The sequence below is a fragment of the Candidatus Lernaella stagnicola genome (assembly GCA_030765525.1).
Taxonomy (GTDB): domain Bacteria; phylum Lernaellota; class Lernaellaia; order Lernaellales; family Lernaellaceae; genus Lernaella; species Lernaella stagnicola.
Genome location: JAVCCK010000039.1, coordinates 1 through 44,291, shown reverse-complemented (window position 1 = coordinate 44,291; position 44,291 = coordinate 1). Strand labels below are relative to the sequence as shown.

At 60.1% G+C, this 44,291-nt stretch carries 35 protein-coding genes and 3 tRNA genes; 26 read left to right on the top strand and 12 right to left on the bottom strand.

Features of this window, described 5'->3' with window-relative positions; genetic code table 11:
* Nucleotides 1-96: 96 nt before the first annotated feature.
* Together P9L99_18745 and P9L99_18740 are read right to left on the bottom strand one after the other, a co-directional pair.
* Nucleotides 97-876, bottom strand: coding sequence for a formylglycine-generating enzyme family protein (locus P9L99_18745; protein ID MDP8225405.1), 780 nt, complete (start codon nucleotides 874-876; stop codon nucleotides 97-99).
* A 33-nt stretch (nucleotides 877-909) separates the two neighbouring features.
* Nucleotides 910-1,776, bottom strand: a complete 867-nt coding sequence (locus tag P9L99_18740) for a hypothetical protein (protein ID MDP8225404.1) — start codon at nucleotides 1,774-1,776, stop codon at nucleotides 910-912.
* Between the two features lie 291 nt (nucleotides 1,777-2,067).
* Between P9L99_18740 and P9L99_18735 the strand changes: the two genes are divergently transcribed.
* Complete coding sequence (locus P9L99_18735) at nucleotides 2,068-2,868, top strand: prohibitin family protein (protein MDP8225403.1); 801 nt, start codon at nucleotides 2,068-2,070, stop codon at nucleotides 2,866-2,868.
* A 39-nt stretch (nucleotides 2,869-2,907) separates the two neighbouring features.
* Entirely contained in the window at nucleotides 2,908-4,650 is a 1,743-nt protein-coding gene (locus tag P9L99_18730; GenBank protein ID MDP8225402.1) for an SUMF1/EgtB/PvdO family nonheme iron enzyme, read from the top strand.
* Here P9L99_18730 and P9L99_18725 read toward each other — a convergent pair.
* The 6 genes from P9L99_18725 to P9L99_18700 form a co-directional block, all read right to left on the bottom strand.
* Nucleotides 4,638-6,134 (bottom strand): hypothetical protein, encoded by a 1,497-nt coding sequence (locus P9L99_18725; protein MDP8225401.1) that lies wholly within the window; start codon nucleotides 6,132-6,134, stop codon nucleotides 4,638-4,640. The two genes, P9L99_18730 and P9L99_18725, sit on opposite strands and share 13 nt — an antisense overlap.
* Before the next feature lie 212 nt (nucleotides 6,135-6,346).
* Nucleotides 6,347-7,492, bottom strand: a complete 1,146-nt coding sequence (locus tag P9L99_18720; GenBank protein MDP8225400.1) for an acyl-CoA dehydrogenase — start codon at nucleotides 7,490-7,492, stop codon at nucleotides 6,347-6,349.
* 12 nt (nucleotides 7,493-7,504) lie between these two features.
* On the bottom strand, nucleotides 7,505-8,287 hold the full coding sequence (locus P9L99_18715) for an enoyl-CoA hydratase-related protein (protein ID MDP8225399.1): 783 nt from the start codon (nucleotides 8,285-8,287) through the stop codon (nucleotides 7,505-7,507).
* Between the two features lie 11 nt (nucleotides 8,288-8,298).
* Nucleotides 8,299-9,483, bottom strand: a complete 1,185-nt coding sequence (locus P9L99_18710; protein MDP8225398.1) for an acetyl-CoA C-acetyltransferase — start codon at nucleotides 9,481-9,483, stop codon at nucleotides 8,299-8,301.
* Between the two features lie 192 nt (nucleotides 9,484-9,675).
* Complete coding sequence (locus tag P9L99_18705) at nucleotides 9,676-11,199, bottom strand: hypothetical protein (GenBank protein ID MDP8225397.1); 1,524 nt, start codon at nucleotides 11,197-11,199, stop codon at nucleotides 9,676-9,678.
* Between the two features lie 89 nt (nucleotides 11,200-11,288).
* Nucleotides 11,289-11,462, bottom strand: coding sequence for a hypothetical protein (locus P9L99_18700; protein ID MDP8225396.1), 174 nt, complete (start codon nucleotides 11,460-11,462; stop codon nucleotides 11,289-11,291).
* A gap of 305 nt (nucleotides 11,463-11,767) precedes the next feature.
* Between P9L99_18700 and P9L99_18695 the strand changes: the two genes are divergently transcribed.
* The 9 genes from P9L99_18695 (at nucleotide 11,768) to P9L99_18655 (ending at nucleotide 20,964) form a co-directional block, all read left to right on the top strand.
* Nucleotides 11,768-11,840, top strand: a tRNA-Ala gene (locus tag P9L99_18695).
* Between the two features lie 20 nt (nucleotides 11,841-11,860).
* Nucleotides 11,861-11,932: transfer RNA gene (locus tag P9L99_18690), tRNA-Arg, on the top strand.
* 260 nt (nucleotides 11,933-12,192) lie between these two features.
* On the top strand, nucleotides 12,193-12,594 hold the full coding sequence (locus P9L99_18685) for a hypothetical protein (protein ID MDP8225395.1): 402 nt from the start codon (nucleotides 12,193-12,195) through the stop codon (nucleotides 12,592-12,594).
* Nucleotides 12,595-13,326: 732 nt separating this feature from the next.
* Nucleotides 13,327-15,369 carry a S8 family peptidase gene (locus P9L99_18680; GenBank protein MDP8225394.1) on the top strand — a complete coding sequence of 681 codons (2,043 nt, stop codon included), beginning with the start codon at nucleotides 13,327-13,329 and terminating at the stop codon, nucleotides 15,367-15,369.
* Between the two features lie 486 nt (nucleotides 15,370-15,855).
* Entirely contained in the window at nucleotides 15,856-18,198 is a 2,343-nt protein-coding gene (locus P9L99_18675; GenBank protein MDP8225393.1) for a diguanylate cyclase, read from the top strand.
* A gap of 12 nt (nucleotides 18,199-18,210) precedes the next feature.
* Nucleotides 18,211-18,753, top strand: coding sequence for an FHA domain-containing protein (locus P9L99_18670; protein MDP8225392.1), 543 nt, complete (start codon nucleotides 18,211-18,213; stop codon nucleotides 18,751-18,753).
* 3 nt (nucleotides 18,754-18,756) lie between these two features.
* A complete protein-coding gene (locus P9L99_18665) occupies nucleotides 18,757-19,158 on the top strand; it encodes an FHA domain-containing protein (GenBank protein MDP8225391.1) in 402 nt (133 codons plus the stop codon).
* A 95-nt stretch (nucleotides 19,159-19,253) separates the two neighbouring features.
* Entirely contained in the window at nucleotides 19,254-20,651 is a 1,398-nt protein-coding gene (locus P9L99_18660) for a methyltransferase domain-containing protein (GenBank protein ID MDP8225390.1), read from the top strand.
* 94 nt (nucleotides 20,652-20,745) lie between these two features.
* The gene (locus tag P9L99_18655) at nucleotides 20,746-20,964 is read left to right on the top strand and encodes a DUF5989 family protein (protein MDP8225389.1); all 219 of its coding nucleotides are present in this window, start codon (nucleotides 20,746-20,748) and stop codon (nucleotides 20,962-20,964) included.
* Between the two features lie 175 nt (nucleotides 20,965-21,139).
* Here P9L99_18655 and P9L99_18650 read toward each other — a convergent pair whose 3' ends face one another.
* Both P9L99_18650 and P9L99_18645 read right to left on the bottom strand, forming a co-directional pair.
* Nucleotides 21,140-21,757 carry a hypothetical protein gene (locus P9L99_18650; GenBank protein ID MDP8225388.1) on the bottom strand — a complete coding sequence of 206 codons (618 nt, stop codon included), beginning with the start codon at nucleotides 21,755-21,757 and terminating at the stop codon, nucleotides 21,140-21,142.
* A gap of 9 nt (nucleotides 21,758-21,766) precedes the next feature.
* Entirely contained in the window at nucleotides 21,767-23,152 is a 1,386-nt protein-coding gene (locus tag P9L99_18645) for a YncE family protein (GenBank protein MDP8225387.1), read from the bottom strand.
* A 272-nt stretch (nucleotides 23,153-23,424) separates the two neighbouring features.
* Here P9L99_18645 and P9L99_18640 point away from each other — a divergent pair, with 272 nt between their 5' ends.
* The 11 genes from P9L99_18640 to P9L99_18590 all read left to right on the top strand — a co-directional run bounded on the left by P9L99_18640 (nucleotide 23,425) and on the right by P9L99_18590 (nucleotide 36,086).
* Nucleotides 23,425-24,297, top strand: a complete 873-nt coding sequence (locus P9L99_18640) for a polysaccharide deacetylase family protein (protein ID MDP8225386.1) — start codon at nucleotides 23,425-23,427, stop codon at nucleotides 24,295-24,297.
* Between the two features lie 9 nt (nucleotides 24,298-24,306).
* Entirely contained in the window at nucleotides 24,307-26,313 is a 2,007-nt protein-coding gene (locus P9L99_18635) for an FAD-dependent oxidoreductase (GenBank protein ID MDP8225385.1), read from the top strand.
* A 10-nt stretch (nucleotides 26,314-26,323) separates the two neighbouring features.
* Complete coding sequence (locus tag P9L99_18630) at nucleotides 26,324-27,076, top strand: hypothetical protein (protein ID MDP8225384.1); 753 nt, start codon at nucleotides 26,324-26,326, stop codon at nucleotides 27,074-27,076.
* A 72-nt stretch (nucleotides 27,077-27,148) separates the two neighbouring features.
* Complete coding sequence (tdh, locus tag P9L99_18625) at nucleotides 27,149-28,198, top strand: L-threonine 3-dehydrogenase (protein ID MDP8225383.1); 1,050 nt, start codon at nucleotides 27,149-27,151, stop codon at nucleotides 28,196-28,198.
* Nucleotides 28,199-28,224: 26 nt separating this feature from the next.
* Entirely contained in the window at nucleotides 28,225-29,697 is a 1,473-nt protein-coding gene (gene rmuC / locus P9L99_18620; protein MDP8225382.1) for a DNA recombination protein RmuC, read from the top strand.
* Between the two features lie 22 nt (nucleotides 29,698-29,719).
* Complete coding sequence (gene kbl, locus P9L99_18615) at nucleotides 29,720-30,907, top strand: glycine C-acetyltransferase (protein ID MDP8225381.1); 1,188 nt, start codon at nucleotides 29,720-29,722, stop codon at nucleotides 30,905-30,907.
* Between the two features lie 121 nt (nucleotides 30,908-31,028).
* On the top strand, nucleotides 31,029-31,673 hold the full coding sequence (tmk, locus tag P9L99_18610; GenBank protein ID MDP8225380.1) for a dTMP kinase: 645 nt from the start codon (nucleotides 31,029-31,031) through the stop codon (nucleotides 31,671-31,673).
* Nucleotides 31,670-32,692 (top strand): DNA polymerase III subunit delta', encoded by a 1,023-nt coding sequence (gene holB, locus P9L99_18605; protein ID MDP8225379.1) that lies wholly within the window; start codon nucleotides 31,670-31,672, stop codon nucleotides 32,690-32,692. Before tmk ends, holB begins: the two co-directional genes overlap by 4 nt.
* Nucleotides 32,689-33,543 (top strand): stage 0 sporulation family protein, encoded by an 855-nt coding sequence (locus P9L99_18600; protein ID MDP8225378.1) that lies wholly within the window; start codon nucleotides 32,689-32,691, stop codon nucleotides 33,541-33,543. The genes holB and P9L99_18600 overlap by 4 nt, the downstream gene beginning before the upstream one ends.
* Nucleotides 33,536-34,426: a decaprenyl-phosphate phosphoribosyltransferase gene (locus tag P9L99_18595; protein ID MDP8225377.1), complete on the top strand. Its 891-nt coding sequence runs from the start codon at nucleotides 33,536-33,538 to the stop codon at nucleotides 34,424-34,426. Before P9L99_18600 ends, P9L99_18595 begins: the two co-directional genes overlap by 8 nt.
* 37 nt (nucleotides 34,427-34,463) lie before the next feature.
* Nucleotides 34,464-36,086, top strand: a complete 1,623-nt coding sequence (locus P9L99_18590) for a glycosyltransferase family 39 protein (GenBank protein ID MDP8225376.1) — start codon at nucleotides 34,464-34,466, stop codon at nucleotides 36,084-36,086.
* Here the strand turns inward: P9L99_18590 and P9L99_18585 are convergent.
* A complete protein-coding gene (locus P9L99_18585; protein MDP8225375.1) occupies nucleotides 36,052-37,374 on the bottom strand; it encodes a peptidoglycan DD-metalloendopeptidase family protein in 1,323 nt (440 codons plus the stop codon). The genes P9L99_18590 and P9L99_18585 overlap by 35 nt on opposite strands.
* A gap of 126 nt (nucleotides 37,375-37,500) precedes the next feature.
* On the opposite strand from P9L99_18585, the gene P9L99_18580 reads away from it, so the two are divergent.
* Both P9L99_18580 and P9L99_18575 read left to right on the top strand, forming a co-directional pair.
* Nucleotides 37,501-37,587, top strand: a tRNA-Leu gene (locus P9L99_18580).
* A gap of 99 nt (nucleotides 37,588-37,686) precedes the next feature.
* The gene (locus P9L99_18575; protein MDP8225374.1) at nucleotides 37,687-39,465 is read left to right on the top strand and encodes a hypothetical protein; all 1,779 of its coding nucleotides are present in this window, start codon (nucleotides 37,687-37,689) and stop codon (nucleotides 39,463-39,465) included.
* Between the two features lie 204 nt (nucleotides 39,466-39,669).
* On the opposite strand, the gene P9L99_18570 is transcribed toward P9L99_18575, so the two are convergent.
* Nucleotides 39,670-40,290 carry a hypothetical protein gene (locus P9L99_18570; protein ID MDP8225373.1) on the bottom strand — a complete coding sequence of 207 codons (621 nt, stop codon included), beginning with the start codon at nucleotides 40,288-40,290 and terminating at the stop codon, nucleotides 39,670-39,672.
* 581 nt (nucleotides 40,291-40,871) lie between these two features.
* Between P9L99_18570 and lon the strand changes: the two genes are divergently transcribed.
* Nucleotides 40,872-43,208: an endopeptidase La gene (gene lon / locus P9L99_18565; GenBank protein MDP8225372.1), complete on the top strand. Its 2,337-nt coding sequence runs from the start codon at nucleotides 40,872-40,874 to the stop codon at nucleotides 43,206-43,208.
* Nucleotides 43,209-43,484: 276 nt separating this feature from the next.
* Nucleotides 43,485-44,291: tetratricopeptide repeat protein (locus P9L99_18560; GenBank protein ID MDP8225371.1), on the top strand; the 807-nt coding region annotated here is incomplete at its 3' end.

Below are 44,291 nucleotides of genomic sequence, written 5' to 3'. Positions count from 1 at the left end.
GCAAACGCGCGTCGGCGCGACCTTGCATGTCGACAGCAAAAAAAACCGCGCTCGCCGGCGGCGGGGCAAGGGTAAAAGGGCAAAAGAGCCCAAGGGTCATTTTTCAGTCCCGACACATCGAAACCCGCCGTTGAAGTAGAACGTAATCGAAGGTTGAATCCTGATCCGAAACGACGCGCGTACGCTTCGAGGATTACTGCCCCAGCTACCACCCCGCAGCACGCGGTACGGAGATTGGTTATCATTTCTCGGGTTGCGCTCAGGCATCTTCGAATACCAATCCTTGTCAAACCAATCCTCGCACCACTCCCAGACGTTGCCCAGCATGTCGTACAGCCCGTAGGCGTTCGGCTGCCTCTGGCCTACGGGGTGGGTTTTCTTGCCGGAATTGCCCCGATACCAAGCTATAGCGTCGATCTCGCCATACCGCGCGCCCGTCGTGCCGCCCCGCGCCGCGTATTCCCACTCGGCCTCGGTGGGCAAGCGTTTGCCCACTTTCCCGCAGTAGCTGCGGGCGTCGTTCCAATTCACCGTTTCCACCGGGCAAGTCGTGCAACCTGAAAAACGACTCGGGTTCGCGCCCATAACACGTTGGTATTCCGCCTGCGTCACCTCGTGGATGTCGATGAAAAAGGCATCCACGTACACCCGCTTGCTGGGTTTTTCGCGGTCGAAACACTCCCCATCTCCGGGCGAACAGCCCATCTTAAACCAACCGCCCGGAATGTGGACCATGCCGTCGGGGTTGTAGGCTTTCTTTTTAACCGGCGTCGGCGTCGAATCCGGTTCCACCCCGGCGAGAGAAAAGGTCGCGGTCACGAGAAAAAGAGCCGCCAGCAGTACGCACAGTAAAATTGAAAGCCGGTTGATGGTCATGGCTGTCCCTCCCCGGATTGATGGCAGTTTTCGCTACCTCGTCATTCTGATCGACGTGATCGTTATTTTTTTCGTCACAGAGACCATCTTGCCGCTTGTTGCGTTGTATTCTGAAACAATTTGTTCATTGCAGTTCAAGGATCCGGAAAACGTCAAGGCGTTCGGTGAAACGAGTCGCAATTGTACATTCGCATAGCAGCCGGATTTTTCATCAAAGAACCAGCGCAAAGGGGCGTCCAAAATCCATCCGGAACCCGCCTTTTCCAAAAAACCGTTACTTGAGCAACTATCGGAACTGACAGTTCTGTCATTTGCGTCTAATAGAAAGGTTCCGGCTAATTGTCCCGCCTGGTCGAGGTAACCCGGCGGCAATCCCAACTGACTCAATTGTCGCATTGATTCCGGATCGGGACGATTCGTTCGTTTGTAAACGACTTCAACTTGCCACGTCCCCGAAAGGTCCGGCGTTTGCGGTTTTGGCGGCTCCGGCGTCTTCGGCGGCTTTTTTTGCGCTTCTATTTCGTTTCTCAGCCGTTGGTTTTCTTTCTCCATTTCTTCTTGCCGCTTTTTAATTTCGAGCAGCGTTCTTTCCGTTTCTTCCTGCTTCTCCAGCTTACTGATAATATTCCGAGCCTTCGCGGTGTAAGGCGAATCGGGGTAGGCGACAATCAATCCTTTGAAAAGATCTTTCGCGGCGTCAGTTTGGCCGTCGTTCATCAGTTGGACGCCTTTATCGTAAAGCGTTTTGGCCGGGTCTGGGGGGCGGTAGGGATGCGGTTTGGGCTTCGCCGTCGAATCCGGTTCCACCCCCCCGGCGGCGAAGGCAAGGCCCACGCCGACGGTTACCAACAATGTTAACAGCAAGCACAAGGGAATTAATCGACCTCGTTTCGTCGGCATTTTTGCCTCCGATCCTTTCTCACCGGCGCTTATTTAGCTCAACGGAAGCCGGCGGCGGACAAACTCGCTTTGAACATCTGAAATTCAAGACTTCATACCACTTGCGAGTCTCTTGCATCAAGGTCGGCCGGTGAGTATCAAATTTTCCGTAAAAGAAGTTATCGGGCAAGGTTAGCGAGGAATCCGTTTGTCCCGGTGGCTTTATCCGAGCTTTCGCCTTAGATTATGATTCTGTTTTACGCTAAGAAGCTATTAATCAATCGGTCGTGGATCTACCGGAAGGGGGATTGCATGCGTCGCATCGCTACGAAACTACTCGTTTTGTTTTTATTAATCATGGTTTTAGGAGTCCTGTCAGGTTGTGGGAAAACCATACCGGCGGGGCACCGGGGCGTCTATTTCAACTGGCGCGCGGGCACTGACACCGGCACCGCGCTGACCGAAGGATGGAACTGGCTGGCCCCCTGGAACCGCATCTACCTTTACGACGTGCGCGTCAAAGATCAGCAGGAGGATCTTTCCATCCTCACACGCGACCAACTCAACATCAAATGCGACCTGTCGATACGCTTTCAGCCGGTAGCCGACAAGGTCGGCATACTCCACCAGAATATCGGTCCGGAATACTACACGACGATCGTGCGGCCGACCGTGCGCAACGTCACCCGCGAGGTCATCGCCGGCTACGACAGCATCGACGCGTATACCAAACGCTCCGAAATACAGGACACCATCTTCAAGGGCGTAGTAGCCAAATTGGATCAAAAGCCCATCGCCATCTCGGCCATCATGCTGCGCAACATGGACTTCCCCAGGTCGGTAACCGACGCCATCGAGCGCAAGCTCGCTATGAAGCAGGAAGCCGAGAAAATGAAGTTTGTTCTCGAAAAAGAGCGACTGGAAGCCGAGCGAAAACGCGTCGAAGCCAGAGGCATCGCCGACTTCCAGATTATCGTCACCAAGGGCATCAACGAGAACCTGCTGCGCTGGAAGGGCATCGAGGCCACGCTCAAACTCGCCGAATCGCAAAACTCGAAAGTCGTGGTCATCGGCGGCGCCGGCGACGGCCTACCGCTGATTCTCGGGAAGTAACGCCTTTTCCTTTTTTGCGCTGGGTGGAATACTCGGCTGGTGATTTCCATTCGAGCGATAGCCTGCGCGGCGGCCTGTTTCGCCGTGGCGGTCCTGGCGGCGGCGTGCGCCCCCCGGCCCTTCGAAGAGGGCGGGCGCGCGCTCGTGGTCGGTATCGAACTGTACCCCAGACTCAATCGTAGCGTGGGTGATGCGGTAGACCAGGCGCGACACGTACACGCGGCGCTGCAAAAAGCCGGCGTCAAAAGCAAACTGCTGCTCGGCGAGGCGGCAACGCGCGAGGCGATCCGCGACGGCCTCGAAGAATTGGCCGCCGATTTGACACCGGGGCCCCGTCTTTTCGTGTTTCGCGGTTTGCTGCAGACGCACGACCCGCCGCAGATGAGCGACTCGATGGCGGCGGTGCACGCCTATGCCGAAACGCAACGCGAATCCGGGTCCCTGATCTATCCCGCCACGCTTGCCCCGGCTCAGTTGATCGAACCCTTCCTCGCGCAGCAACGCGAAGGCAACCTCGTGCTCGTGCTCGATGGCGGGCCGCTTGATCAAGAAATAAACGTCCCGGCCGCGGCGGGTCGATGGCGCGTGCTGGCGACTACTTCCGGCTACGGCCAAGCGGCGCTGCCCGGCGGCACGCTAATCCGCCGTGTGGCCGTCGCGCCGCGCCAGGCAGATGCCGACGGGGACGGCCTGACCACCGGCCTGGAATTGGCGGCGTTTCTCACCGAGCCCGGAAACGACGCCGAGGCGCGCACCGGTCGCACCAACCTGGCGGAGCACGAAGCGAAAGATTGGGCCGGGCGCGGGCTCTGGCGGATGCGCGGTGTGAAGACCGGCAAACCCGAGGAACAGGACTTTTTGGCCACCCTGCGCCGCCACGAATACCAACGCGCGTGTCGGATGCGATTCACGAGCCAATGGCCACTGTTGGCTTCGGCCGCTCGGCAAAGCGTCCATCCCAACCTGGCCGTGGCGGCCCTGCGTGGTTTTCGCCGCGGGGTGCAGACCTGCTTGCCCGATGATGATCCCGTCGCAGCGCTGGAAAACGAACTCCGCGCACCAAACCCCGACCCGATTGCAGGGATGGTTCGCGTGCCCGCCGGAAAAGTCCGCGCCGGTTGCGACCCTCAACGTCACACCTGTTCCGGCGACGACGCGCCGCCGCGCACGGCCCAGCTCCCGGCCTTTTACATGGACCTTACAGAAGTGACCCTGGGCGATTATCTCTTGTGCGTCGAGGCCGGAGCGTGCGATACGCCCGATCGAGCGGGCCATTTCTGCGTCGCCGGCCGCACCGACAACCACCGCATGGCGGTCAACTGCGTGAACTGGCGCAACGCCGCGCGCTATTGCGTCTTCGCGGGCAAGCGTTTGCCGACCGAGTTGGAATGGGAACGCGCCGCCCGTGGCGGCGACGGCCGTGGGTATCCTTGGGGAGAAAACTTCCTTCCGGACGCAGCCAACTGCGCCGACTACGCCAAACAAGACGGACACCGTTTCGTCGCGCCCGCCGGGGCACTGCCCGCCGGGGCGGGTCCCTTTGGAACGCTGGATATGGCCGGTAATCTTAACGAATGGGTCGCCGACCCGGCATCCGAGAAATGGCACACCGATTACGGCGGCAACCCGCTGCCGGAACCGGTCACGGCGCGACTGGCCAAAGGAGGAGGGTGGGGCGCATCACCGGAGCAGTGCACGACGTACCGCCGCTGGATCGCTCCCGAAACCGCCGTGGAAGGAAATTGGGGCTTCCGCTGCGCCCGCGATGCTCAGAACCCGTAGCGAGCGCTCAAACCGACGCGGCTTTCGCCTTCGCGGAAACCGACGAGCGTGTCGTCATTGCCGCCGATGAGGTTGGCGCTCGCGGAGACCTTCAGCCGGTCGGTGGCCGACCAGGTCAGCATCGGGTTGACCGACCAGCCCGCCGCGAACCAATCGCCGCTGCGCCAGTTTTTGCCGTTGAGTTCGGTCAGGTCCCAAATCGCCAACGCTTCGAGCATGAGCTTTTCGTCCAAAAACGGCTTGCGCAGCGCCACGCCCAGGATGTGCGTCCAACCGCGCTCCCAGAAATCATCCTCGCGGTCGACGATGTACCGCTCCAGCAGCATGCCCTTGACGAGGATGTCGTACTCGAAGGTGTATTCGACGTTAGCCAGCCAACTCGCCTGATCGCGCGTGACGGACCACAAGTCGTTGCGGTAGGTGTGACGCCGCCATTCGTACAAGCCCTCGGCCTGGAAGCTGATGTCCCAAACGCGCGTCGACAAGCCCAGCCCCGCCGACGGTGTGCGGTGATGCACGAGCGCCGCCGGGTCCTTGAGCGCGCGCAGCGTGTCCTGGCTCAGATCGGGCGGCTCGCGCAAACCGTTTTCGTCGCGGACCAGCAGGTTTTCCAGGTCGCGCAAATGCGGATTCAGGTGCAGCGTGGGGATATCGTCCCACAAATAGAAATAGGTGGCCTGCAGGTCGATGGCCGGCGAGGTGTAGCGCAGCCGCGCGGCCACTTCCGGCGCGGTGATATCCTGATCCGGGATTTCGGTACGCGTCTCCCAGTACTCGGGGTCGGAAAGCATGTCGTGGATCTCATCGCTCCATTCGGGTAAATAGAACACCATCGACCTTTCAAAACGCCGCCAACCCTCATCCTGCCGCAGGGCGTTCAACACGATATCCACCGGGAACTCGTGACCCACCGCCGCGAAGTCGCCGCCGACCACAGAGTAACGCGGCGTGGTGAACAGCGGCATGAACGCCGCCTCCAACTGCACCGGCCCCAGGTACACCACCGGGCGGATCATCGGCGTGCCCAGGCGCGACAGCGAAACCTCTTGGTCGAGCACGCGGCGGTAATCGTACGGGTTGAGTTGGTCGTGCAGGCTCAGCATATCGGCCACGGCCCAGGACGTGATTTGCTGGCCGACGAACAGGTCGAAGGGGCCGATGCGGAATTTGCCGTAAAGCTCGCGCAGTTCGGGGATGAACTCGCCGTCGGTTTCTTCGCCGTGTTCCAGGCGGTATTCGAAGGCCGCGCTGACAAAGCCGGCGTAGTCGAAGCCCCAGGAGGCCGAGGCCGCGGCGTAGCCGTACAGTACGTTCGACCACACTTTCTCATGGGCCATGTCCCACGTCGTGTCGGCTGCGGTTTTGTAAGCCGCCAGTCCTTCAAAGCGCGCGCCGGCAGCGGCCGGGGAGGGCCAGGCCAACCCCAGGCACAGCAGTAGACCGACCGCCCACCGCATGCACGTCCGGCTTTGCCGACAAGTCATGAGCTTCGCGCTTCGCTCCTTATCCATCGTGGTTTGAAAAAAGACGCCCGGCGGCTTCACCGACCCGGAGTCGCGCGCATTATATCGACAAGCCCGGGTAAGTCCTAGTCCCCGGCAATGCGGCCGGTTTTCTTGTTCGACCCGCATCCCGGCAATCGAAATAAAAAAGCCGGGCCCCGTTCAAGAGCCCGGCTTGTCGTGGTGATGGTTGCTTAGTCGCGCAGCAACGTTGAGGCGATCACCAGCCGCTGAATTTCGCTGGTGCCTTCGTAAATCTCCGTGATTTTCGCGTCGCGGAAATGACGCTCGACCGGGTACTCCTTGGTGTAGCCGTACCCGCCGTGAATTTGAATCGCCTTGGTCGTGGCGCGCATGCACGCTTCGGCCGCGAACAGTTTGGCCATGGCCGAGAACTTGCTGAAACCCTTGACCTTGTTGGCTTTCATCCACGCCGCCCGGTAGGTGAGCAAGCGGGCGGCTTCGATCTCGGTGCCCATGTCGGCGATCATCCATTGAATCGCCTGCATTTTGGCCAACGGTTTGCCGAACTGCACCCGCTCCTTGGAGTACTTGATGCACTCGTCCAGCGCCGCCTGCGCAATGCCTACAGCCTGCGCGGCGATGCCGATGCGCCCGCCGTCCAGCGTGCCCAGAGCGATTTTGAAGCCCTGACCGACTTCGCCCAGTTGGTTTTCGACCGGTACGCGGCAGTTTTCGAAAACGAGTTCCGTGGTGGAAGTGGCGCGGATGCCCATCTTGTCTTCCACCTTGCCGACCGAATAGCCGGGGGCGTCGCTGGGCACGATCAGCGCGACCTGCCCCTTGTAGCCCATGCTGCGATCGGTGGTGGCGAACACGATGGCCACGCTCGCTTCCTTGCCGTTGGTGATAAACAGCTTGGCGCCGTTGATGACCCACTCGTCACCTTGTTTTTCGGCCACGGTCGTCAAGCTTCCGGCGTCGGACCCCGCGCCGGCCTCGGTAAGGCCGAAGCAACCGATCCACTCGGCGGTCGTCATGCGGGACAAGAACTTCTGCTTCTGTTCTTCGGTACCGAAGTTGTAGATCGGGTCGCACGCCAGGCTCGTGTGGGCCGAGCAAATCACGCCCGTGCCCCCGCAGCCCCGCGAGAGTTCTTCGACCACGATGGCGTAGGCGAGATAGTCCATGCCGGCGCCGTTGTATTCGACGTCGTAGGGCACACCCATCAGGCCCAGTTCGCCCATCTTTTTGACGACGTCGACGGGAAACTCGTGCTTTTCATCCCACTCAGCGGCGTTGGGTTTCAGTTCCTTTTCGGCGAAATCCCTCACCATGTCCTGCAAAGCGCGGCATTCATCGTTGAATTCAAAGTGCATGGACGGGCTCCTTTATTTGTCCTTGAAATCCGGTTTACGCTTTTCCAGAAACGCTTTCATGCCTTCTTTTTGATCCTTCGTCGAGCAGAGAATCGCGAAAGCCTGGCGTTCCAGGAATAGGGCGTTGGGCAAGTCCACGTCCACGCCCTTGTTGATGGCATCAATCGCCGCCTGCACGGCCGGACGACTGAATGCGGCGATGCGCCGCGCCGTTTTCTTCGCTTCGTCCAACAACATCTCCGCGGGGAAAATTTTGTTGATCAATCCGATGCGCCGAGCTTCCTCCGCGTCGATCCTGTCACCGGTGAGCACCAGCTCTTTGGCCCTGGCTTTGCCGACCAGGCGCGGCAAGCGCTGCGTGCCGCCGAAGCCCGGGATGATGCCCAACATGATTTCCGGCTGGCCGAATTTGGCGTTGGCCGAGGCGTAGATGAAATCGCAGGCCATTGCCAGTTCCGTGCCGCCGCCCAGGGCGAAGCCGTTTACCGCAGCGATGACCGGCTTCGGGCAATTTTCGATCGTCAGCGTGAGTTGTTGGCCCAACGCTGCGAAAAGATTGGCTTTCAATGGATTGTATTTGGCCATCTCGCTGATGTCGGCTCCGGCCACAAAGGCTTTTTCACCGGCGCCGGTCAGCACCACGGCGCGCACCGCCTTGTCCTTGATGATCTTATCGAAGGCACTTTGCAGTTCCTTGATCGTCGCGCTGTTGAGCGCGTTGAGTGCGTGCGGCCGATTGATGATCACCACGGCCACTCCGGCTTCGATTTCCAGCAGAATATTTTTGTAAGCCATACCTGCCTCCTTTATTCGACTTTTTCAAAGAGCATTGCGATGGCTTCGCCGCCGCCGATACACAGGCTGGCGGCGCCGCGTTTCATTTCGGGATTGCGTTGCATAATGTTGAGCAGCGTGAGCAGGATACGCGTTCCGGAGGCGCCGATGGGGTGCCCGATCGCGACTGCGCCACCGTGAAGGTCCACTTTGTCCGGATCGAGACCGAGGTCGTCGTTGGTTTTGAGCGAAACCACCGAGAAGGCCTCGTTGATCTCCCACACGTCCACGTCGTCGGCTTGCCAGTCGGCCTTGGCCAACACTTTTTTGATCGAGTCGATGGGGGCGAGGGTGAACCATTGCGGCTCCAGGCTTGCCGTGGCCTGCGCGACGAACTTCACCAGGGGCGTTAGGCCCAGCGCCTTGCCCTTTTCGGCCGAAACCAGCACCACCGCACCCGCGCCGTCGTTGATCGAACTGGCGTTGGCGGCCGTGATCACGCCGTCTTTGTTGAATGCCGGGCGGAGTTTCGGAATTTTGTCGAACTTGCCGCGGCCGGGTTCTTCGTCCTGATCGATCACCAGCGGGTCGCCCCTGCGCTGGGGCACTTTCACCGGCACGATTTCCCAATCGAAGATGCCGTCTTTTTGCGCCTGTATCGCTTTTTTGTAGGATGCAATCGTGAACTCGTCGAGTTGCTCGCGGGTGTATCCATATTTGGCCGCGGTTTGATCCGCGAAATTGCCCATATGGCAATTGTTGTGACTATCCCAGAGCCCATCTTTGATCATCGTGTCTTCAAGGGTGAAGTTGCCCATACGATAACCGGCGCGGGTTTTCGCCAGGGAGTGAGGCGCGAGGGTCATGCTCTCCATGCCCCCGGCGACCACGACGTCGGCGTCGCCGCACAGAATCGCCTGAACGCCCAGCCCGACCGATTTCAAGCCGCTGCCGCACACCTTGTTGATGGTCATCGCCGCCACTTTGGCGGGCAAACCGGCCTTGATCATCGCCATGCGGGCCGGCGCTTGACCTTGGTTGGCGGGCAAAACGCAGCCCATAATGACTTCGTCGATATCATCGTCGGAGACGCCGCTGCGCTCGATCGCGCCGCGAATCGCGGTCGCACCCAAATCCGTACACGTAACGGTGGCAAAAACACCATTGAATGAACCTACCGGCGTACGTGCCGCGCCTACAATCCACACCTCTTTCATACTGATATCCTCCTGCGAAAAGCGTGAAAACTTTTACTAAATTGCTGATTTACCCCGTGTTATGGGGGCGTTTCCTACAGTCCAAAAGGTGCGCTTTTGTATCACTGAATGAGGCTTCAGTCAATGGCCAAAGGGGCGGTATTTTGGCTATTTGGGCTCTTTTTTACCGAAAAAACGACTAAAGAGCCCCTATTACGCCGGTGGGGGCTTGGGAAGTGAAGCGCGAATCTCTTTTCTGAGCGAGTGAATATCTTCGCTGAGCAGTTCGGCCGACCCGGTGTCGAGTTTCGTTTCGCCCACGAGGCGAAAAACGGTGTCGCGAAGTTCAGCGAGTTGAGCAAGCAAGGTTTCGCTGGGGAGTCTGCCGTATTCGTGCGCCGCGGCGATCTTGCGCAGCATGGTGTCAACGTCCCGGAAGTTGCGTTTGGTCAATAACCAATAATAGATATTGACCCCGGTCATGAAGATGACCATCACTGCCGCCAAGTTGCCGAACAACGCGACGAAAAAATAGAGCATGCTGCGGGTTCGCTTGGCCACGAAACGCATCGACCGAATACCGCGGTGGCGAAAAACCGTTTCAAAGTCTGCAATTTTTTCGAGATTAAGCGGCTCTTTGACTGAAATCGCACGCTTGTTGAGCAGATAATCAAACTGCCGTATCAACGAACGCTTGAACTCGCTCAGTTCCTCCGGACGACAATAGTTTTTGCAGGCGCCCCAGAGCCCGATTTGCATGTCGGGTCCGTATTGCTCGCGCATGAAGCGGTTGCTTTTCATGAATAGGTAGGTCAACAGCCGCCGGTGAGCCGTTTTCACGCCCCGCGAACGGAAATATTCCAACGCCTGGGCCGGGCTTGATTCGATCTCGATATGGCCGGGAAATGTGGCCCACAAACCCGGCTCAAGCGCGCCGGACGCCTGTTCATCCTGGTCGATCACGACGACTAAATAGACGTTCTTCGGGATCGAGAAAGTCCGCCCGCTGGGCAGCGTCGTGGTGTTGATTTCCTGCCTGGTTACGTTCCCCCCCCCTTGTCCGGACTCTACTGGGGGCTTTCTCGCGTCGTTGAGTTCCTGCTTGAACTCGTTCTCCACTTTCGATCCGAACAGGCGGTTGGTGCTGGTTTTGTTCATGTTGTCGATGACGAATACGTAGCGATTCTCCGGATCGGCGGCGGCACGGAACATGAATTTCGGCAGGAATCCCCATTCCCACTCCCAGGTTTCCGGATTGCGGCGCTCGATCAATCGCTCGTACCCATCGCGCCCCTCGGTGACGTCGAATTTCTCAAAACGTGACCCATCGCCCGCCAAAAAAACGCTTGCCCGGGTCGCCACGGTTGTCAGCCCCCCGCCACTAACTCCGGTGACAATCGCCCGCTTATTCGTTTCGATCTTGGTCACGACGTCGAGAAAAGCGGCCGTCGTAAAGATGATTCGGTAATCTCCGTTGACCAAGGAGTGCAACCGTCGTGACGCTTCCTCCGGGCTCACCGTGGGATGCAACCGAAGGTACGTGCCAAGGAGGTCTTCATCGGCGGCGTGGATCCAGTGAATCTTTTTCTTGTCGAGTTCAACGACGGTTTGATAATCGGGGTCGATGTTGCAGCTATAGAATATGAACGGCAGGGCGAGGGCGCCGAGGCAAATCAACGCAAATAACATCGTATAACGGCGCGACGACCACATCCGAAACAAGCGAGGAGGAGACATAGATCAAGATCCCCATTGATCGTAGAGAATTCAGCAATATCGAAGACTAAGCATGATATCCGGGCGGACGTCAATGAGCAATTGGAAAGCTAGAAACTTTTCAGATCAATCGGGATTTCTTCAATCAAACGCTCGGCCAGGGTGTCGCGGGAGTCGACTTCGTCGACCGGATCGGGATCCGCTAGGGCAAGCTCCGACGCCGTCATTTGCGGCCCCCACAAGGGCACAATACCGCGCCGCGCCGCCGGCGGCGATGTTTTCAAAGCTACTCTGGCACCCCATACAATCGACATAGTGCGAACAAATAGCAGATAACGTATATCGAGTCAATAGATTATTTATAAGAAATAGAAGATAACGGAAAAGTGAAAGTAATTGATAATGTTTCCTAAAAGAGGTGTGGGAACGCCGTGAACCATTAACATCGCCTCGCCAGAACACTGATGCGCGCTTTCCGACACGGGGAAATGCGGCCTTTTCGTCTTTACAGGCGCACGAAGATCGGCTATATACAATGGCTCTTTGGGGTAGGGTCGGTGGTTGCATCCGGCCGGTTGCGTCACGATACGGGTCGCTAGCTCAGTTGGAAGAGCGCTGCCTTCGCAAGGCAGAGGTCGTCGGTTCGAGCCCGATGCGATCCACTCGTCCCACGGAGCGGTTTGCCCCCTTAGCTCAGTGGATAGAGCGCCGGTCTCCGGAACCGGAAGCGCAGGTTCGATTCCTGCAGGGGGCGTTTCCATCCCTTTATTGAAAGAAGCGACGCGGCCGTTCATGGACCGGCCCGGCGTGGTATCAGGTAGAACCGGCAGACAATGACGCCTTGATTACCGCGTACGCTATAGTATCATTCGCATTACACCTTTGGATCCATCACCTCGAAGAGCAATACGTGCCTGCCCTTTTTCTTCGAATCCGAGAAGAGGGCGATCCGTACTTTTAGACCGTCGGCCCCCAACATGTGTGGGGACCGCCAATCACTACCGGGAGTTGATGATGAGTTCTCTGCGTTCGCTGTTGTATATTCCGATTGTTCTTCTGTGTGCCTCCGCCATGCTGTTCGGGGCTTGCGGTGACGACGATGACGACGACGATGCCGGCGGCGTAAGCCCAAGCCTCTGTCAACCGTTCTGCCAAAAAGGCGTTGATTGTGCGCCGGACCAATTCCTCGACGAATTCGACTCGGTCGAAGAGTGCACATCGGGTTGCGAAAACGGCGTCGAGGCAGGCGATGTGCCGTCGAATATGACGTGCGCACTCAACTGCAACACGAACGCCGACTGCGAAACGTGGATGAAGTGCGGCGCCGAATGCTGGGGCGAAGAATACGGCGATGACGACGACGACGATAGTGATGGCGACGACGATACCGAAGGTGACGACGATACGCATTGCTGACCTGAAAGGTTGCCCCGGCGGCTCCTGATCCACTCCAGATGAACCGGCAAGAAGATGCGTGCCTCTACCGGCTCCTGCGCTACCACACCTGACAACTCGGGCAACTTGGTAAACTGCGCGTGCGCTTGATCGGGGCGGCCCTCCCGCACCTTCCGCATGCGAGGGCAATTCGACGGAATGCAAAGTTTTGAGTCTCGTTATCAATAAGTAAACGCCAATAAACCGTCGGCAAGGTTTGCCGCGGGGCAGATATTGCCTGTGGATAAGTTCTGCCTCGAATCGGTGGCAGCACGTTTAGCGCGAAGTCGTCAAGGTTTCGAGCCGGGTTGTCCGACTGCTGATCGTCAAAAACACGGCGACTTATTATTGTAGTAGTAAATCAATAAAATCAATTATATATGAGCATATCACGGGCAGGGATGAGCAGTGATTAAACTCCATCATGCCTCGTATCAAGCAGAATTTGCCGCATTCCACGCGATAACGTCACATTGTTGACGATTATCCGCACGTAACCACTGTCGAAAACGCCAAACTTTCGACACACGCCCGCAATCGATATAAAAAACGTCGTAATATCAGCTATATAAGAAGCTCACTGCGACCTCGTCCCCATTGGCATGCATTTTGTACCCAATAACGCGTCGATTCATTATCAACACAAAGGCAAGTAGTTATTTTTCTTAGCCTTTTAGAAAACTTGCAAGCCACGAAGGTAGCAAGGGGGGAACAATGAAGCGAAGTGTTATTTTGGTGTTGGTCGCTTTCGTATTCGCTTTGGTTGGTTGTGGTGATGGTGGGGGAACGGATGCGAACACGCCGGCGAGCCTCGACGAGCTCTCCGAGGAACAGTTGGCGAAACTGTCACCCGACTTGATGGATATCCTGGATGCCCAGGGCAGCGCGGACGTTATCGTCCAAGCTAATCCGCAGGTCATTTACGCCGCTACGGTCGGCTTCCAAGGAAAACAATTGGAAGCGGATCCGGCGGTAATCTGGAAAGCACGGCAGCAGGGCGCAGTAATTTGGAAACTTACGCCCGAACAAGCGGTGATTTGGAAAATGACCACCGACAAAGCCGTGATTTGGAAACTTCAAGAAAAAGTCTCCGAGCAGGACCTCTATGTGGATACGACTTTTGATCGCATTCACGGCCTGCTGACCCACGTCGACGCCTCGGACGTCGCCGGCTTGGCCAAGCTGGACGAAGTCGCTTACATCTCGCCTGATCGCGAAGTGGAAGTGTCGAACTTCGACTTGACCCGCGGCACCGTCGGCACAGACATGGTCACGACTCGCACCGGCTACGATACGTTTACCGGCCTGACCGGTGACGGGATCGGCGTGGCGGTGATCGACTCCGGTCTGTATTTGGCCCACACGGATTTTGCCGGTCGCATCTCCGCGATCCGCAACTTCAGCGGTGAAGGCGGCATCTACAACGCCGTCGATGGTTACGGGCACGGCACGCACGTGACCGGCTTGATCGCCGGTAGCGGTCGCGCCTCCTCACTTAAGGGTTACAACACGACCTTTGAAGGCGTGGCGCCCGAAGTGAACATCATCGTGGCGCGCGTGTTGAACTCGCAGGGAGTCGGCAGCACGAGTTCCGTGATTTCCGCGTTGAGCTGGATTCTTGCCATTAAGAGTCAGCACAACATTCGCGTAGCGAACATTTCGCTGGGCGTGCCGCCTTTCGAATCGTATTCGACGGATCCGATGTGCCAAGCGGTGGAAAACGCCGTGGCCAACGATTTGATCGTCGTGACCGCCGCCGGTAACTACGGTTTCTGGCAGGGTCAGAAAATCTACGGCGCGATCGCTTCTCCGGGCATTACCCCCGCGGCGATTACCGTAGGCGCTTCGAATCACCGCGGCACCTTGCTGCGTCAGCAGGACGCAAACAGCCATAACGATTCGATTGCGTTCTTCAGCTCTCGCGGCCCCACGGCGTGGGACGGTCTGGTTAAGCCCGACTTGATTGCCCCCGGTTGGCAAGCCATCTCGACTTTGGCGCCGAACAGCACGTTGGCGCTGGCCTACCCGGGAACCCGTGTCGACGCTTGTGATTTCGGCGGCAGCCCTTGTGGCGAAAGCAACGCCGACTACGTGACCATGAGCGGCACCAGCATGTCTGCGCCGCTGGTCACCGGTGCGATCGCGTTGATGCTCGAAGAAAACCCCTCGCTGACGCCCGGCGCTGTCAAAGCCCTGGTGATGGTCAGCGCGGAAACGCTCTTTACCGAAAACAGCAGCTCGAGTTGCTATACCGACGAGGATTGGTATGACGACCCGACTTGCGCCGCCGAGTTTGACATCGTGCAAGGCACAGGCCTGCTCAATGTCCCCGGCGCGACCTTCCTCGCCGGCGAAGTCAGCGCGGAAACCAACCTGTTGTTGCCGGGTGACGTCTGGTTGGAAGAGGAAGATATCACTCCCACGACCGAGTTCGACTCGACCGGCGAAACCGTCGTCTGGAGCCAGGGCCTGTCGTGGACCGGCAAAGGTATCGTTGGCGTGGACATCTGGGCCACTTTCCAGCAGGCCTACCAGCCTGGTGAAATCTGGTCCCAGGGCCTGTCGTGGACGGGCAAAGGCCTGACCTTTACTGCCGACCCGGTCTTCTCGCCCGAGGTTCTCGCAGAATGGTCAACCTCGTTCGTGAGCCCCTACAGCCTCGGCGGTGAAAACCGCGTGCTGGGTGGCTACACCTACAATTGGGAAGGGAGTCCCGACTTTTCGTCCGCAAGCGATGCTTGGTTCCCTGAGATCTAAGTCTCGCATCATAAACCATTGCACTTGCCGGCCTTCGGGCCGGCTTTTTTTTAACTTGTTGAAATCATAGCCCAAACGGCCCTTAACACGGTCGCTTTTGTCGTCGGATAATGAGTACGGATTCTCGTCGTAAACGGCGGCTGCATCCTCGTCGAAACCATCCATTCGCCGCCCGCAATTTCGGCTCCAAGTTATTTTGATAGATTCCGCAAGAATTATTCGCTAAGAATTCGCTTGTTATCTGCCGATACGCGTGATATTGGGTTGCTGCGGTACAGTTTGAGGGGTGTCTCCGATATGGGGCCGAGTTGGGGAAGAAATAGTAGTTAGGTAGGAGATACACGCATCATGAAGTGGGGGGATCTTCCGCGAGCCCTGCGACTGTATATCGCGTTCCTGATTATCGCCGGGTTCGCTGCAATTTTAGTCGCTCGCTTATACTCACCATCAATACCCCTGACTTGGGCCTTGCTGGCATATGTGGGGATGGCTGCGATCACCGCGCGCGGTGCCAATGTGAAGGTGCCGTATACGGACGTCCATTTCACGATGGACACACCCTTTATATTCACCGTGCTGATGATCTACGGTCCGCTGCCCGCCATGTTCGCCGATGCACTGGCGAAGGTCATCAACACCTCGCCGCACATCAACCGGGTAACTTGGTACAAGCTTCCTTTTAATGTCGCGTCAGGCGTGCTTTCGGTTTTCGCGGCCAACTTGATCTTCTTCGGTATGTTGCCGGAGAACCCGCAATACGTGCAATACATCGTACCGATGCTGGCGCTCGCGACGGCGTACTTCTTTGTCAATTCCTTTACCGTTGCGATCGCGATCGCCATTTCCACCCGCGGCCACTTGATCAAGCTGTGGCTCGATAACTTCCTGTGGACCGGCGTCGGCTTTTTCGTGGCGATGTCCATCGCGTTGGTGATGTACCTGCTGCATTTTTGGATCGGCTTCCTTTCCTTCTTGGTCAGTGTGCCGATCATCATGCTGGTGTACACGCTGCAAAAGTCACACGAAAAGCGCGAGGAGGACTCCCGCAGTTACATCGCCCAGCTCGAATCGATGCACATGTCGACGATCGAGACCCTCTCGCTGGCCATCGATGCCAAAGACCAGATCACCCACGGTCACGTGCATCGGGTGACGGCCTACGTGACGCGCTTGGCGGAGTTTCTTGGCGTGGAAGATCCGGATGAACTCAAGGGGCTGCGTTTTGCCGCGTTGGTGCACGATATCGGCAAAATCGGCATTCCCGACTTGATCCTGTCGAAACCGGGCCGTTTTAGTTCCGAAGAAATGGACCGCATGAAAATGCACCCGGTCATCGGTTCGCAAATCGTCAAGGCGGTGTCGACCGACTTCCCCATTTCCGATGTTGTGCTCAGTCACCACGAACGCTGGGACGGTACCGGGTACCCGCATCGTTTGCATGGGGAACAAATCAACCGCTTCGCGCGGATGCTGGCCATCTGCGATGTGTACGATGCCCTGCGTTCGGACCGACCGTACCGCCGCGCCATGGATCGCGACACGGCCATCGGCATTATCCGGGAAGGGCGTGGCACGTCTTTCGATCCGGAAATTACCGACATGTTTCTCGACAACCTTGGCGAACTGGAACGCTCCGTCGAGGAAGAAAACCGTCGCTTGCAGGAAATGACGTTCAGCACGCCTTCTTCCACCGACAGCGTCGGAGGCGACGCATACAATTCTCTGGAGCTGTACGGCCAGATCACCTATACCCAGCAAGAGGTTTTCCTGCTTTACGAAGCGGCGCAAATGATCGGCACCAGCATGCCCGCCGACATGCTCGCCCACAACCTCATCACCAAAGCGGCCAAGCTAATTCCCTACAACACCGCCATTCTTTTCGTGGCCGATCCGAAGGACGAAGTCTTGCGGCCCCTTTTCGTCGATTCCCGCGATGCCGGCGCGTTTGCCGATCTGCAAATCAAGTTCGGCGGTGGAGTCAGCGGTTGGGTGGCGATACACAATCACCCGATGCGCAACGTCGACCCTCAGGTCGAACTGTGTGACGTTCCCGCGCAGGAGCAAACGTATATGTCCGTGCTTTCGGTGCCGATGCGTTTCGACGACCGGCCCGTGGGCGTGATAACGCTTTACTCCGAAAAGAAGGACTTCTACCAGGAGCGCCATCAAGATCTTCTCGCCAAACTGGCCAGCATGGTCACACCGGCGATTGTCAGTTCCTTGCGCGCCGACGAGGATATGGATCAGGAAACGATCGATACACTCACCGGTTTAGGGAACGGGCGGGCCATGCGCCGCTACTTCGAAAGTAAACTGGCCGGGCACCAACAGTTGGATCCCTACACGCTGGTACTGATCGAGTTGAACAGCTTCCGTCAAATTACCAAGCTCTACGGTTACGAGGTCGGCGAACAAGTGATGAAGGAACTGGCCGGCAGCGTCAAAACCGTGTTGCGACCCGAGGATCGTTGCTTCCGCGTCGGTGCCGACGAACTCGTGCTGATCGCCCACGGTGCCGATGTCGTGGGCGCTGAAGTGGTCGCCCGCCGGTTGCGGCAGGCCGTCCGGCGTCTCGGTGTTCGCGTGGCCGGCGGCATCCTCTCACCGCAATTGTCTATTGGCTTCGCCAGTTACCCGCAGGACGGTATTCATCCCGAGCAGCTTTGGCGAACCGCCGACGGCGTGCTGTACCGCGATAGAATCCGGCAGGGTTCGGTGCTTACCGAAGAAACCGACACCGAGGACGATTCCGGCGAAACACGCCGGCTCGCCGGCCAGCGCGGCAAACCCACCTTTCGACGCCTAGTGCCGGCCGGTTCGGAAGAGTAAAACAAGGTTGCCATGTGGAAATTAATGGTCCGGTACGGTGAGGCGGGCGAAGCCGATTTTCCTCTAGTCGGGGAACTGGTCATCGGCCGCACGCCGGACTGTCAAATCTGGTTCGACGAACCCGAAGTGTCACGCCGCCATGCCCGCTTGTTTCTCGTGGATGACGCCGCTTACGTCGAAGACTTCGCAAGCGCCAACGGCGTGCTGCGCAACGGTCACCGCATCGTGAGCAGCGCGGAACTGCGTCCCGGCGACATGCTGGTTATCGGCGGTCACAAGCTGCTGGTCACGTGGTCCGGTGACGGCCCCGCGCCGCCGCCGCGCGAACAAATCGATACGACGCGAAGCCTGGTCGCCGAGGATTTCGAGCTTCTGGAGAAGCAACAGCCGCAAGAAGAAGAGCCGGTTGACCTCGCCGCCCCGGCACCGTTGGAACCGTCGGGGGAACCCGATTTCCCCGAACAGCCGGAGAAGGCAACGGCGAAAAAGGGATGCTTCGCGCTGGTGGCCGGCTTAGCGGTTTTTCTTTGTTTGCTTATCATCGCGGTGACGTAAACCATGAATGAAAAAAAGCCGAAACAATTCGACGACACGACCCTCCAGGTGGATACACACGCGCTGAAAAAACGAGCCCGCGACCGGCGCGACGAGCCGCCGTCCTGCCCGTATTTGTTGTTCATCACCGGGAAGAACCGGCACAAGAAAGTTCTGCTGTTGGCGACACGCACCCTCATCGGACGCGACCCGACCTGCCACATACATGTCGAGGATTCCTTCGTCTCCGCTCAGCACCTGGCGCTGGTTCGCACCGTGCAGGGAGTGATCGCCGAAGACCTCGCCAGCGCCAACGGCACCCACGTCAACAGCAGCAAGCTGCATGGGTCGCGGCTGCTTAAATCAGGCGATCGCCTTTACTTCGGCAACACCGAATTGGAATTTGTTGTCCCGGAAGACTGTTGAAACGGTCGCGACGAAAACACCCTTTTTTAGATGAAGAATCACCGACTTTTCGGTATGATAGAACAGTCGGACGATAAACCGGGACCGGGAGGGATATGCAACTCGCGGAAGCCAAACGCGCTGAAATCGCCTACCGCCGAGACCATTACTGGAACGCGGGCCAGGCCGCTGAACGCTTGCGCCTTCTGCTGCCCGAACGGCGCGCCTTTTTTACTCCGCTCGCATTAGCCGGACGCTTGAAACCGCCGGTGCTGGAGATCGGCGCGGAGTTCGGCCTCAACTCCATGATCCTGGAAAACGATTTCGGGCTGACGACCGTGAGTCTCGATTTGTCCCGTCGCTCATTGCAGGCTTCCACAATCGTCGCCCGCGTCTTGGGTATGGATGCGCCCACGCCTTTAGTGGCCGCCGACGCCGAGCGCCTGCCGTTTCAGCAGGCCTCGTTCGGCACCGTCATCCTTTGGGGCACGCTTGCCCATTTTGCCGACCCGACTACCTTGCTGGCTGAAGCCGGCCGTGTCTTGGCCGAGGACGGCACGCTCGTCGTGGCCGACACACCGATACGACGGCGATTGCAATGGCCGATTTGGCGAGCCCCCAAAGTGGAGCACGTGTACGGTTGGCGGCGGTGGCTGCTCAAACTGGGTATCCTACCGTTCGTGGCGCGCATCGGCGGCAAAGAGGAAGTCGAGCAGGGTGTCGTCCTTCACGAATGGTCGCCGGAGGATTTCGAAGCGCTGTTCACCGGCTATCAAAACCGCCGCGTCATGTACCGGCCGCTTTGGCCGAGCGGCGGACTCACCGCCGGACCGTTAGCGCGGGCGTTGTGGTCCGGACGCGATTTAGTCGATCAATTCGGCGGCATCGCGGCGGCGACAATGACCAAACCCATGCCCCTGCGCCGGGTAGGGCGGGACCACTGGGTCGCCAAGAAACATCCGCGTCACGATCGCATGGCTCTGCGCGGCTTTTCCGGCGCGTTCATGTGCGAAGGAGTGCCGCTGACCGCCACCGATGAATCCGTGTCGCTGCCCCCCTCGACGGTGGGGCGATCGACAATCGTGTTGCAGATCCCCCGCGATTTCATGCGCATCGATTTCTGGGACAGCAACGACGAAACAGAGTTGACGAGTCACTTCCCGGCCCAGCCGCCCCGCATCGATCCCTTGGCGTCGCTGGCTTGTCCGGAGTGTGTGCAATTCACCGACCGTTGTGTTTTCGGCTTCTGCAATACTGAATGCATCGCCGCTTGTCCTCACGACGCCCTGGAACCGACGCACGCCAGCTTACCGGTTAAAACATCCTGCGACGGTTGCGGTGCCTGCTTGCGGGCTTGCCCTTACGGCGGTCTCGATCGCCCGCCGATTCGCGAGGATCGTTGCGTGGAATGCCGTCATGAAATTGTGGCGAACGACTACATTGTCGAAGCGCGGCCGCGTCACCTGCGTGAGAGTCTGGATCTGGCGAACCTGGAACGCGTGGTACTTTTTTGAAAACGACCGCGAGTGATCTTGTATTGGCAAGCGACCGCCGCTTTGCTATAAATTCGCATACGGAACTCAATCGCCCGTGGGGCAGGGAGCCGATATGGCTGACGATCTAAACAAAAACAATGAACCGCTGGGCGAAGAAAAATACGGACTGCCGGAAAAACCGCCCGGCATCGTTAAAGAATTTTTCATCTTTTTGCGCGATTACAAGCTCTGGTGGATCACGCCCATCGTGCTGGTGATTTTGTTGATGAGCTTGTTCATCTTCTTCACCGAAGGCAGCGCGGTGCTGCCCTTTATCTACGCGGTGTTCTAAGCGCCGAACGCTCGCCATCGACCGATCCGACAACGCCCGTGCGAATGCGGGATGGATGTCGAATATCCACTGCGGATAAAAGTGGAAAGGACCCGTGTTGCGCACGGGCCCTTCCCGAATGCGAGTTGGAACGGTTCCTTTTATGTAAACCCGTCGAAACGGGATTCACCCGTCGTCATTGCGCCGATTCCGATGGATGGAAATCCCACCGATAGCCGAGCACGAATGCGCCGCCGATTCCCGACGCGTCCTGCAAATTGCCCATGCCCTCCAGCGGCCGATGCTGGTACAGGCCCTCGAATCCGAACGCGAAACCGCTCGCCCAATTCTTAAAGGGTGCAAACGGGTAGAACAACAGTCCCGCGCCCACTTCAAAGCCGATACCCTCGTGCTCCATGTTGATTTTCACGAAGTCGTCGCGAATCTCCTCCATGGCGCGGAACGCGAGAACGCCCGCCCGCACATTCGGCGCCAGCCACGGCGTGACGAACCAGCGACCGTTGAGCCCGAGCGAAATGTCCTGCGTATAGAACTCCACGTCGATGTCTTCGTACCAGGCGCTTTCCGCCCACACCGCGCCGCCCGCCAGATAGGGCCCCAAGCCGTGGAACAACTCCACGTCGATATACCCGCCGGCGAAGCCTTGCGTCTCGTCGTGATACAGCTCGTTCCACTCGTCTCCGGTGGGCGCCAGCCATCCCCCGCGGGCTCCGAATTGCAGCGCCCAATCGTAGGCGTTGGCGGTACCGGCCATGAGGCAAAGCAGGCAAATCGCAAACGTTAGTTTCTTCATCATCGCCTCCTACTCCACCCAATCCCGCATGGACAGGCTGTCAAACAAAACGCGCACGTCGCCGTCGTACGTGTCGATGATCGACAAGGGCATCAGTGGCGTTTCGTGCGCGACGATCACGTATTGCCCGGTGGGGTCGAACGACAACGCGTAGGGTCGTTCCTCGGTGGCGAACATGGACATCTGCAACGAATCCAGGTCGACCACGATGACCGTATCGCCGTTACGACAGGCGACAGCGATGCGGTCTTTTTCCGGGTGCATTGCCACGGCCGTCGGGTTGCGCTCCATGACCAAGCGCGACAACTCCCGCCAAGCCGATTCCAGCAGGGCCGATCGCGGCTTGCCGCGGATTCTCTCCAGTTGGTCGGGCGGCGGTTCGTAATCGGCCAGACTCGGACGGCCTACTTCAACCGGGAAGGTCGGCGCCTTGCCCGGCCCGCTGATGGGCGGCGGTTCGGTTTCGCCGGTGTCCCGGATCAATACACTGAGGGTATCCACGTCGTAGCCGGATTCGTCACCCTCGGTGAGGGACTTGTTGATGACAATGACCCGCCCGCCGTCGTGATCGAAGGAAAAGCCGCGCGGATTAGGCCCGGCCCGAATGCCTCGGGCGTGGCCAATTTCGAGTTCGTCGTCGGCCACCCACAACGGTATCGTGGCAATCGAGTCGGCATAAGCGTCGCTGGTGACGTAGGAATCGGTGCGCATGCCCACGAAAAGAGTACGCCCTGCCGGGGTTCCCGCCGGGCCGAAGGCTACGGCTTGCGGTTCGCTGAAGACGTCCAGCCCGGGGATTTCGTACATGTTCCACTGGGCTACGATCTGTTTCGACGCCACGCCGATTACCTTGATGCTCTCTTCGTAGAAACATGCCACGGCAACAATGCGCGAGGTTTCGTCGAAAGCCACGCTGGCCGGACCGCCGCCCACCCAGACCACGTAGTGCTCGCCGCTCTGCGACCCGATAAGGCTGACGCTCTCGTTTTTGTAGTTGGCCACGGCGATCCATTGCCCGTCGGGCGAATAGCGTACGTCGCGCGGCTCCCGCCCGGTGTGCACGCGGCGGGCGTGCAGCGAGAGCGTGTCGATGAGCGTGATGCTCTTGTCTTTCTCGCTGGCCACCGCGACTTGCCTGCCGTCGGGGCTGGCGGTGATGTTGCGCGGCTTGTTGCCGACCTTCACTTCCCGCACGTCGAAGTTGGATAAGTCGACGCGATACACCTGGTCGGTGTACCGGTTGGTGGCGAATAGGAAGGTTTTGCCACCGTCGCCGTAGGGCTGGACCGTCGCGATGGCGTGGGGCGCGGGAATAGCCTCGGGCATGTCGCCGCAGGCGATCGAAAAAGCTAAACTGAAAACCAATAGAAAGAAGAACACAAATCGGTGCAACATCATCGCTCACCTTTGTAGTAATTCCTGCGGCAAGGTTATGGCAAATTCCGTGCCGTTTGCCCAGGCCCCGGCCGAGGACAAGCCACAACATCGCAGAAAATAGGCAGAAAAGCTCCGGCAGCCGACGGCTCTCGCCGGGCCTCGCGCCATCTCTCATATCCCCGGATTTCCGGCTTTCGACGCCGAAAATCTGAGGCTCCCTCTTGCCCGCCGTCCACCAGGCTGATAGAACGGATGCCACCGTTTATGGTTTTTTCTGAAAGGTGATTTGGATGGCCGACCAGGCCGCGTACCCACCGCTCAATCAACTGCTGGGGCACGATGAAAACGCCCGCTTGTTGATTCTCAACGCGGACGACGCGGGGATGTGTCACGCGGTCAATACCGCTGTGCTCGATGTGCTGGAGGCGGGCTTGGTCAAAAGCACCACCGTCATGGTACCGGCCCCTTGGTTCATCGAGATGGTTCACTTGCTGCGCGAACGAACCGAGTTCCATTACGGCATTCACCTGACCGTCACCAGCGAGTGGGACAACCTGCGTTGGGGCCCGATTACCGATCGCGACAAGGTCACCTCGCTGCTGGATGAGGAAGGCTACTTCCACCATAGTGAACACGTCCTCTTCGACCACGCTGACCCCGATGAAATCGCCGCCGAATTCCGCGCTCAAATCGAACGCGCCCTGGCCCTGGGGCTGCGTCCCACGCATGTCGACTCCCATATGGGCGGCTACCATTGGGACGAACGCTTTTTTCAGAGCGCCAAGGCCCTGGCTCACGAATTCGGCCTGACCATGCGCATCGGGTACGCACCGCGTCGCGATCAACTGCGCGCCGCGGGCTGGATCGTGCCCGACCGCCTCGTCTGGGACAGCTACGACGTACCGATTAACGACCGCGAGATGTACTACAAAGAGACCTTCCGTCGACTTTCGCCCGGCGTCACCGAGGTACTCATCCACCCCGGGCGTCCCGGCGACGAACTAAGCGCGGCGTGCGGCGAGACGGCCGTGCACCGCGAGTTCGATTGGCGGTTTTTCACCGATCCGCAGACCGCATCGTTTCTTGAGAGCGAGGGCATTGTCTGCATCGGATATGACCAACTTCAAACGCTGCAACAAAAACAAGTAGGCAACGCGACATAGGGAGACCCGATGCTTCACCTGCTCATGGAACCGATCGACATGGGACCGATTCACGTACCCAATCGGATTTTAATGCCGGCCATGCACCTCAATTACACGATGGGCGGAGAAGTCTCGGACCAACTTGTCAACTTCTACCGGGCGCGTGCCGTCGGCGGTGCCGGGATGATCATTATCGGCGGCTGCTCGATCGACAATATCGGCGGCGGCCCCTTTCTGATCGGCCTTTACGATGACCGCTTCCTGCCGGGGCTCGAACGCTTCGTGAAAGAGGTGGGCAAAGACGTCGACACCAAACTGGGCGTGCAGCTCTACCACGCCGGGCGTTACTCGTTCTCGTGGTATACGCAAGAGCAGCCTATCGCGCCTTCGGCGCTGGCCTCGCGATACAACCGCGAAATACCCCGCGAGATGACCAAGGAAGATATCGAAACCGTTCAGCAAGCGTTCGCCGACGCCGCCGCGCGAGCCGCCAAGGCCGGGTTCCATGCGGTGGAAATCGTGGGCAGCGCCGGGTATCTCGTCTCGCAATTCTTGTCGCCGGCGTCCAACCAACGCACCGACGAATACGGCGGACCCCTGGAAAACCGCGCGCGTTTCGGCGTCGAAGTCATTCGTCGTGTACGCGAGGCCGTGGGTGACGATGTCGCCGTGCTGATTCGCGTTGCCGGTCATGATTTCGTGCCCGGTGGGCATACGAATCGCGAGTCCGCCCTGGCGACGCAGATCTTCGTCGAAGCGGGCGTGGACGCGGTCAACGTGACCGGCGGCTGGCACGAAAGCCGCGTGCCGCAAATCACCATGGGCGTGCCCGAAGGCGCCTACACCTACCTCGCCGCGGGCATCAAGCGAGCAGTGAATGTGCCGGTGATCGCCAGCAACCGCCTGGGCGACCCGATGCTGGCCGCGCAGGTGCTGGCCAACGGCGATGCCGACATGATCGCCATGGGGCGGCCGTTGATCGCCGATCCGGAACTGCCGATGAAAGTAAAAGCCGGGACGGTGGACGATGTGCGCCCGTGCATTGCCTGCAACCAGGGGTGCTTCGATCACGTCTTCGGCGGCGCGCCGGTGCAGTGCGTGCTCAACGCCCAAGCCGGTTACGAAGCCGAACGCCTGATCGGTAAGGCCGAGACGCCCAAGCGTGTCGTCGTGGTCGGCGCGGGACCGGCCGGCATCGAAGCGGCGCGGGTGGCGGCAATGCGCGGCCATCAGGTAACCGTGATGGAAAAGAGCGACGTCATCGGCGGCGCGTTGTGGTACGCCGCGGCGTCACCGGGCCGCCATGATTTCTTCCGCTATGTGCAGTACATGGAAAACGAACTCGACAACTACGACATCGAGCTCTGGCTGGGCGTCGAGGCGACGTTGGAGAAGGTCCAAGCCGAGGAGCCTGACATTGTCATCGTCGCCGCCGGTGCCGAGCCCATCATTCCGGGCATCGTCAAACGCGCGACCCATCCCAACGTCGTGCTCGCCGAGCAGGTGTTGGCCGGTAAAGCGATTCTCCAAGGCGACGTCGTTGTGGTCGGCGGCGGCGCGGTAGGTGCGGAGACAGCTCTGCAAATCGCCCACCGCGACACGATCGATCCGGAAGTCGCGGCTTTTCTAATCGCCAACGAGGCCGAATCACTTGAGACCGTGCGCGACCTGCTCACCAAACCGCGCCGCAAAATCTATGTTTGCGACCTGCTGCCGAAGATCGCGCAGGATATGGGCAAAACCACGCGCTGGACGGTGCTGCAGGAGTTGCGGAACATGAGCGTCGAACTGCACACCAACAGTGAAGTCACCGCGATCGACGAGCAAGGCGTGAGCATCAAAACGCCGGATGGCGTCGAGCAAACGCTGGCTTGCGGTACCGTCGTGGTCGCCGTCGGGTACTTGCAACGTGACGACCTAGCCAAGGAACTCGAAACCGCCGGTTTGGACGTTGTGCTGATCGGCGATGCCAAGAAACCACGCAAGGTGGCCGAAGCCGTGCACGAGGGCTTCTTAACCGCGTTGAAAATCTAGGGAGAGGGCCATGCGAAAAAAGCTGTTTTGTGTCTTGCTGACGGTGCTCATCGGTGGTTTGTGGCTGGTTGCCGCGGCCCAGGCGAGCGAAGTGACCGACGAATTGGACGCGCTGTGGGCGAAGCGCGGCGGCAGTGGGCAAACCGGTCGGCAAGGCTTGGCGTTGGCCGAAAAGGCCTTCGCCGAACAGCCCGGCTATGACATTGCCTGGCGGGCGTCGCGCGCTTGTTTCTGGATTTGCGACCGCACCGAAAACGGGAAAATCGACAGCGAGTTCGGCCTCAAGGGCAAGCAATGGGGCGAAAAAGCTGTCGAATTGAATCCGAACGGCGTTGAGGGTCACTACTTCCTGACCATTTGCCTGGGAGAATACGGCAAGGGAATCGGCATCGCGCGCGCCTTGTTCAGAGGCGTCGGCGGCCAGTTCGAAAAACACGGCGAAAAAGCCGTGGCGATCAACGCCGCCTACGACAACGCGGGCCCCTTGCGCGGCATGGGCCGCTACTGGCAGAAGTTGCCCGCGCTCAAGCGCGATCTGGACAAGGCCGCGCAATACTACAAGCGCGCCGTGACCACCGCGCCTTGCATGATTCGCACCTACTTCTATTTGCTCGAAGTCTACATCGATGAGGAAAAGTGGGATGACGCCCGCGCCACGGCCCAGCAGGGTCTGAATGTCCCAGGCTGCCCCGGACAGGCCTGGGAATCGAATCACTACCGGCAGAAAATCCAAGCGCTGACGCCACAGATCCCCGCTCCCTGAGGCGGAGTTGACGCCGGCAGGTCCCGGGTGGAAAACGGCGCCAAGAACAAACCTTCAGCCGAGGGAGAGGCCATGAACGAAACCATGAAAGCCATCATCAAGGTGCGGCCGGAGCCGGGTGGCCTGGAAATGCGCGACGTTCCGGTTCCCACCCCCGGCGACAACGAAGCACTGATCTGTATCAAGAAAGTCGCCATCTGCGGCACCGACCTGCACATCTACAACTGGGATGCATGGAGCCAACACCGGCTCAAGCTGCCCCGCATCATCGGCCACGAGTTCGCCGGCGAAATCGTCGCCGTGGGCAGCAACGTCAAGCGTTTCAAGGTGGGCGATTACGTTTCCGGCGAAGGCCACCTGTTTTGCGGCGTATGCCAGATGTGCCGCACCGGACAGGCCCACATCTGCGAGAATTGGCTTGGCCTCGGGTACGATTGCGACGGCGCGTTCGCCCAATACGTCGCGTTGCCCGAGACGAACCTCTGGCTCAACGACGCCTCCGTCGCCCCCGAAGTCGCGGCGATTCAAGACCCGCTGGGCAACGCCGTCCACGCCGTGTTCGCCGCCGATTGCGTCACCAAGAAAGTCGTCGTGTTCGGTTGCGGGCCCGTCGGTCTACTCGCCGTGGCGGTGCTGCACGCCATCGGCGCGGCGCAGGTCATCGCCCTGGACCGCCACAACGAATACCGCATGAACCTAGCCCGCGAAGTCGGCGCCACGCATGTGCTGGACGTCGCCGCCGTCGACGACGTTCCCGCGGCGATCCGCAAAATCACCGGCGGCAAGGGCGCTGACGTGGTGATCGAAATTGCCGGTACCGCTCCGGCGGTGCGCGCGGCGGTGCAGAGCGTGCATCCGGGCGGCGATCTGATACTGCTTGGTTTGCCCAGCGAGCCGGTCAGCTTCGACGTGTCGGAGGAAATCGTCTTCAAGGCGATTCGTATTCACGGCATCTGCGGGCGGAAAATCTACGACACGTGGTACCGCATGGCCGGACTGCTGAAGAACACCAACATCATGTTGGATAAGATCATCACCCATCACTTCCCCTTCGATGATTACGAAAAGGGGTTCGAACTGATGCGGGCGGGCAACTGCGGCAAAGTCATCCTCGAGCTTTAACCTCCCGCGCGGGCAGGGGACGCTGAATGAGCACCGAAATGGTCGTCCTAATCGCCGTCGCCGGCGCGGCATGCCTTGTCGCGGCGGTGATGATTGTCCTGTGGCGCGTCCAGACCGGGCGGGCCGCTGAAGCGCAAAGCGAAATCGAGAAACTCACCGCCGCCCACGATGAACTCGAGGCGGATTTGCGCGCTCAAACCGAGCGGCGCGTCGCCGCGGAGACTGAGGCCGCCCGCGTTCCCCATCTGGAAGCCGAACTCGACGCCCGCCAACTCAAAGTCGAATCGCTTCGGGAGGAACTCAGCGCGCGGACCACGCAACTTAACGAAGAACGAAAAGCCGCCGCCGAAAAATTCGCCTTGCTGCAAGAGGCCGAACAACAACTCAAGAACGCTTTCACCGCCTTGAGCGCCGAGGCGCTGCGCAAAAACAACGAGAGCTTTCTGCAACTGGCCACGCAAAGCCTGCAGAAGTTCCAGCAGGGCGCGCAAAGCGATTTGGAAAAACGCCAGCAAGCCATCGACGAACTCGTCAAACCGCTCAAGGAATCGCTGACCAACGTGGACAGCAAGCTCGTCGCGCTGGACAAGGCGCGAGCCGCGTCGCAATCGTCGCTTACCGAACAGTTGCAGCAACTCGGCCGCCAGCAGGGGGAATTGCGGGAGCAGACCAGCAAGCTGGTAAACGCGCTGCGAACGCCCGTCGTGCGCGGGCGGTGGGGCGAAATCCAACTGCGTCGCGTGGTCGAAATGGCCGGCATGGTCAACTACTGCGATTTTGTCGAACAGGAATCGGTCGAGACCGATGGCGGAAGGTTGCGCCCCGACATGATCGTCAAGCTGCCCGGCGGCAAACAGGTGATCATCGATGCCAAAGTGCCACTGGAGGGCTATTTGCAGGCGATCGAAGCACCCGACGAGGAAACGCGTCAGGCCCACCTGCAGGCGCACGCGCGGCAGACGCGCGAGCACATGAAAAAGCTTGGGCAGAAATCCTACCAGGATCAGTTCGAGTCCACGCCCGAGTTCGTCGTCATGTTTTTGCCGGGCGAATCCTTTTTCAACGCCGCCCTCGAGCAGGACCCGCAACTCATCGAGGAAGGCGTCAAGAACAAGGTCATCCCCGCTTCGCCCACTACGCTTATCGCCTTGCTGCGCGCCGTGTCGTACGGTTGGCAGCAGGAACGAATCGCCCGCAGCGCCCGCGAGGTCAGCGAGTTGGGCAAAGAACTCTACGCGCGCATCGTCACGTTTACCGACCACTTCGCCAAGGTCGGCAACGGTCTAACCAACGCCTTGAACAACTACAACGCGGCCGTCGGCTCGCTGGAAAGCCGCGTGCTGGTTTCGGCCCGCCGCTTCAAGGAATTGGGCGTGCCGGGCACCGGCGACGACTTGATCGTGCCGCAGGTGGACGCTCAGGCGCGCCGCTTGGCGATCGCCGAAGGTGAACAGCAGCCGGCGGCGGACCCCGAACCGGATAACGAAACCGAACAATGAAGAGCCAAACGAGGAGCGAATCATGTACGGCAAAATGAAAGAGCAGTTGCAGCAGACCCTGCAAAGCATTCGTGACGACGGCCTGTTCAAAACCGAGTGGCCCATTTTGGGTTCGCAAGCCGCGGAAATCGAAGTCGCCCAAGGCAAGGTGTTGAATTTCTGTGCGAACAACTACCTCGGGCTGGCCAACCACCCGGCGCTCGTCGCCGCCGCCAAGGGCACGCTCGCCAAATACGGCTTCGGCATGAGCAGCGTGCGCTTTATCTGCGGTACGCTTGACCTGCACCGCGAACTCGAGCAGCGCCTCGCCGCGTGGCTCGGCTTCGACGACGCCGTCCTTTACAGTTCGTGTTTCGACGCCAACGGCGGCCTGTTCGAAACCCTGCTTACGGCCGACGACGCGATCATCTCCGACCAACTCAACCATGCCTCGATCATCGACGGCGTGCGCCTGTGCAAGGCCGAACGGCATCGCTACGCCAACGGCAACATGGACGAATTGGAAAAAATTCTGCAAGCCACCCAGGGCAAACGCTTCCGCCTCGTGGCGACCGACGGCGTGTTCTCGATGGACGGCTACATCGCCAAGCTCGACCAAATTTGCGACCTCGCCGACAAATACGACGCCCTCGTGATGGTCGACGACAGCCACGCGACCGGCTTCCTCGGCAAAACCGGTAAGGGCTCCATCGAGTACAAGAACGTGCTGGGCCGCATCGACATCGTCACCTCGACCCTGGGCAAGGCGATGGGCGGCGCGTCGGGCGGCTTCACCTGCGCGCATCAGGAGATCATCGACCTGCTGCGTCAGCGCAGCCGGCCCTATCTGTTCTCGAACACGCTTGCGCCCGTGATCGCGGGCACCACCCTGGCGGTGCTCGACATGCTCGAGGCGTCGACCGAACTGCGCGATAAACTTGAAGACAACACGCGCTACTTCCGCGAACAAATGAGCGCCCTCGGTTTCGACATCCTGCCCAGCGAACACCCGATCGTCGCGGTGATGTTTTACGACGCGAAGCTGTCGCAGGATTTCGCCAACCAGATGCTAGACGAGGGCATTTACGTCAAAGGCTTCTTCTACCCGGTCGTGCCCAAGGAAAAAGCGCGCATCCGGGTACAGATATCCGCCGGGCACGACCGCGAGCACCTCGACCGCGCCATCGCCGCGTTCGCCAAAGTGGGCCGTAACCTGGGCGTGGTCTCGTAGCGCCTGCGGCAGAGTTAGTCACCGGGACGCGCCTATAGCACGGCTGTCTCATGCGCCGGCTCCTTGATCGCTTGCGGGGGCCGCGCTACCATACTTTTTTGCCGAAAGTTGGAGAATCTAATTGTTCATCACCTTCGAAGGGCCGGAAGGGTCGGGCAAAACGACGCAAATCGAGCGCGCCGCGGCCTACCTGGCCAAGCGGGGAATCGCCGTGACGCGCACCCGGGAGCCGGGCGGCACCGAAATCGCCGACCAAATCCGCGACGTGCTGCTGCGGGCTGACAACCATGACTTGGTGCCGGTAGCCGAACTCTTCTTGTATTTCGCCTCCCGCGCTCAGCATGTGGCGGAGAAAATTCGCCCAGCGCTGCAGGCGGGCCATGTCGTGCTTTGCGACCGCTACGCCGATTCCACGCTGGCCTACCAGGGATTCGCCCGCGGCCTCGACATCGACTTGATTCACTTGCTTAACGATATCGCCACCGAGAACCTCGATCCCGACCTCACGCTGCTGTTCGACCTGCCCGTCGACGTCGGGATCGCCCGCGCCCGGGCGCGCGCCGAGCGCTTTCAACCCGAGGCTCGCGAGGACCGCTTTGAGCAGGAGGAACTCGCCTTCCATGAGAAGCTGCGGCGGGGTTTTCTTCAACTGGCCGGCCAACACCCCGAACGTTATCGCGTCATCGACGCCGCGCGCGACGTGGAAGAGGTGTGGTCCCAGACGAAAGTGACCCTCGACGTGGCGCTCATGCAGGAGGGCGAGTGAGCGGCTTCGCGGACATCATCGGCCAAGAGAAAAACACCGACGTGTTGCGCCACGCGATGCAACGCGGCACGGTCGCCCACGCCTATCTTTTCGCCGGCCCGGCGGGAGTGGGCAAGTGGACCGTCGCCCGCGTGTTCGCTCGCGCCTTGAATTGCCTCACCAGTGACGACGACGCTTGCGGGGCCTGTCGCAGTTGCCTCAAAGTTCGGGAAGGAAACCACCCGGACATTATCGAGGTAGCCAAATCCGACGATTCCGCCTACTACAAAATCGGTCGCATCCGCGAGTTGATTCGCACCGCGCAATTCGCGCCCTACGAAAGCAAGTATAAGATTTACCTGATCGACGAAGCCGAAGCGATGACGCCCGAGGCCGCGAATGCCCTGCTCAAGACTTTGGAAGAGCCCAATGCGCAAACCGTGCTGGTGTTGGTCACCGCCTATCCGCACCAATTGCTGCCCACCATCATCAGCCGCTGCCAAAGCCTGCGATTCGGCTTACTAAGCGACGAGCAAGTGTTACGGTGGGTGATCGACAACATGAATGTCGATGGCGATGATGCAGACTTGATCGCCCGCCTCGCCGAGGGCAGTATCGGCCGCGCGGCGCAACTCGATCTGGAATTCCTGCGCGGTCCGCGTTGTGCCCTGTTCGAGGAACTGGCCGGTGCTCGACCGGACCACGGCGGCGACGCGCTGGACCTTTCGCAAAAGCTCCTCGAAGTCAGCCCGGATTTGCTGGCCGGCATCGAGTTGCTCGCCGGTTTCCTGCGCGACGCTATCGTCTGGCGCTGCACCGGCGAAACGGGCAGAATACGCAACCAAGACGCGGTCGAGTGGATCGCGTCCTACGCCGCCCGCTTGCCGGCCACGGCCTTGAGCGACAAAATGCGCGCCCTGGTGCAAGCGCGGCGCTTGGTCGAACGAAACGTGCTGAAGCCGACGATCGCCGCGGCGCTGAGCATCGATTTGCTATCGCCGCACCCGACCGGGTTCGCCGAAGGGAGATTGCCCCGATGAGAATCGTCCAAATACGTTTTCCCGGCAGTAAACGCCTGTATGATTTCCAGGCCGGAGACCTCGATGTGTTCGCCAACGAGGTGCTGGTTGTGGAGGGTGAGCGCGGCCTGCGACTGGGCAGCGCCGTGGATGAGCCCGCCGAGCGGGATTGGACCGAAGAACAGCCGCCGCCCAAGGCCGTGCGCAAGGCCCGCGATGAGGATCTGCTCAAAGCGCAGGATTTCAAAGCGCGCGAGGATGAGGCGACGACGATCTGCCGCGAGAGCATCGGCGAGCACCGCCTGCCGATGAAACTGGTGAAGTCCGAGTACATTTTCGACGGTTCGAAGGTGATCTTTTATTTCACCGCCGAGGGGCGGGTCGATTTCCGCGAGTTGGTTCGCAAGCTGGCCCAGCAACTGCGCACCCGGATCGAAATGTACCAGATCGGTGTGCGGGACGAGGCGAAGCTCATGGGCGGGCTCGGCATTTGCGGCCGCGTGTTCTGTTGCACTTCCTGGCTCAATAACTTCACGCCTGTGTCCATTCGGATGGCCAAAAACCAAGGACTGTCGCTCAATCCGACCAAGGTCTCCGGCGGTTGCGGGCGACTGCTGTGTTGCTTGGCGTACGAACATGAGGTGTATGCCGAGTTCCGCAAGGGGCTCCCGAAAATCGGCAAGCGCGCCCTCACGCCCTCCGGTATCGGCCGGGTGACGCGCTACGACATCTTCACCGACAAGGTGTTCATCTTTTTGGAATCGGGCAAGGAAGAAGGCTTCGGCCGCGAGGAAGTGAAACCGTATTCGGTGCAGCAAAACCAGCCGCCGAGCGGGCCGGGAGGTAGTGGCAAAAGGAACGGCGATGCCTGAGGTCGGCAATCTGATGCCGTGGCGCCTGCTTTTCACCAGCATGCGGCCGCGCCACTTCATGAAAAATATTTTGGTGTTCGCGCCGCTCGTGTTCGCCCAGCGCTTCACCGAGTTTGAACCGCTGTATCACTCCTTGCTCGCCTTCGGCATTTTCTGCGGCTTGTCGGGCGCCGGGTATCTGGTCAACGACGTCGTCGACCGCGAGGGCGACCGCCTCCATAAGAAAAAAGCTTTGCGTCCGGTCGCCGCCGGGTTGTTGCTCACGGGCACCGCTGTGGGCGCCGCCGCGGCGCTGTATGCGGCCTCCTTGGCGCTGGCGTTCATGGTCGGCAAAGGGTTTGGGTACGTGGCGTTGAGCTACGTGATCGTCAGCCTCGCCTACAGCTTAATTCTGAAGAACATCGTCATCGTCGACTTGTTCGCGGTGGCGGCCGGTTATGTGCTGCGCGTCGTGGCCGGCGCGGTCGTGATACCCGTGGCCGCCTCGAGCTGGCTGCTGATTTGCGCCATGCTGCTGTCCCTGTTCATCGCCCTGTCCAAGCGGACTCTCGAAATCCGCTTGTTGCAGGGTGACGCCGTCGGGCATCGCCGCACCTTGGCCGAATACAATCCCTATCTTCTCGGCCAGATGACCGCCGTGATCACCAGCGCCTTGCTTGTCGCCTACACGCTGTACACGCGTTCGCCGGGCACGCTGGAAAAATTCCACACCGGCGACCTGGTCTATTCGGTTCCCTTCGTGCTCTACGGCATCTTCCGCTATCTGTATTTGCTGCACGTCAAAGAGGGATACCACACTCTTGAGCGGGTGCTGATTACCGACAAACCGATGCTCGTCAACATGATGTTGTACGTGCTGGTCGTCGGATACGTGCTGTATTAGTCCGACGCGCCGCTGCCGTCGGCAGGAACCGCAAAGCATGAACACGCCCGCCGACTCCGCGCCCTCACCCTGGTTCTGCCGCCTGGTCATGGGCGCGCTGCTGGTGTTTGTGCTGGTCGGGCATGTGGCGTGGCTGAGCGTCGACAGCTCCCTGACCGGCTATGACGAACTCGCCTTTTTCGAACACCTCGTGAAATACCGTGACTTGCTGCGCACCGCGCCGCCCACCGAATGGTTCGGCTGGCTCGGGTTTTCGAGCTATCCCGCGCTGCCCTTTCTCGCCGGACACGCGTTCGTGGAAATCGCCGGCCCGACAATCGTCGCCGTGCGCCTGACCGGCGTATTCTTCCACCTGCTCTGGGTGTGGCTCGTGTTTCTCGTCGGACGCCGCCTAAACGCGCCGCTGGCCGGTCTGGTCGCCGCCTTCGTGGTCGCTCTGTCTCCGCAAGCGAATATCCTCGCGCGGCACTACGCTTCTTTTGCCGTGTGCGGCGCGATGCTGACGCTGGCCGCGTACGCGTTGGTCGCCACACGTTTCGCAACCGGTCGTCGCGGCGTGATCCTCGCCGGGTTGGCCATGGCCGCGGCGTTGCTGTCCGAGCGCGGCACGCCACTGCTTTTTCTAGGCGGGATGCTGGCCTACGGCCTGATCGACCGTTGGACGAGCGCCGATCGCCGCCGGGGTAGGGCGGTGGGGCAACTGGCCTTGGCCGTCGGGTTGGCGGCACTTTTGGCCGCGCCCTATTTGGCGGGTTTCGTGAAAGCGAATTTGGCGCACACGCTGGCGCAAAGTCGCGCGGCCGTCATCCCCGGTCGCCCCTGGACTTTCTATTGGCACCTGCTTCGTCCGTTTCTTATCGGTGAAGCGGTGACGCCGCTGTTGCTCGTGGCGCTCGGCGTCGGCGCATGGCGGCGCGACCGCCGTCTTTTGTTTGTGTTGCTTTGGTTCGCGGTGCCCTTCGTGATTCTCTCGGCCGTCGCCACGCGCGACATGGTGTACGCCATGTCCCTAACCACGCCGCTGGCGCTCTTGGCGGGTTTCGGCGCGTACTACCTGCCGCGCCGCTGGTGGCGGGCGCCCCTTTTCGGCTTGCTGCTGTTTCTCATGCTGCTGACGTGGATTCGCGTCGGCAATCCGGAAGGCGAAATCGCGCGCGGGACCCGCGACGTGAACTTCTTCGGGCTCTACAACGGCTACAATACCCCGACCTTTGCCGCGCGGCCGGAGCTTGACCTCCAGCGCCTCTGGCCGGCGATTGATGGATTGAACGCCGCGCCGGGCGATGTCTGGGTGTTTACCGGCACGCCGGATGACGATACCCATCCACGCCGCCGCGAAGTCGCGCAAACCGTGCAGCGCCTCATGCAATTGCGCGGCACCCCGGGGCGCAGCTTGGTGGCGCGTGGGAACCTCTTTCCCGACTTCATTACGCCGACCGGCGACGAGGAACATATCGTGCTCGTGCCCGCCATTGCGGCTCCGCCGGGTAGTCGCGCGGCGTTCTTAGCGCGGCCGGTTTTCGACGCCGCCGAACACGACCGCTTCGAGCCGGAAATCCTGCGTCGTTGGCAAAGCAAGTTGGCTCTCGTGCAAGAAAAGAAATTCGCGGCGGGCCTCGTGGCCGTTACGGTGTGGCGGGCGTCGGTGCAGCTTCCGTAGCATTTTCCGGTGTCGGATTCGTTTCCTGTTTAGCCGGCGCGGGCGGTATCTTCACCCGCGTGAGTTGCGGCTTCATTTTTTCGATGAGCGCCTTGAACGCCGGTTGATGTTTCTCCGGCAGCACCTTGAGCGGCGAAGCGATCATGCGCAGGCGCTGCGGGTTGATGTAGCGCCCGTTGTGCTTAACCCGAAAATCCAAATGCGGTCCGGTCGAGCGCCCCGTCGAGCCGACGCGGCCGATCATCTGCCGTTGCCGCACGCGTTGCCCGCTGCGCACTTGGATACGCGACAAGTGCAGGTACATCGTGACGTAACCGCCGGGATGGCTGATCTTGACCATGCGCCCCGCCGCACCCGCGCTACCGGCGGAGGTCACCTTGCCGTCGGCCACCGCCCACACCGGCGTGCCCACAGGCGCACCGTAATCGACGCCGTTGTGCATCATGCGCCGTCCCAGAATCGGATGCCGCCGCATACCGTAACGACTCGTGACGCGCATCGTGTCCAGTGGCGCGACAAGGAAGGTCTTCTTGAGTTGCTTGCCGTCCTGATCGTAAAAGCCGTCCCACAACTCGTCGCCGGTCTCAAACCAATAGCCGCGCTTGATCCCGGTGACTTCGCCGTCGTATTCCGCGGCCAGCAAGCGGCCGTAACCGATGGACTCGCCGTCCTCGACGAAACGTTTCTCGTAGATCAGCCGAAACGAATCGCCCACCCGCGGGTCGCTGTAGAAATCCACGTCCCACGCGAACACGTTGGACACCAGCGACGCCAGCGCGTCGCTTTCGCCCGCCGCGAGTATCGACGCGTACACCGAAGTCTCCACCCGGCCGCCCATGTTTTTCACGCGATTGACCGTGGGCGTTTCGTGTAACGTCGCGATCAATCCCTGGTCCGGATCTTCCCGCACCTGATACGTGCGCAAGCGGTCGACGTGGAAATCCAACGCTGTCACGTGACCGTCTTCGGTCGTCCACACAGTGAAACTCTGATGCGGTCGGATTTTTCGAAACGGAAAGTCCACAGCGCGCAGTGCGTTGATGATGCGTTCGGCTTCCGGGCTCTCGATTTGAAATTCGGCGAGCGCCGTCGAGAGCGTCTGGCCGTTTTGAATTGCGCCTTCCAGCGGAATGCCGGGAGGGGGAGTCGGCGCTGGCTCGGGTGTGGGCGTCGGCGCGGGCTGGAAGGGCTCCTTGGGAGTCCGCTCACAGCCGCTCCACGCGAGAATTTGCACAACCGCGATGAGAACAACGGCGAAACAAAAGCGTACGGAGCGTTGCAGAGGCAAGGTCATTGCCGCCTAATCTACCGAAACCCGCGTGTTTTCACAAGCTTTTTCCCGGGGATTTTCGGCTTGACATCACCCGCCCGTATCAGTAAAAGGTCAATCCTGTTGGTTCTTTTGAATTTTTGTGCGGAAGTGGTGGAATTGGTAGACGCGCTGGGTTCAGGGTCCAGTGAGCTTACGCTCGTGGGGGTTCAAGTCCCCCCTTCCGCACCATCGTGAAGAAGCGAGAAGCGTCCGTAACAAGCGGGCGCTTTTTGTTTTTCTCGTATTCGAACGTGACCAGCTCCGCGTGAACAGTGTATAAAAAGCCCAATGCCTGAAGAACAAACCCAGCAGCGCCGACTTCCCTGGGCGCGCGGCGACGCGCTTGCCCTCGGACTGCTCGCCGCACTCGTCCTCGCCTTCTTCTGGCCGATGCTGCGCGATCCGGCCGGCACCTTCGTCGGCGTCTTCGGCAACAAAGGCGACGTTGAGGGCACCCTGTGGTGGAACTGGTGGGTCAACACCGCGCTGCTGGACGGCGACCTCTCGCTCTGGCAAACGGCGACGTTGTTCTTCCCCGTCGGCACGGCCGTCGCGCCGTTCTACGGCTCGGTGCTCAACGTGCTGTTCTACTTGCCGTGGATGCGACTGTTGCCGCTGCCGCTCAGCAACAACCTGTGGTGTCTGCTCATCGCGCTGATCGATGTCGCGGTGGCCTACTTCGTGTTCCGCGACCTCACCGGGCGTCGTCTGCCCGCGTTGGCAGGCGCGGTGCTGTGGGCGCTGGCGCCGTTCAAGTTTCTCGAGTTCCGCGACGGGCATTTGCCGCAGATCCTACTGACCTTCATTCCGCTGGCGGCGTGGGCTTTGTGGCGGTTGCGCGAGACGCCCGGCCGCACTTTGGCGCTAGTCGCCGGGGCATTCCTGATGCTCGACGGCTGCGGGTACTACCAGCATCTTTACGGCGCGTTCTTTCTGGCGGCGGGCATCGGCCTGTCGGGCTTGTGGCGATACCGGCGCGATCCCCCGGCGCGGCGCGCTTATCTGAAATGGCAGGCGTTGGTCGCGGCGATCGTCGCCGTGGGCGCGGTGGTGTTCTATTATCCCTTGATTGCGTCGGTCCTGGCGGGGCTGGACGCGCCGTGGGAATGGGCGACGCGCTTTCCGCCGACGAGCCAATTGCAACAATCGGCGTCGCACATTCTGATTCTGACCCTCGGTTCGCTGCGCGTGCAGCTCGGCGGCGACCCGGCGATCAAAATCGAAGCCGCCTTTCTCTTGGCGCTTGCCGTTGCCTCAATTGTCCTCGGATTACGCCGCCGCCACGCGCTGGTGTGGTTGTTGCTCGGCGTGTTTTTCGCGCTGCTGGCCATCGGGCCCATACCCTCCATCCGCAGCTTCGACCCGGTGCAGGGGTGGCATGGCCTGACCTGGCGCAACCCCGTATACATCCTGCTGTTCAACTACTTCCCGAGCTTCAACCGCCTCTACTGGCCCGACACCTTTTGGCCGTACGCCGTGTTCGCCCTGGCGATGACCGCAACCCTCGCCCTGGCCGAACTGCCGCGGCGGGCGATGGCAATCGGGTCGGCGGCGATGATCCTCCTGGGGCTGGCATTCTCGACGGCCTTCGTCGTGCGCCAACCGCACGTGGGCGCGTTCGTCGATCGCGAAGCGCTTAGCGCGATGGCCGCGAGTGACGGCAAGGCCTTTTTCCCGCTGCCGACGCCGGCCGGAGACGACTACTGCCTGCCCGCGGTCGTGCTGACCGGTCGCGCGATGGTCGGCGGGCGCGCGCGTGACCTGGGATATCTCGAACCGACCGAGTTTGCGCGCATCGCCTACGAGAGCCAGTGGCTGCGGGCACTGCAAAAATGGTCGCAAATGGAAGACTACCCGCCGCCCGGTCTTGAGGTCTTGGAATCGTGGAAGAAGAGCGGCGCGAACCACGTCGTGTTGCACCGCCCGACCTGCCACGCGTGGGACGAAAAGCAAAAATGGTCGCGCAACGTCGTGGGGTTGGAAAAGTTTTTGCGCGAACGCTTGGACGCGCTGCTTGGTCCGCCGCTGGCGAGCGACGACACCTGGGTCGTCTACTCACTTCCCTGAACGCCGATACTTTCCCGCAACAACGCCGCGAGAAACTCCGCTTGGACTCGATGCCCCAGGTCGGTGAAATGGTTTTCGGAATGAACGCGGGCGCGGCCGGCTCGCCGGCTCCGGCCAGAAGCCGCAAGTTTCGTACGAGCCGCAGGTCGTAAAACGCGCCTTTCATCCAGCGCCACACCGGGTTGGTCGTCCCCATGCGCAAGCTTAGCCGTTTGGTGTCCATGTCGCAGTCGCCGCAGTCGTCGAGGATGCGCTTGACGTGCGGATACGCCACCCGCGCGCCGTGGGGGGGACGATGCGCCCGAACCACGCCACCAGCAACACGTCGGGCTGCAGCCGCCGCACGACGCCGTCGAAATACAACCACAACATCAAGTCGTCGCCGCCGAAGATACTCGCGTTGATCGCTTCCACCCGCGTTTCCGGAAGCGACGCTTGCAGCATCTCGCCCGCCAGCGGACACCACGTGCGATCGGGCTCGACGCCCGGGCCGATCGCCTGCGACGTGCCCAGACACACGAACCGAAACACGCCGGCCGGTTTGGGTACGGCGTACGTTTCCCGGCCGATCATCAGGCTTGTCGCACGGTCGTAATTGCCCAGCAAGTTGGTATGCAGGTCGATATCCCACCGCAACCCCGTCGCGCCGGGAACCTGCATTTCGAAGCGGCCCGCGAAACGGGGCGGCTCGGGTTGCAGCGCGTCGCCCAGCAAGACCGCGACGACCACACCGATAAGACTCAGCAAGCCGGTCAACCACCGCGGCCGGGCGACGATCGTCGGGATCAGTCCCAATGCCGCGCCCGCCAAAGCCAACGCCGGCACTCAAATCGTTGCGTTTAAGTCCGCGAAGACGATCACGAGAAGTAAAGCGCCCCACACACCGAAAAACGCCGGCCCTACCGTGTGGCCGCGGCGGTAAGGTCGTCGCAAAAGCAGAGCCGCGCGCGTTGCGATCGCCGCCGCCGCGAGAATCACCAACGCCGTGCGAACTTCTTTATAGGGGGTGATAACGGCTGCCACTGCGGGAAATATGACACCCAACGACGTCAAAAAATTGAGGATTCATGGGGAAATCGGTACGACTCCGGTTTCGGCGGTTGCGTTGCGCATCGAGCGGACTCTACCATGCGGGATCGTCCCCAGGCAATTTTTTCATTCTAAGAAAGCGCTGCAATACCGAATGTTTTTGCAGCCGATTGCGTCGCACCGCCAGCCGGGCAGCGGGTCGAATTTTGCCGGTACGTAAGGAAACCGGGCGTCTGACGACCTTAATTAAAGAAGGCGCGACAAATTAAGGAAAAGAGAATAACTTCGGAAGCATATCCGGCATCCGGTTTGCATATTAGGTTCTTGTGCCGAAAATCACCGGTGGTTATATTCTCTGCGGACTAGAAGGAGACTAAATGTTGTTTTCACCTGATGACACACGACCGGAAAATCTTCCCGTTCTGGCTCTGCGTAACGCCACCTTGTTTCCAGGCACGATTGCGCCCATGGCAGTGGGCCGTGGGTTTTCGCTTCGCGCGTTGGAAGCGGCGGATGCCGAGCACGGTTTGCTTGGCGTGTTTACCCAGTTCGATCCCGAAGTGGAAGAACCGACCGGCGCCGATATCCATCACATCGGTGTTGTCGCCAAAATACTGAAAATGGCCGACGATCGCCGCGGCGGAAAAACCGTCTTGCTGCAAGGGCTGCATCGCGTCCGCATCATGCGCTTTAGCGACTTAAGCCCCACCATGCACGTGGAAATTGATTACCCCGACGACATCGAGGAAAACGACGCCGAACTCGCCGCCATGTTTACCAAGATCAAGGAAATGGCGATCGAGGTCGTCAAGAAGAATCCTGCGCTGCCGCAAGAAGCCCGTCATTTCATCGAAGAGATGGAAAAGCCCGGCATGCTGTGCGACCTGGTCGCTTCGCACTTGTCGGTATCGGTCGAGGACAAGATCACCATCCTCGAAACTCTCGACGTCAAGGTTCGCGCGCGACGTATCACCAAAATGCTCAGCGCCGAAATCCAGATGCTTGAAACCAAGCGCCGCATCGACAAGCAAGTCAAAGGCGAAATGGATAAAAGCCAGCGCGATTACTACTTGCGCAAGCAGCTCGAAGCCATCCGCAAGGAACTGGGCGAAGACGAATCGGTAGAGGACGAGATCGCCGAACTGCGCAAGAAAATGGACGAGTCCGAGTTGCCCGAAGAGGCGTACAAAACCGTCGACAAGGAAATCAAGCGCCTCTCGCGCATCCCAGCCTCCTCGCCGGAATACACCGTCGCCAAGACCTACATCGATACGATCCTCGAACTGCCGTGGTCGCGCTTTTCTGAAGACGACCTGGATATCAAAGCCGCCGAGTTGATTCTCGACGAAGACCACTACGGCCTCGTGAAGGTCAAAAAACGCATTCTCGAATATCTCGCCGTGCGTAAACTAAAACCCGATGTCAAAGGCCCCATCCTGTGCCTCATCGGACCCCCGGGGGTCGGAAAAACCAGCCTGGGCAAGTCGGTCGCCCGCGCCATGGCGCGTGAGTTCGTGCGCATGAGCCTCGGCGGCATTCACGACGAAGCTGAAATCCGCGGCCACCGCCGCACCTACATCGGCGCGCTGCCCGGCCGCATCCTTCAGGGCATCCGCAAAACGGGCGTCGGCAACCCGGTGTTCATGCTCGACGAACTGGACAAGATCGGCAAAGATTTCCGCGGCGACCCCTCCTCGGCGCTGCTCGAGGTGCTCGACCCGGAACAGAACGACACCTTCATGGACAACTACCTGACGATCCCCTACAACCTGTCCACCGTGCTGTTCATCGGCACTGCGAACGTCGCCGATACCATCCCAGGCCCGCTGCGCGACCGGATGGAAATCATCGAAATCCCCGGCTACACCCAGGAAGAAAAAAAGCTCATCGCCCGCAAGCACCTGATCGCCGAGGAAATCGAAAACCACGGTCTCACCGAAGAGATGTTCCGCATCACCGACGGCGCCCTGGACGTGGTGATCGACAAGTACACGCGGGAAGCCGGCGTGCGTAACCTCAAGCGCAACATCGCCGCGCTCTGCCGCGGTGCCGCGAAGAAAATAGCCGGCGGCGAAACCCAGCAGGTGGTGGTCGATAAGCGCTCGGTTCCCGATTACCTCGGGGCGGAACGCTACTTCCCCGAAGTCGCCGAAGCTACCAAGGTGCCCGGCGTGGCCACCGGCATGGCCTGGACGCCCACCGGCGGCGACATTCTGTTCATCGAAGCCGCTCTGATGCCGGGCAAGGGAAAGCTCATCCTCACCGGGTATCTGGGCGACGTGATGAAGGAGTCGGCCAAGGCGGCGCTGTCGTATCTACGTTCCAAGGCGAAGGACTTCGGCATCGAACAAAGTGCCTTCGAGGAAAACGACGTGCACATTCACGTCCCGGCCGGCGCCATCCCCAAGGACGGCCCGTCGGCGGGTATCACGCTGCTGGCGGCGCTGGCCAGCCTCTTTACCGGCAAAACGGTCAACAACGAGCTGGCCATGACCGGCGAAGTCACCCTGCGCGGCCAGATCCTACCCGTCGGCGGCATCAAGGAAAAAGTGCTGGCGGCGCGCCGCGCGGGTATCAAAATCGTGATCCTGCCCGAGAAGAACAGGCGTGACCTGGAGGAAATCCCCGAGGAAATCCGCAAGGGCCTCACGCTGCATTTTATCGGCAGCATCGACGAAGCCCTGCGTTTCGCCCTCGCCGATCCGAAGCACTAAACCGCAACCCCGTTAACACAAAACGGCCGGGCGCCATGCCCGGCCGTTGTTATTTCTACTTACTGACTGTATCGTTCAATACCAACAAATTGTTTCATTAGCACGTAATCGTGGGAGTAAGTCATGTCCCGGTTTCTCGAAGTTTATGAGGCGATGATACATCGGTATCGGTCGGATAAAGACAAAGGCGCTTTCAGAAGCGGTTTACTTGAACTTCTAGAAAAAGCGACTGAAGAGGGAAACGAGGCCGGAAAACGGTTTCTTGAAGCTCGGATTATGCATCTGGACGAAAAGCACGAGGAGGCGCTGGCCGCGTACGACGAAGTCGTGTCGCGCTTTGGGGAGGCCGAGGCCACGGAGGTGTTGGTTCTGGTCGCGAAGGCGTTGGTCAACAAAGGCGTGACGCTCGAGGCGCAGAAAAAAGTCGAGGATGCCCTGGTCGCCTACGACGAGGTTGTGTCGCGCTTTGGGGAGGCCGAGGCCACGGAGTTGTTGGAGCCGGTCGCGATGGCGTTGTTCAACAAAGGTGTATTGCTCAAGGCGCAAAAACGTTTCGAGGAGGCGCTGGCCGCCTACGACGAAGTCATTTCGCGCTTTGAGGAATCCACGGCGACGGAGTTGTTGGAGCCGTTCGCGAAGGCGTTGTTCAACAAAGGTGCGTTGCTCAAGGCACAGGAACGTTTCGAGGAGGCGCTGGCCGCGTACGACGAAGTCGTGTCGCGCTTTGCGGAGGCTGAGGCCACGGAGTTGTTGGTTCGGGTCGCGAAGGCGTTGGTCAACAAAGGTTATCTACTTCAAGCGCAGGAACGTTTCGACGAGGCGCTGGCCGCGTACGATGCAGTCGTGTCGCGCTTTGGGGAATCCACGGCCACGGAGTTGTTGGTTCAGGTCGCGATGGCGTTGGTCAACAAAGGCGTGTTGCTCGAGGCACAGGAACGTTTCGAGGATGCGCTGGCCGCGTACGAGGAAGTCGTGGCGCGTTTTGGGGAGGCCGAGGCCGCAGAGTTGTTGGAGCCGGTCGCGATGGCGTTGTTCAACAAAGGCTTGGCGTTCGAGTCGCAGAAAAAAATTGAGGATGCGCTG

Bases quoted from the DNA above. Each gene is read 5' to 3' on its own strand.
- P9L99_18715 (MDP8225399.1), bottom strand. From the start codon at position 8,287: ATGGCTTACAAAAATATTCTGCTGGAAATCGAAGCCGGAGTGGCCGTG.
- P9L99_18660 (MDP8225390.1), top strand. From the start codon at position 19,254: ATGCAACTCGCGGAAGCCAAACGCGCTGAAATCGCCTACCGCCGAGAC.
- P9L99_18710 (MDP8225398.1), bottom strand. From the start codon at position 9,483: ATGAAAGAGGTGTGGATTGTAGGCGCGGCACGTACGCCGGTAGGTTCA.
- P9L99_18595 (MDP8225377.1), top strand. From the start codon at position 33,536: ATGCCTGAGGTCGGCAATCTGATGCCGTGGCGCCTGCTTTTCACCAGC.
- P9L99_18640 (MDP8225386.1), top strand. From the start codon at position 23,425: ATGGCCGACCAGGCCGCGTACCCACCGCTCAATCAACTGCTGGGGCAC.
- P9L99_18740 (MDP8225404.1), bottom strand. From the start codon at position 1,776: ATGCCGACGAAACGAGGTCGATTAATTCCCTTGTGCTTGCTGTTAACA.
- P9L99_18720 (MDP8225400.1), bottom strand. From the start codon at position 7,492: ATGCACTTTGAATTCAACGATGAATGCCGCGCTTTGCAGGACATGGTG.
- P9L99_18630 (MDP8225384.1), top strand. From the start codon at position 26,324: ATGCGAAAAAAGCTGTTTTGTGTCTTGCTGACGGTGCTCATCGGTGGT.
- P9L99_18655 (MDP8225389.1), top strand. From the start codon at position 20,746: ATGGCTGACGATCTAAACAAAAACAATGAACCGCTGGGCGAAGAAAAA.
- P9L99_18675 (MDP8225393.1), top strand. From the start codon at position 15,856: ATGGCTGCGATCACCGCGCGCGGTGCCAATGTGAAGGTGCCGTATACG.
- P9L99_18635 (MDP8225385.1), top strand. From the start codon at position 24,307: ATGCTTCACCTGCTCATGGAACCGATCGACATGGGACCGATTCACGTA.
- P9L99_18725 (MDP8225401.1), bottom strand. From the start codon at position 6,134: ATGACTTGTCGGCAAAGCCGGACGTGCATGCGGTGGGCGGTCGGTCTA.
- lon (MDP8225372.1), top strand. From the start codon at position 40,872: ATGTTGTTTTCACCTGATGACACACGACCGGAAAATCTTCCCGTTCTG.
- P9L99_18600 (MDP8225378.1), top strand. From the start codon at position 32,689: ATGAGAATCGTCCAAATACGTTTTCCCGGCAGTAAACGCCTGTATGAT.
- kbl (MDP8225381.1), top strand. From the start codon at position 29,720: ATGTACGGCAAAATGAAAGAGCAGTTGCAGCAGACCCTGCAAAGCATT.
- tdh (MDP8225383.1), top strand. From the start codon at position 27,149: ATGAACGAAACCATGAAAGCCATCATCAAGGTGCGGCCGGAGCCGGGT.
- P9L99_18575 (MDP8225374.1), top strand. From the start codon at position 37,687: ATGCCTGAAGAACAAACCCAGCAGCGCCGACTTCCCTGGGCGCGCGGC.
- P9L99_18645 (MDP8225387.1), bottom strand. From the start codon at position 23,152: ATGTTGCACCGATTTGTGTTCTTCTTTCTATTGGTTTTCAGTTTAGCT.
- P9L99_18680 (MDP8225394.1), top strand. From the start codon at position 13,327: ATGAAGCGAAGTGTTATTTTGGTGTTGGTCGCTTTCGTATTCGCTTTG.
- P9L99_18685 (MDP8225395.1), top strand. From the start codon at position 12,193: ATGAGTTCTCTGCGTTCGCTGTTGTATATTCCGATTGTTCTTCTGTGT.
- P9L99_18670 (MDP8225392.1), top strand. From the start codon at position 18,211: ATGTGGAAATTAATGGTCCGGTACGGTGAGGCGGGCGAAGCCGATTTT.
- P9L99_18650 (MDP8225388.1), bottom strand. From the start codon at position 21,757: ATGAAGAAACTAACGTTTGCGATTTGCCTGCTTTGCCTCATGGCCGGT.
- P9L99_18705 (MDP8225397.1), bottom strand. From the start codon at position 11,199: ATGTCTCCTCCTCGCTTGTTTCGGATGTGGTCGTCGCGCCGTTATACG.
- P9L99_18590 (MDP8225376.1), top strand. From the start codon at position 34,464: ATGAACACGCCCGCCGACTCCGCGCCCTCACCCTGGTTCTGCCGCCTG.
- P9L99_18745 (MDP8225405.1), bottom strand. From the start codon at position 876: ATGACCATCAACCGGCTTTCAATTTTACTGTGCGTACTGCTGGCGGCT.
- rmuC (MDP8225382.1), top strand. From the start codon at position 28,225: ATGAGCACCGAAATGGTCGTCCTAATCGCCGTCGCCGGCGCGGCATGC.
- P9L99_18735 (MDP8225403.1), top strand. From the start codon at position 2,068: ATGCGTCGCATCGCTACGAAACTACTCGTTTTGTTTTTATTAATCATG.
- P9L99_18665 (MDP8225391.1), top strand. From the start codon at position 18,757: ATGAATGAAAAAAAGCCGAAACAATTCGACGACACGACCCTCCAGGTG.